Consider the following 57,523-nt stretch of genomic DNA (forward strand, 5'->3'; position numbering starts at 1 on the left):
TCCAACCCGGTGCCCACTGGAACGGGCAGCCGTCACCTCAACCCGAGATCATCAAACTGTTTCAAACAGGACCAGACGTTTGATTGTGATCACTCGGCTGTCATGAATAATCCCTGTGTTTTATGGCATGCCTGAGAGACTCTTTTCAGATTCTCTCTGAATCCAGGTTCGACATAGATATGGGGCCACCTTATAAAAACGCAACAACATGGGAGCGTTCATTGTGAACCCAGATTGAGGTAACCTGACGTTGGTGGATACTTCTAGTTGATAAGCTTGTCAAAGGAAGCGAAATCATGAGATCAACAACATATACGCCGGAGTTTCGGGTCGAGGCGGTCAAACTGGTACTAGCGCAAGGCCTGACGCTCGAAGAAGTCGCGCAGCGGATCGCAATACCGAAAGGAACACTTGCCAACTGGGTGAGTGTCGCTAAACGCAGATCCGACCCGGCTGCACCTCCTGGAAGTCTTAGCGCTGCAAGCAAAAGCGCAAGTTCAAAGCCACAACCAGTTCGAAGCATACCTTCTCGGTTGCGACGATCAGTTGAATCCGCCCAGTACTGTGCCGACGGCTACCGCAAGCTGGTTGCGCAGTGTGGCATACAGTCATCGATGTCGTGCAAGGGGAACTGCTACGACAACGTTCCCATGGAAAGCTTCTGGGGCAGCTTAAAGAACGAAATAATTCATCATTAGAGGTACATCACACGTGCCAATGCGGAATCATCGATCAAAGGAATGCATAGAAATTTTCTATAACCGCCAGCGACGCCATTTGCGTCTTGGTTATGTATCGCCAGCACGGTTCGCTGAGACCTTTAGCAAACAAGCGCTGGCAATTTGAAACCGAAGTGTCCACTATTGACAGTACACCTCAGCCGAAGACAAAGCGGAAAAAGCATACAAGAACAAATATACAATTGATAGGATTAGAAAAAATCTACACCGACCCGACTTAACAACTTACATCGGTTTGTCTGCTGCCATTTTTGCGTCCCTTAAATCCTGGTCTCGTCGATTTTTTGCTTCTTTCCTACATTGCTTTACATCGGTCATATCTGCTTTTTTGCACTCAATAATCGTCTCTTGATACACGGCGTTCGCTTCTTTTTTGAGTGTCGCGAGATAGGCCTCAGAGGTGTTTTTTTCTTGGTACCAGCGTTGTGGGTCGCCGCGTCGTTCGATATCGTTATCTGTTCTTTGTTGCGCTGATGCGCCGCTCATTAGGCCGATTAAGCCGCTTAAAACGAATAGTAGTTGAAGGTATCTCGTGGTTGGTCGAGTTGAGGTAACAGATGGCATAGTTATTCCTGAGGTGGTTAAATTCGCCCAGTGATGAGCATAATGATGAGAATAATAATGATGAGACCGCTTAAGCCACTAGGCCCATAACCCCAATTTCTGCTATGGGGCCACAAGGGGAGTGATCCCGCTAAAAAAAGGATCAGAACGATCAGAAGAAAGAGGCTCATCCCGCATTTCCTTTCTTAATTTCATTTTTTTTAACCTCGTCTTTGAAATAATGATAAGTACTTGAGAACGCGTGTTGTAGCACTTCAATATGTTCTTTAATGCTCTCCCAGCTATCCGTGCTGGCAGTTTTCATATCATCGGTTTTTTGGCGTATCTCATTTAGTTTTTGTCGTAAAACCAGCATCTCTGATTCGTACGCCGTATGCGCTTCGGCGGATTTTTCCTTGAATGTTTGTTCAAGTTCATTGAGTGTTAAGTTAAGTTCGTCTAGCTGTAAATGTATCTTATTGATGTAGCTATCGCGTTGTTCCATGACGGTTTCCTTTTCTTTGAGCGTTGTCGTTCGGATATAAAAAATTGTATTGCTTAGATTCGTGAATATTCGCCACGTTGATTTTTCCAGCGCCGTATTCTCTGGGAGTCAGTTTGTTGCAATTGACTGTCGTATTCCTGTGTTTTGTGAATGACTAATCTCGACTCAAAGGCCCGTAGTTTTTTACTTTGTATGAATGCGGCGAGCAATAAACCGCAAAGACCTCCCACTACGAGTCCAATCACAGCTCCAACTAACAGACTTGATATGTCTGAAATAACGATGGTGCGTAGCCCTGAGTAAAACGGTAAGGAGTCGGGTTTGTTTAAGTGACTCAACCAAAAGTAAATCGCACAACATATTGCTCCGGAACTCGCTCCGTATAAAAAACCCTCAATCAAGAGGTACGGGGAATCAACAGGAAAACGCTTCATCTCGGTGTTCGTCATGGTTTGTGCCTTGTTCTTCGGTAGAGAGATTCGTTGCGATGAATAAAAATGCGAGTTGCTTATCTGATTTGAGTACGGATCAGGTAATCCAGAATGCTAGTGGCATACGGGGTCAACATATTCTTTTGCCTTTCATCTATCTGTTCGTTGGCGAACAATGACGCCGGTCGATAGATATCATCGTTGGATGCACTGGTGGAATGTGTGCTTTCGCACGGAAATGTGATGCGCTCTACCTCATAGTATGAAGCGAGAGCGGGGCGTCTTGGTTTGACGTTCAAATGCTTTGCCTTAATCAACCAATCACCAGCAACCAATCGGAGCAATAAATGACAATAAAAATTCGCTACCTTTCTCGTGGCTGCATGTCGTTACTGTGGTTATTCGCTGTGATTTGTATGGTTCCTGTATATGCGCAGAGCACATTTACTCAGCAAAAATTAGATCAGTTATTGGCACCAGTAGCACTGTATCCCGATGCGTTGCTAGGTCAGGTGTTAATTGCGGCAACCTATCCACTCGAAGTGACGCAGGCGGCTACTTATCTACAGTTGCACCATGATGTGAGAAGTAATCAACTTGATCAGATGGCAAATGATCAGCAATGGGATGTCAGTATCCGATCTTTATTGCCTTTTCCTTCTGTGCTTTTGATGATGAATCAGAATCTATCGTGGACACAGCAACTCGGCGATGCTTTTCTAGCTCAGCAACAAGCGGTGATGGAGACCGTGCAGTCATTGCGAAATAAAGCGCGACTGACTGGCCATTTAATCACGGATCAGCAACAACGGGTTATTGATGACAATGGAGACATAACGATAGAGCCCGTCAATATGGAGGTCTACTATGTACCTTATTACAATCCAGGCGTTGTGTATGGGACATGGTGGTGGCCTGATAGCCGTCCTATTTACTGGCAGCCGCCGACAGATTACCGATCATCCAGCTACGGTGGCGACATCGCAAATGGTATCGCTTTTGGTATTGGGGTAGGCATTGTTGGATCTTTGTTTCTGGATGTCCGACCAGATTGGCATACACACCATATAATGATTGTTGATCGTGGTCATCTTGGTCAATCGGCAGATGGCAATCAATGGCAACATAACCCGCAACACAGACAAGGCGTTGCATATCGGAATCAGGATATCAGGAACCAATTTTCACCTGCTGCAATAGTACCTACAAATCGTGAAAATTTTCGAGGTAGATCGCCAAACGCGGTCATACCTGCAAGTCAACGTCCTTCTGATATCCGAGAAAAAGTGACAGAGCACGACCATCCGAAAGCCTCGATACCGCCTCAATATTTGCCTTCAGCAGCGCGGTTTGAAACACACACAGTTCATCAGTCACCATCCGCACCGGTTAATAGTTCGCCTACGTTCTCTCATCCTATGATGCCATCTGGACCGCGTCAGGAAGTGCAAGTATACACAGAGCGTGGACAGCAGAGTCGAGCGTCAATGTCTCATGGTGATAATGAGAAGCGTACAAAATAATGTATTTTCACTGGAGATACTGAGATGAAAACGGTACAAAAAATAGTTATATCGGTGTGTGTCATGCTCACATTGCAAGCACAGGCAGAAGTCGGGCCGCATAACGCAACTAGCCTGATGGGACCGGAGATCCAGACTGCTCAGCATGGTAGACAAGTGAGTTTCGTGTCACCAGATGCCGCGATCAATAGCTTGGTTGATGCTATACGCCAAGGAAATCAAATCAAGATGCGTCGAGTTTTAGGGGAAACAGCAATTCCAGCTGTATATCTCAGTGATCGCGTTCTTAATAACATGTCGAACGAACATTTTTTACGTGCCTTTGACGAAAAACATTCTATTGAGTTCATTGGTATGGATAAGGGGATTCTTCTCATTGGTAACGAGGAGTGGTCATTGCCATTTCCATTAAGACGCGTCGGGTCACGATGGGTGTTTGATGAGGTTGCTGGTGTTAGGGAGTGGCAAAATCGTCGTATAGGCAGTGATGAAATAGCAGCGATACAGGTTTCCCTCGCTTATGCTGACGCGCAACGCGAATACGTTCTTCAAGACAGAAATAGTGATGGCCTATTGGAGTATGCGCAGAAAATTGCCAGTACGCCGGGTTTGCATAATGGGCTTTATTGGAAAACGACAGACGATGAGCCCTTGTCACCCATGGGACAGGCATTTGCTGATGCGCACGAAGATGGCGCACGGCGAATGCCTGGCGCGAGCGGTCATGCCTTTCATGGCTACTATTTTCGCATTTTGACTGCTCAGGGAACCTCTGCGCCAGGCGGGTCCCATAGTTATCTGGTGAAAGAGCGCATGATAGGAGGATTTGCCTTGATCGCGTACCCTGAAAGTTATGGGATGAGCGGTGTGAAAAGCTTCATCATTAGTCATCAAGGTATCGTATATAGCAAAGACCTAGGTGTTAAAACCAAATTATTGGCATCTAAAATGATGTTGTATGATCCGGATGTTACGTGGACTAAGGAGTCGGATTAGAGGTTCTATTCGTTCTATTCGTTCTATTCGAGGCTTTCTCTCAATGAAAAATAATGAAAAAACCCCGTCAGGTTTGTCTGTTGGGCTTTTTCTTTATCTATCATTCTTTAATCTGATTGCTTGCGCATTGAAGTGATAAGTCGTCAACACACACCTGATTTGATTGAGAATTCCAATGTCATCAGGCGTGATGTTTACTTTTTAATTTCGTTGCCGATGACACCGCCAACGACCGCGCCGCCGACGGTTCCTACGCCACTTCCGCCTGTTAAAATTGCGCCAGCAACGGCACCAGCGCCAGCACCAATTGTGGCATTCTTTTCTCGCGTCGTCATTCCAGCGCAGGCACATAAGTGAGCGGCAATAGCAACGATAATGATGTTTCTTCCTGCTGTTTGAATCGTTTTCATGAAATACTCCTTGGTTAAGGTTTTAAGAAGAGGTGAAACTCTGGTGTGCTGAGGCAGGTCTCGCGACTCCTCCTTAGACACTGTCTATAGTGACTATCCCAGACTAGGAGGTAGACCAGGATGGCCTTTTTGATAAAGCCCTAGTAGGAAAATGTTCGGCTCCTAACTCGGACAGGCTTTGGTATTCCAGATATTTTTTTAGAACATCTCGCTGTGCTTCTTCCATTAGTAGGGCCGCTTCTGCCTTATTTTCTTTGACCAAACTACTAAACCGTATTTCATTGTAGGCATAGTCCTGTAGCGGAATATCTGGTGCAAGCGAATCAAGACAAAATGGGTTGGCGCCATGCTCTTTCAAGGCTGGATTAAAGCGAAGTAAAGGCCAGAACCCGCTGCGAACCGCGAGTTGCTGTTGATGCATCCCTTGGCGCATATCAATGCCGTGGGCAATACAATGGCTGTATGCTAGGATAATGGAAGGTCCATCGTAGGCTTGCGCCTCTCTGAAGGCCAAAATACATTGTTGTGGGTTACTTCCCATCGCTACTTGAGCTACGTAGATATTGCCATAAGCGATCGCTTGCAATGCCAGATCTTTTCTTGCGACGCGCTTTCCCCCTGAGGCGAATTTGGCTATCGCACCTAATGGCGTTGCTTTAGATGCTTGTCCTCCTGTATTGGAATAGACCTCGGTATCAAGGACCAACACGTTGACGTTTCTGCCGCTAGCGAGAACATGATCGAGGCCACCCGAATCAATATCATAGGCCCAGCCATCACCCCCAACCAGCCATATACTGCGACGAATTAGGTGGTCAACTAGTGATAAGAGATTGCGAGCGGAATCAGACGCGATACGATGCAAGATTGTTTTTAAATGATTGACCCGTTGGCGTTGCAATTGGATCTCTGATTCTTCAATCTGTCTGGCACCAAGAATATCCTCTACCAGTTGATCGCCGATCAGACTCTTCATCGCCATTATTTGCATTCTTGCCATCGCCAGATGCTTGTCGGCGGCAAGACGAAATCCAAAGCCAAACTCTGCATTATCCTCAAACAAGGAATTTGACCATGCGGGACCTTGACCATGTTCATTGACAGCCCAAGGAGTTACGGGCAAGTTACCACCGTAAATTGAAGAGCATCCTGTGGCATTGGCGATCTGTGCACGGTCACCAAAAAGTTGGGATAGCAATTTCAGATAGGGTGTCTCCCCACAGCCTGCGCAAGCACCAGGGAATTCAAATAAGGGCTGGAGAAATTGTACGCCACGGACATTATCAAAGTCGACCAATGCGCGATCGTTCGTTGGTATGGTTTCAAAAAAATGGATGTGTTTGCGAGCACTCTCTAATATTGGTGCTTTGGCGACCAGGTTGATTGCTTTTGTCTTTGACTTTGTGCCCACATCTGATTCTGATACCACGGGACAGGCTTCAACGCACAGTCCACATCCAGTGCAATCTTCGAGATAAACTTCAAGGCTAAATCGTTGTTCAGGATAGCCTCGCGCATTGATTGGTGCCGATTTGAAATCAGCAGGAGCGCCGGATAATTGATCTTCGTTATAGAATTTTGAGCGGATAACGCTATGTGGGCACACGATAGAGCATTGACCGCATTGTATGCATGTTTCGGCATTCCACGCGGCTACCCAGTCAGAAATATTGCGCTTCTCGTAGGCTGCTGTTCCTGACGGGTAAGTACCATCTGCTGGCATGCTGCTGACAGGAATGCTATTGCCTTCTTGGACTAACATTCTGGCGGTGACTTGCTGGATAAAGGTCGTCGCACTCGATGGCACCGCAGCGGAGAGTTCGATGATGGACGTCGCCTTCATGGGTATATCGACCCTCGACAGCTTGGCAAGAGTCATGTCTACTGCGTGATGATTTTTTTCAATGACTCCGGCTGCCTTATTGGCATAGCTTAGATTAATCGCCGCTTTGATCTGTTGTATGGCGACATCTTTTGGCAGCACCTCGCTGAGTGCGAAATAACACGTTTGCAAGATCGTATTGGTGAGATTGTTTAGGCCTACTTTTTCTGCAATTGATTCAGCATCGATAACAAAAAATTTCAGTTGCTTGTTAATGATGGTTTGTTGAACTGAAAAAGGTAAATGCTGCCAGACATCAGCTGCTCGATAGGGGCTATTTAAAAGAAAAGTTGCACCAGTCGCTGCAAGATCGAGCACATTTTGCCGGAACAAAAAATCAAAATGGTGGCACGCGACAAATTCTGATGAGGTAATTAAATAGGGGGCGTGAATTGCCGCATGGCCAAAACGCAGATGTGAGATTGTCTGCGCGCCAGATTTATGCGAATCGTAGACAAAATAACCTTGCGCAAAAAATCCGGCACTTTCAGCAAGAATTTTAACTGTATTTTTATTTGCACCCACTGTGCCGTCAGCACCGAGACCATAAAATACGGCGGTGCGGATATCGTTGTTGATCGAAAATAAGGGGTCGTAATCCAGACTTGAGTGAGCAAGATCGTCATTAATGCCCACGGTAAAACTATTCTTAGGAGTCGGCTTTCTCAGTTCTGTTAATACAGCCATGACCATGCCAGGAGAGAAATCCTTTGAACCAAGTCCATATCGACCACCGATCACCTTGGGCATGGATGATCGTTCGCCGTTACTACAGGCATTGGCGAGCGTCGCAACAACATCCAGATATAACGGTTCACCGCTAGCTCCAGGTTCTTTACACTGCTCCAGAACGGCAATACATTTTACGCTATCGGGTATGCAGGACAACAAATGTTTTGCCGAAAAAGGTCGAAATAAGCGTACCTGTATGACGCCGATGGACATGACCGACTGCTGGTTTGCTTTTGTTATTGTTTGTACCGTCGCTTTGGTCGTTTCCGCACCAGAACCCATGACGATGATGATATGTTCTGCATTTTCTGGGCCGGTATATTCAAATAAGTGATAGTGCCTTCCGGTGAGCGCGGCAAATTGAACCATGGCCGCTTCGCAGATATCTGGAAACCTAGCGTAGTACGGTGAGACTGCTTCCCGCGTTTGAAAAAACGTATCAGGATTTTGTGCTGTGCCGCGGATAAACGCATGCTCAGGGTTGAGAGCGCGCTCGCGGTGCGCTAGAACGAGTCGATCATCAATCATCGCACGTATCTGGTTGTCACTCAGAAGCGTGAGAGTATTGAGTTCATGCGACGTTCTGAATCCATCAAAAAAATGTAAGACCGGAACGCGTGACATCAGCGTTACTGTTTGCGCAATTAAGGCTTGATCATGGGCTTCCTGCACTGATGCTGACGAGAGCAGTGCAAAGCCGGTGGTTCGTGCGGTCATGACATCAGAGTGATCACCAAAAATTGATAAGGATGACGTGGCCAGCGAACGTGACGCGACATGAAAAACCGCACAGCTTAACTCGCCGGCAATTTTGATCATATTTGGCAGCATCAGCATTAAGCCTTGTGATGATGTAAATGTGGTTGTTAATGCGCCTGATTGAAGCGCACCATGCACAGCACCAGCGGCGCCGCCTTCGCTTTGCATTTCCTGTACAACTGGGACATTGCCCCAGATATTAGTGATGCCATGGGTCGACCACTCGTCAGCAAGTTCTGCCATCGTGGAGGACGGAGTGATAGGGAAGATGGCGCAAATCTCGTTGACCCGATAGGCGATGTGCGCTACAGCAGTATTGCCATCCATGATCGTATGTGTCGTCATCTGCTTCTTTCATTATTCATTTGTTGTCTGAATATTCATCAGTGTTAGCAATCGGAATAGTCCACATCGGGGATCATCTCCATTGCATGGCTTGGACAATGATCGACACAGACTGCACACCCTGTACATAAAGTAAGATCGATCTTGTAAACATCGGGAACGACAGAGGATATGACAGGGGAGTTGCTCTGTTTGCTGATCGCGGTTTGCGGGCAGGCCGCCAGACAGCTGTCGCACTCAAAACAATTGCCGCACGAGAGGCAACGTTTTGCTTCATGCAATGCCGCTGCAGGTGACAACGTGCTGATGACCTCATCAAAGCTTGTCAATCTCTCCGCAACCGTGAGTTCTTGCTCCTGAAGTGATGCAGCGGGACTGTAGACGGGCAGGTTGAGCATGTCGAATGTGATCACACGATGTTTCTCGGGTGTTTGTAAGTTGGTATTGCTGAGCCAAGCGTCGATTTGTGCAGCGGCTTTTTTCCCCATGCCGGTAGCCGCGGTCACACTATGCTGGCCGTCTGTGGCATCACCACCACAAAATATACCTTCTACACCAGTCATTAACTGCGCATCAACAACGATGCTGCCGCTTTCACTACGTTGAATTTTTGGAACTTTCGCCAGAAATTGACTTGCACAATCTTGTCCGATAGCCAGTACTAAGGCATTGGCAGAGATTTCTTCGTACACACCGGTGCCGACAATGCGGCCATGCTCGTCAGTTTGCATCGTTTCGACTTTGATTCTATCGCCGGAGACTTCGGTGACGCCACGCATCCATGCAAAGCGTATGCCTTCTGTAAGCGCCTCCTTCACTTCGAACGGAAGGGCGCTCATATGTGCTGCATCGCGACGATAAATAATGACCGTATCGTCAGCGCCGAGTCTTTTTAAACTACGAGCAACGTCAATTGCCGTATTGCCGCCACCGAGTACCGCCATTGTTCTGCCCATCCGAGGGATCTCTTCTTCATCTAAATGATGTAGTAGCGTGATTGCATCAATAATTTTTCCGCTATCCCTGGTTGGAATCCCAATATGTTTCGAAATGCCTGCACCGATAGCAATAAAAACGGCATCGAATTGACCCGTTTTTTTCTCATCGATCACATCATTGACCTGATGATTGAGGATGATCCGAATGCCCATGTCCTCTAGTCGCTTAATTTCAGTCGCGACGATATCGCGTGGCAAACGATACGCCGGAATGCCATACTGAAGCATGCCACCTGGTAAGCCGTTGGCGTCATGGATGTCGACTTCGTATCCGCGCCTATGTAAATGATATGCGGCCGATAATCCCGCCGGACCCGCGCCGATAATTAAAATCCGCTTTCCCGTTTTGTTGCTAGTGATGGGAAGTTGCCAGCCATGAATGAGTGCCTGATCGCCAAGATAGCGTTCAACCGCATGGATGCTCACGGTACTATCTAACGAGGCCCGGTTGCAGTGAGTTTCGCAGGGGTGGTAGCACGCACGGCCATGTATTGCTGGAAATGGGTTGTCGTTGATAATTGCTTCCCACGCTAGGCGATCTTGTCCAGATTGCGCATACGCAAGCCACGATTGAATATTTTCTCCGGCGGGACATGCTTCATTGCATGGAGGTAATAGATTAATATAGACAGGGCGCTGCACGCGGCGACTACCAACCCCCAAGGATTGGGCTAAGTTCACGATCGGGGTGAGGTCTTGCAATGATGAAGAGCGCATTTTCATTTCGCCTTCACTGTCATTTCAGGATATCGCTGGCTTCCGGTCTCTTTGATGAAGCACGATAAAATGATCGCCATAATAATCCCGACAATACCAACGATACCAGCCTCTCGAAAGCTCTCCATCGTAATATGCGAGTCTACTGCAAGTGTATTGAGTAACCAGCCATATGCTGGTGCCATGAGTGCGCTTAATGTAAATACTAAAAAATTAATCGCGCCAGTTGCACTCCCTTTTACATGATCTGGATTGACTTCTTTGATGATGGTATAAGGAATCATAGCGGCACCTGATCCGAAGCCGAGTAATAATCCGGGTAAATACGGCGGGAGCATGGCTTGCGGAACGTACAAAATCGCCAGCGAGATAATCAACATAAAAACTGCTCCACCGATCAAGACTGGTTTTCGACGGCCGATAACATCTGTGAGATAGCCCAGTAGCGGACAGCCAACCACCCATCCTAGTGGGACCATTGAAACTTGTTTTACTGCTTCTGAAAAGTCCAAATGTGCAGCTTCACGTATAAAGGGCACGCCCCAGATCATGTCGCCGATAGTGGTCGGTAAAAATAATAGTCCTGCACTGAAGCCACACAGATAAGACTGCGGGTTGCTGAGAACGACTTTATAGGGCGAAAACATGTCCCGTAATGATCCCTTTTCTTTAGATGCCACTGCTTCTGCTTTAGGAGTAACAAAAAACATCATGACCGCCACGATCAGACATACGATTCCTGCATCTATCCAGAACTGTTGCCAGTTCATCGTCTCGTGAATTAAAGGGGCAACCAAGAATTGTCCGGCCGATCCGCCAAGCATCCCAAAGCATTGGGTCACACCAATTGCCGTTGCCAGATATTTTCCGGAAAAACCATGAGAGGCAAGATAGACAGCGCCAGTAAAAGCAAATGCCCCGCCAGCCCCTTGCAATAGTCGTCCGAATTCAGCGGATAACGAAAAACCAAGCCCAAATAATACTGAGCCTGCCGCTAGCATGGCGATTCCTGCCGGGATGACCAGCTTTGCACCAAAGTAATCTAAAGAAGCCCCAGCGACCAGCGCAAATAACGAATAGGTATAGTAATAGAGTCCGATGAGGGTGCTTAATCCCACGGCAGACAATGAGAATGCCTGCGTTAGTTCCGGCAGCATCACGCCGGGTGCGGAACGCATTGCATATTGAGAAAAATAGAAGATCAAACAGAACACCCATGCAACAATAAACGGGATCTGTGATTGCCTTTTTATTCGTAATGGAATGCTCGGCTTATTCATCATATCGTCTTCTGCGTACATGACACTTTGGCAGGGGTAGGGCAGATTAAAAGAATTACTAAGGGGGATCAGTTTCAGGTTGGGAGGCATCGGCGTTCCTTAGTCGATTGAGCATGCATTGGAATGATCTGACTTTAAAACGCTATTGATCACGCATCTGTACGCCAACGAACGTGGACAATAGAATGGCTAGGCGCCATAACCTCACTGAGGTGGTTTTGCGTCAGTCCTGCTTTGTCAACGTGGGTTGACGAACAGAGGGGTACGTCAAACTGGTGGAAGATACTTTGTCCCGTCGAATCTGGACTCGTCTCTTTTTTCTTTTGAAAGCTCACTATGCAAAATGAACAATCTGCAATCCACGTCTTTAATACTCACAATGATGCTGAAGAAGCGATCAGATCTTTAGGGAAATCAGGATTTGATGTGAAAAAATTGTCGCTCATTGGTAAGGGCTACCATAGTGAAGAACATCCGATTGGATTTTATAGTACCGGAGACCGCATTAAATCATGGGGTGGAGTTGGCGCATTTTGGGGAGGCATTTGGGGGTTATTAGTCGCACCGGCAGTCTTTGTGTTGCCTGGTGTTGGCTTAGTAGCAATGGCGGGTCCCATTGTAGCAATGCTGGTTGCTGCACTCGAAGGTGCTGCGTTGGTTGGAGGTATTTCTGCTATTGGTGGCGCATTATCGATGATTGGTGTTTCTAAGGATGAACTGATTAAATATGATGCGGCGGTCAAAGCTGATAAATATGTTCTGATCGTTCATGGTGATGCTGCAGATATTGACAGAGCAAAAAATGAGTTGGCTAGCTCTCATGCTGTGACAGAGGCCTGAGATAGCCTGTAGCGTTTGGGGTTTCGACGCGAAGTGGCTGTGCGACTAAGTTGTGTCGTCGCGCTGCCGCCATGATTCAGTGATGAGTATGGCGGCAGTAGCGAGCTATCTGAACTTCATTAACAATCAGCGGTGTATTCTGGAAATTTTTGTTCCTTCAACACTAACGCTCACCATCAAACCTTGCTGATCAAAAATGAAGGCATAGGCATCGTCCTTCAGCGTTGATGTTGAGAGGTTTTTAGCAGCACCTTCGTTCATCACAACAACAGTTGGACCAACGCCGACTTCCCAACCTTTTGCATTGCGCATACTTTGCTCAACTCGGTCACTCATGAGGAAGATGACGTAACCGTAAGACTGAGCACCTGCTTGCCAACCCCAGGAGGCCGAGACAGAATTAAAATATTCATTCATTTGTCCGTTTTTCAGCAAAACACCCTCACCATAACTTCCGCCAAACACAAATCCTGCCTTCACTATTTTAGGGAAAACCAGAATCGATTTTGCTTTTTTGGAGAGTTCAAGGGCGGTGGGGTTGCTGTGATACAGCGTTTTTAAGGCTTCATTCGCTTCCTGATTGAGTTCGGTTGCGGTACTTGCAGCATAAGTAATATTGGGTGCGACAGAAAAAAATAAACTGGCGAAGACAATGGCTGCAAACTGATAGATATAGCGACAATTTTTAAACATGATGTTATTTCCCTTATGTAGCCAAGTTAGAAGAAAGATGTCTTTATCAATTTGAGATAGAGACATCTCATTACTTTATTTAGCTGTAGATTTACATGCTGAAGCGGTATTTTTTGTTGCTTTGTCACAGCATTTCATAGCATGTTCTGAACTTACTTTTGCGTCTGAGACTTTGTCCTTTGTATGGTGGGCGGCAGCATCTAAATGGTGTGCGGCAGCTTCTTTATGATCATTTGCAGCTTGTTCGTGCAAGCTGACGGCTTCAGTATTGATTGTCATTGAATTCTCCGGTGTTGATTGATCGAATGTGATGTGTCTGTTTCTTCTCGACACCAGATTAGTGTAATGAAATGTGATAAGAAACACAGTGCGTTATCGAACACTTTGCTCGCAGTGTTTCTTCATCATAAGTATATATGTTGACGAGATACGATAAATCCAATCTTTCATTCGTGACCTTTTGTTTTTGCATGATAGGTAAGATGATGGTCGCGCAGGTCATTGACCAGATCGACATATAAAACGTCCAAGCGTATGCCATCTACATAAAGCACGGGGTCGTCTTTCTCATCTCCCAACAGACTAACGACAAGATGATAATTTGTGTCAATGTAGCGATAACTGATCGTCAACTCCTTCCAATCAGGCCGCAAGGTAGATGAAATGTGCAATTGTTGATGATGGCGTTTCAGCCCTAACAGAGACTCCATGACAAACGTGTACATCCATCCTGCGGAGCCGGTGTACCACGTCCAGCCACCTCTCCCGATGTGTGGCGCTGTTCCATACACATCCGCAGCGATCACATAAGGTTCTACTTTATAGCGTTGAATATGTTCAGCCGTATCGCCGTGACGGATAGGGTTGATGATGTCAAATGCTTCCCATGCACGTTCAGTTTGTCCCATTTTTGCAAATGCCATTCCCACCCAAATCGCGGCATGTGTGTATTGCCCACCATTTTCACGTACCCCTGGAACGTAACCACGGATGTAACCTGGGTCCTGATCGGATTTATCAAATGGCGGATCTAATAATTGGATAATCTGCTTCTCTTTATTGACTAAACGATGATAAACAGACTCCATGGCTTGAGAGCGATGCGTGGCCTCCCCAGCGTTTGTTAGAACAGACCAGCTTTGAGAAATGGAGTCAATCTGACATTCGCTGTTTTGTGCCGAACCAAGAGCGCTGCCATCATCAAAATAAGCGCGTCGATACCATGCGCCGTCCCATGCTGCTGCATCGATACACTGAGACATTCGCGTCGCATTGTCGTTACAAACACTTTCGAAATAAGTATCTTCTTGGTAGTTAGCTAAAGGTGCAAACTGTGTAAGAACTTCATGTAAAAAGAAACCGAGCCAGACACTTTCTCCTTTTCCTTTATCACCCACTTTGTCCATACCATCGTTCCAATCACACGACCCCATTAGTGGCAGTCCATGTTGACCAAATCGCAGCCCATGTTCAATTGCTTTGACGCAGTGCTGGTAAATACTCGCGATCTGCGCTGACTGTATAGGCTGATCATAATAAGAATCTTCATTCAAATTGAGTGCCCTACCTTCGATAAAGGCGACTTCTACTTCTAATATTCCTGTATCACCACTATGGTTGATATAACTGGCAACCGCTAGTGGTAGCCATAAATAGTCGTCCGAGCAATGTGTTCTTACCCCTTTTTGTGTCGGTGGATGCCACCAATGCTGGACGTCTCCCTCAATAAATTGATGAGCAGCACAAAGTAAAATCTGATCTCGTGCTAATTGATGTCCGGTATGTGCAAGTGCCATTGTGTCTTGAAGTTGATCTCGAAAGCCAAATGCGCCGCCTGATTGGTAATAGCCACTCCGTGCTGACAAGCGACTGGCGATCGTCTGATAAAGCAGCCAACCATTCGCTAAGAGGTTGAGCGACGGATCAGGTGTGGTCACGACAACCGTGTTGAGTGTGTTTTTCCAATAAGCATTAATTTTACTCAAAGCTTGTTCAGCAGCGGGTGGATTGAGGTGGCGTTCGATGAGTTGGTTTGCTGGATTTGTCAGTTGATCTGAGACGCCAAGCATAAAAATTAATTCTTGTTGTTGACCTGGGTTAAGTTCAACTGGCACTTGCAACGCGGCACATGGATCCATGCCTGCCCCTACTTTACCCGATAAATAACGCTTATTCATTGCAGCGGGATTGCGTAAATTGCTGTTGCGCCCAATAAATTCAGCACGATTCCCTGTCACTGAACATTGCAGGCTATTGACCGTAAAAAAAGCGTGGCGTTCGGGAAAATCAGTATTGTAGGAATTTCGTGCGCAAATACCGCTATTGTTAGAGGTCATTTCAGTCACAATATGTAAAGCGGATTTGCTACGAAGGTCGGCTAATACCCATTCAACATAGCCAGTAACAGAAAGCTGGCGATGCTGCAATGAACCGTTCTTAATACGGAAAATAACATATTTTATTGATGTATCAATGGCGACGTAGATGGTCAGCTCAGTAGTAATCGCGTCTTCAGTATGGGTGAAAACGCTATAGCCGAAGCCGTGCCGTACATGATAATCACCATTGCCTCGGCAGGGGAGTGCGGTTGGTGACCAGAATTTACCCGTTTCTTCATCCCGCACATAAAACACTTCGCCGCTGAGATCACTCACTGGATCATTATTCCATGGAGATAAACGAAATTCATGTGCATTTTCTGACCATGTATAAGATTGGCCACTATCAGAAATAATGCTGCCAAACGTTGGATTGGCCAGCACATTGACCCATGGAGCTGGGGTAAACAATTTATCATTGGTGGTGATTAAATATTCTTGACCATCCATCGAAAAACCACCGATACCGTTATCAAAAAGACGGGTCTGAGTATCTTGCGCAGTCGTGCTTGCAATCAGCGTTACGGCATGCGGCTTCTTTTTAATCGGATTGAGATTTCCTGGAAGGACATCGGCTAGATCTCTGCGATTGAGTTGCTCTAATAGCGTACCGCGATGATCTTTTAATATCAGTCGTGCAATTGACTGGAATAAAATCCGGTCTTCGTTAGAAATCTGATCGATAGAACGCACATAAATGCCACCAGGTTTTTCCAATGCATGACTTCCAATGACGGATGAAATCAAACCGACGATTTGATCCTGTAATACCTGCCGATAATTGGCATGATCAGAATTCCAGATGACGAGATCAACAGCGAGCCCCCGTGACTGCCAATAGGCATGGGCTTGTATGAGTTGTCTTGCCAACTCTATGTGATCTTGGCTACTTATTTGTAGCAGCACGATCGGTAAATCTCCAGAGATGGCATAACTCCATAACGCGGATTGTCCCCGGTGGTTTTGGCGCAGAATATCTTCACTTGCACGTAAGAGAGGATTAACATAGATCACTGAATTAGCAAGTCGCGCATACAGTTGGGCGTCTTTTTCGCTAATATTAAGCTGGCGTAGTACTACCTGGCTATGTGTCCAAGAGAGATCGATAACCCGTTCTGCAAGATGCTGATCCTGATATTTCTCAATGAGCGCAAGGCAAATTTCGCGTGTCTCTGCGATGCCAGTGACGAGGTCGATCGTCGCTGATTGCTCTGGATTGAGTGTGAATTGATAGCGGATAGCGACAATAGGATCAAGGACGGAGCCTGCGGTGTTTGACAGTGAGCCCGATTGCGTTAGCGCGTCAGGGTTGTTGCACGTATTACCGCGCCCAATGAACTGCAATCGTGAGGTTTCATAAGAAATATCTTCGGCTTCAACTCCGTGTAATGCCATTAGATGAAACATCGTAGGCACTTTTTCAGCCTTGGAACGTGGTCGGCGCGCACACAAAATCGCGGATTGGTCTGACAATATTTCCGTCTGTACGAATAATTTACTGAACGCTGGGTGTGCATTATCGGCGGCCGGAAGCGCCAGTACGATTTCAGCGTAGCTGGTAAATTCTATCGTTCTCCGCCTCCCAGACCGATTAATAATGCGGGTTCTGCGTAATTCAATATCGTCTTCTGGTGAAACGACGATTTCTGTATGTAAATCGATATTGTTGTCGCGGCGTCGGAATTCAGCGCGCCCTTCAGAAAACACCACCTCATATTGTGGCGAATTGACGAGCGTGGGTTGAAACGCAGTGGACCAGTATTTCCCCGTTTCTACGTCGCGTACGTAGCAAAAACTACCCCAGTCATCCTTAGTGCCATCTTCGGTCCAGCGGGTGACGGCGAGATCGTTCCAGCGACTATAACTACCACCGGCACTGGTGATCATGACGTGGTAATGACCATTCGAAAGTAATTGGACTTCTGGTGTGCGTGAATTTGGTTGATTGAGTATTCGTAAGGGCGTGGTCTGATCATTGACGCTACTACGTATATCTGCCAGTTCTGTCGTATTTGCGTAAGTTGCCGTTGCTTCTGGTACCCGCTCGTACAAGAGCGGAATCGTCGCTTTGAGCAAAGGATCTGATTCGAAGCGACTCTGTAAAGGGCGGTCTAACAGTACATAGCCCAGAGATAACAACCCCATACCTTGATGGTGGCTCATCAACGAAGCGATGAGCGCATGATTCTGTCCACGAGGTATTCGTGACGCCGTAAAATCAATGGCCTCGTAAAAACCATACTCGCCGCAATAGCCGGACGAAGCTAATGCCAATAGGTTTTCGCACGCCGCTTCAGGATTGACCATCAATGCCATCATCGACGCATAGGGCGCAATGACGAGATCATCTCCAAGTCCGCGTTTGAATCCCAAACCAGGGACACCAAAAGCACGGTACTGATAATTGAGATTGGTATCGAAAGCGTTATAGCCTGACTCTGAGATGCCCCAGGGTACGCCGCGTTGCAGCCCGTACTCTACCTGGCGCTGTACAGCGGCGTGATAGGTCTGATCAAGCAGGGTATGTCGATAAGTCGGCATAATTAGCAAAGGCATGAGGTATTCAAACATCGAACCGCTCCATGACAATAGGATGGGTTCGCCGCCAGCGATGGTCAGTTGGCGTCCTAAAGCAAACCAACTTTCTTGCGGGAGTTGCCCTTGAGCGATACCGATGAAACACGCCAATCTTGCTTCTGATGCAAGTAAGTCATAACGACCTACATCGCATCGACGTTCATTAATGTTGTAGCCGATAGATAATAAATGCGTCGTCGTATCGTATAGAAAGTCATACTGCACTTCAGAAAAATGGGTTGCCATCAACGCTAAGCGTTGGATATCAGTGATACGTGACAGCGCCCGTTTTTTTGCCAGTGCAATCAACTCACTCCAAGATTCATTCTTTTCGACATCAGCATCATATTGATTGACTGCCAGACTATCCTCCATCTGCTGGTGATCTGTATGGCTCATACTGGCTAATTGGACTAAACTTGGAATCCCTTTGAGTTGTGGAAAATGTGCAAAGCAAATATCAATGTCGGGATGTGCTAGCCATGGGGCCAGGAACAGGATTTCTGTCTGATGCGACTCACATTGTGTGATAAACGCAGCGATCCATGTCATCGTTGCTGTATTTTTGTCCTGCTCATTGTGATGCGATTGCAATTCCTTCATGCGCTCGACCATGTCAACGAGCGCGCTGTAGGACTGAGAGAGGCAGTCTGGGGGAGATTCCATGAGCAATGCTAACGTCTTATTGATCTCAGTCAAAAGAGGCGAGGTAATGTCATTGAGATCTTCCAGTAACGCTTGAAATGTATCCCCTAATCCGATAAAAATGCGCCGACCTAAAATTGGCTGTTCTGTCAGATCTGTCAGCGCTTGCTGTAAGGTCATCAGATGGCCGGAAAAATTTCCGCTATCGACGGTAGAGATGTACATCGGCTGCAATGGCGTGAGATTGAGCGTGTCATACCAATTGTAAAAATGTCCTTTATATCTTTCCATGAGATCAAGGCTCTGAAAGGTATTGCTGGTTCGCTTGAGTAATTCGCCCGCACTGATGTAAGCAAAATCAAACGCAATGACATTCGCGAGTAATGAGAGTCCAATATTTGTTGGCGAGGTTCTATGCGCAATCACGGCGACGGGTTCTGATTGGACGTTATCCGGTGGTAGCCAATGATCTTCAGCGCTGACATAGGTATCAAAAAACCGCCAGGTCTTTCTGGCAAGCACACGTAAGAAAAGATCCTGTGTGAGCGAGAGTTTTTTTGTCAGATGCAGCCTAGGGATGCTGATACGATAGGCAATATAAGGTGAAATAAACCAGCAAATCAGGAAAGGTAGGCTTGACGGTAGGCTGCCGCTCTTTACGAACAATAACGCAGCGGCGATGAAAATTGCCAAAGCGGAGGCGACCCACATTTTCTTCAGCGTTTGCCAAAATGAATTTTCTCCGCTTTGATGGTCGAGATGAGAGGGATTCCATTCAAGTAAATGTTCGCGTGATACCAAGATGCGCCATTGGGTACGAATGATCGCATCGCTGAAAACCCATGCCTCATAAGGTAAAAAGCACAGGTGAAGAAAGGTCTGAGTCAGGCTTGTTTTGGCGTGAATAAACAGCGCAACCAAGTGTTGTCTAAATAAGATGTCACCGGGTTTATTAACAAAACTGACTGCCAACGATAAGAGGGTTGGTAACGCTAATAATAGTAATAATGCCCATGACCAAAAACCACCTCGATATGTTGTGGGGAGTAGCCACCATCCAGTCAAGAGGAAAAGCATCTGTGCCGCAGGTGTAACACTGCGTCGTAGATTATCGAATAATTTCCAGCGAGATAATTTCGAGAGTGGATTGAGACAATGATGTTCCTGCTCATTGTGTTTGCTGCTAACGATTAATTGCGGCACACTGGCTAACATCCAAGAAGCAATCTGCCAGTCTCCTCTGACCCATCGGTGCCGGCGGCGCATATCCGTTAAGTAATGCGCCGGATAGGCTTCAATGAGTGGAATGTCACTGATGAGACCAGCACGGGCGTAACAGCCCTCCAGAAGGTCATGACTAAGAACCCTATTTTCTGGCATGCGGCTGGTGAGTGCTTGTTCAAAGGTATCGACATCATAAATGCCTTTGCCAATAAAAGAGCCCTCTCGGAAAAGATCCTGATAGACGTCAGATACCGTTCTTGTATAAGGATCGATACCTGTATCTCCGCCATACAATAATTCATAACGTGAAGCGTGTAACGACGGAATGCCAACGGCGATACGTGGTTGTAAGATGCCGTAGCCTTCGGTAACTCTGCCCAGACTGACATCGTAACAAGCCTGATTCAGAATATGGGCTAGCGTAGCAATAAGAAAAGATGCTGCATCCCGAGGTAATTCAGTATCTGTGTCGAGCGTAATAATGTACTTTATTTTGGACAGTCCACCGGTATCGCCAACCACCAAAGAGAAGGCAGTTCCTGATAAGTCGCGCAAATAGGCATTCAGACTAGCCAGTTTTCCTCTTTTACGCTCAAAGGACATCCATTTATTTTCTTGGCTATTCCAAAGGCGAGGGCGGTGCATGAGCAGAAAATATGCACCATCCTTGCGTGGATATTTGCTATTGAGTTTTTCGATCTGGGATTGCGCTTTTTCTAGTAACGCATTATCCGTGGCAAGAATTTCTGTGTCAGCGTCTGCGAAATCAGTTAACAAGCAAAACTGTAAATGGTAATCCTGGTTTGCTAGAAAACGTACTTCCATTGCGCTGCATAGTTCATCAATTATTGCTACGTCAAATAACAGCGTCGGCACGACAACCAGACAGCTAAATTCTTCCGGAATATGTTTAGAAAAATCCAGTCGTGGCAGAGGATGCGGACTCACAATAATTGTGACCAGCCAATTGACAATTGCTGTAGCAAATTGGCTGCTTACCAGAAAACAAATGATCGAATAAAAGGCAATAGTGTACAAATGATGCGTGACTGCGAGGGATTGAACCATTAACGCAACAGTGACGGCTGTGCTTAGTCCAAAAATGCCAGCGATATAAAAAGGAAAAGCATGACGTTTGATATAGCGATCACATTTATCATGCAAGGAAAGGTGAACTTTCGCTGCCAGTTCAAGCTGTGGTAGGCCTTTATCAATTAAAAAGTAGCCGATATGTGTACGCCTTTTTTGTTTCTCAGCACTGTTTAACTCTTGTTTAGATAAGGTTAAAGCGATATTTGCGACATCGCACTCTGAAAACTGACTCTGCTTTGCAATTCGCTCAATGACATGGCGGTATCTATCCCGGGTTGAAAAATCCATATGCTGATAAACATTTGCCGGATCCTGTGTCAGGATCATATTGACGGCACTCATGTTTTCAACAAAATCACGCCAATCCATTGCTGTCAGTAGTCTCAGACTACCAATACTGTTGCTAATTGAAATCTGATCAGCAGCTTGCTTTTGCGATTCGAGCTGTACTAATTTTTCTATCGTTTGCCCATTTTCAGCCAATCGTTGTGTGAGCCAATTGAGTGGTAGCGTTAGTGTTGGTGCTTGTCCTTGTAGACGACGAACTAGTTCTGCAACAAAGGCACTGTCTAAGGGAGGGTGCGATCTCGACATGTCTGCGACAAGTAAAATCAGATTACTAGGATCTTTTTCCGCAGTCGTAATCATGGCATCTGCCCATTCGATCGCCAGTTTGCGGTTTTCTTGTGTGATCGCAAGACGTGCAGCAACTCGTCGCAGATTTTCGATTAAGGCAAGCCGTAACATGATCGGAATCGCCCACAACTCACCAAGCTTTAATGACGAGATTACTTGATAAGCCATAATAAAATGGCGAAGATTATCTGGATCGATACGCCCGTCTCCGTGAGATATCGTCTCTAGAGCAATCCCATACACGCGGGGTTTGCCAGCGCAATTGCCGGTTGCAAGACAAGGTAATTCTTTGCTGTAATTTTTTGGTAAATGATGCTTCGCCGTCCTGATCTGATCCTCTATGAGATAGAAATTATCCAATAGCCACGCCGCTGCCGGTGTGAGTTGATGGCCTGATTTAATGGCCTCTGTCAGTACCTCACAGGTGCTGATGATCACTTCTTCATTGGATGAAAGACGGGCCAGCAGCTGATCTGAATGGACCGTATCGCTGAGGACATGCCCTGTTGCGAGAATACGACCATGTTGCTCCATTTGTAGTGCACTGAATAATTCTGATCGTAAAGGGGATTCGGTTGACATTGCCTGGTGATGTGATCGGAACCATAAACGCTTCATCAGCCAGTTAAATCGCAAGCTATAAAAGACACCAGAGAGACGTTCCAGAATCGTTTTCAAATTGCACACTTCTTTCTTTTTATGCTTATACGCGTAGTTGTAGTTTTCCTATTGCCCAATGCCAAAGGGCTTCATGTGTTGATCGTAGAGTAAGCACTGCGCCTTGTAGGTTCGTTGTCGAACATAAGCAAGGCGACCGCATGGTGGCGTGATGTCGTTCGCCACTGACGTACAAAATGGTTCGGCATCGCACAGAACGCGCCCGAAAAGCGGTATATAACAAACCCTCAAAGGCTGCAGGTGATTGCATGCTTTTAATTGCAACCCTCTACAGCTTCTTTCTACAGGCTTCCATTAACGATCAGGAGTAAATGATGTCTATTTCTCAGTCCGCTACGAAACGTGGTGTTCAGTTACTTTTTTTAACTTGCTTGCCAATAGCGTCGATTGCATTTACAGCATGCAATAGTGTTCCTACCTCGGTCATTGCAGAGATGGCAGTTTCCACCTCCGATGTGAACAATGCTGCTGCCGTCGGTGGCGGTACGCTTGCGCCGGATGAAATGCGTTCTGCCCGAGAACGACTGAAGCAGGCGAATAATGCAATGGCCGCGTACGATTATCAGGCTGCTGCTGATTACGCTAATCAGGCGCAAGCAGAAGCGAAATTAGTGCAAACGAAAGTGAGTTCCATCAAAGCACAACAAGCAGCTGCTGCTTTACAGGAAGACATTCGTGTTCTACGTGAGGAACTATATCGCGTCAATAACAGTAAATAAGTGAATTTGGCTTAGTACACATAACTAGATAAGAGGAGATGACCAATTCTGGTCGAACTCTTATTACTTACTTCTTAACTTCATGACCGGAGAGTGGCAATGAAAAAAATAACAATGACGCCTGCAGCATTGCTGATGATAGCGATATTGACTGCTTGTAGCACTGCACCTAAAACGACTTCCTTACTGGAAGTCACTAGGCAGCAGTATCTCAACGTGCAAAATAATCCGCGGATAGCGCAACTCGCCCCGTCAGAGATGCGACAGGCAAGTGATGCGATGTCCCTTGCTAATCAAGCAGCACAAAACAATGAAAGCGCGGATGAAATTAATAAGTTCGCTCTCTTGGCAAAGACAAAGATAGACACTGCCGAGGAGGCTGCTAAACAAAAAAATGCTGAAAACAATATCGCTAATGCAGGCAAGCAACGCGACCAGATGCGATTGGAACAACGGACCACAGAGGTAGATCAGCAAAAAAATCGTGCTGACTATGCAGAACGTTCAGCTCAGATAGCCCAAAGTGATACACAGAGGGCTCAGGGTGATATGCAGAGGGCGCAAGGCGATACCCAGAAGGCGCAGCAAAAAGTGGTGGCATTATCGGCCGAGTTAGCTGATCTAAAAGCAAAAAATACAGACCGTGGCGTTGTTATTACATTAGGTGACCTATTGTTTGGTTTTAATGATGCACGACTAAAACCCGAAGGTATCCATGAGCTACAAAAACTGGCCGATGTTTTACAGACCAATCAACAGCAAAAAATTTTGGTGGAAGGCTATACGGATAGTACCGGAGGCGCTGCTTATAACCTGCAGTTGTCAGAGCGTCGCGCGAATGCCGTCAGTAGTGCATTACAGCTGATGGGGGTGCAACGAAGCCGTATTGCGATCCACGGCTATGGTGAAGAGTTTCCAGTGGCGGAAAATACAAACTCCGAAAATCGGCAATTGAACCGTCGTGTGGAAATCATCCTATCTGACGCAAACGGAAATATTATCAATAGATAACTAGGATCAGATATCCCTGTCCGTAACTCATTGACAGTTATTGTCTTTGAGGATGGGGATCCTCCCTATATCTATCATCACTTGGAGAACGCAATGATGTTAACAGACATAATTAACGCCACCCGCAGCTTCATCCTTTCAGCGGAAAGCCTGCCGGAAACGGTAACTCAACCACGCAACAAAGAGGTGCGCGTGGAGGTCGCTGATGAGGCCGCACTTGATGAAGCTTTAAAAGAAACTTTTCCTGCGAGTGATCCGATTGCGGTGACGTTTACGCCAGTCGAAAAAAAGTAAACATCATGTCTGTCGCTGGTGACAGACATGAAAGGTAATACTGATATAGATGGGGCGCTGTTTTAGGTGCGAATACGCTATATTCGATGGCAAAGGTCAGGTAGCCATTTTTTCTGGTAGTAGTCGGTTATATTCTTTTTTCACGACCATATAGCATTCGCAGGTTCGTTTTTCTAATCCTGCACGATCCAGAATTTTGATATGTCCGCGCGAATAGCTGATTAATCCTGCATTTTGTAGTTTTAGTGCTGCTTCAGTCACGCCTTCTCGTCTGACCCCAAGCATGTTGGCGATCAATTCTTGGGTCATGACCAGATCGATACCATTGAGTCTATCGAGGCTCAATAGCAACCAACGACATAATTGCTTGTCGAGGGTGTGATGCCGGTTGCAGACCGCAGTTTGCGACATTTGAGTGATTAGCGCCTGGGTATAGCGAAGCAGGAGATGGAGCACGGGACCCGCTTTATTGAACTCTTCCTTAATAATGCTGGCCGGGAGTCTGAAACCGGCACCCGCGCTTTGAACTACAGCCCTGCTAGGCGTAGATTCTCCACCCATAAATAAAGATACCCCTACGATTCCTTCGTTTCCTACTACGGCAATTTCAGCCGACCCACCATCTTCTAATACATAGAGTAAAGAGACAATCGCCGTTGTTGGAAAGTAAACGTAATGCTGTACGCCACCTGATTCATATAAGACTTTGCCTAATGGCAAATCAATGACTTCCAGCTTGAGCTTTATTTTGTCCATTAGTTCAGCAGGTATACAGGCTAATAAATGATTATCTTGCGGCTTTGAGCATGGTTTCATAGAAAATTTTTGTCTGATGGCAAGTGTGAAGGTGGGCTAAGAGATCTCTTACCCTAAGATCTGGCACGGATGCCAATCCCCTCTCATTGATGGCAAATGACATCGCGGAGGAGGGGCTTTTCATTACGTCATTCGTTATCAGAATGTGATAGTTGTTACAATTTGTATGTGCGTCAACGCACATAGTGTCATAACTTGAGACATATTAAAAAATAATCATAGCGACGATGAGCTCGTCGCTCCTTCTCATTTGACGATGGATGAGAAATCTGTTCCTCGGCTTGCGGATACGGCTCCTTTATAGTTTTTCTCCGTTGATAAGCCGTAGCAAAACCATAATGACAGCGATCACAAGCAGAATATGAATAAATCCTCCTAAGGTGTAGGCAGTGACCATGCCCAGTAGCCATAGCACAATGAGCACAACAGCAATGGTGTACAGCATATTTTTCTCCTAATAGATGCGTTAATTAAGTAGCAATGATATTAGCGAGATGAGACCGTTTTTCAACGCGCCTAATTCACTGAAATCCTTGCATACAACAAAACTTTGACATGGCGTGCTCCTGCTGTCTGTGTGCAAAACCACACATAAATTATTTCGTAGCGTGTCTCTTTTTTGGGTGCAGTACTACCTATGTATGCTTCCGTACAGAAGAAATCTTATTGAAAATTTAATATTAACTTGCATCAAAAGAGTGATGCGCCGCCTTGATTATGAGTTCAGCACTTTGTCTTTATCAAACTAATGAACGAAAGCAGGATAAATTTTATGAGTATTTATGCATATGACCCGAACCAGAATTATCTGATCGCAGCTTTGCCAGAAAATGATTTTGAAAGGATGGAGCCCCATCTGGAATTGATCAAAGTGAAGACGGGAGACGTACTCTACGAATCGGGTGGCAGACTTCCGTATGTCTATTTTCCAGTGACGTCGACGATTTCGTTGCAGAATCTGATGGAGAATGGCAGTTCTTCTGAGATCGCCGGTATCGGTCGAGAGGGAATGTTAGGTACGATGCTGCTGATGGGGGGGGCAGACAATGCCTTGTCGGGCGCTTGTGCAGATTGCCGGATATGCCTATCGCGTCAGGGCTGATGTGTTACTCAGAGAGTTCAATCAGACTGGAGCTACGTTCCGTCTATTACTTCGTTATACGCAATCGCTGATCACGCAAACGACACAGACAGCTGTTTGTAATCGGCATCACTCTATTGAGCAGCAATTGTGCCGGTGGTTATTATTAACAAATGAACGAGTGAATTGTGACGAGATTGCAGTGACACAAGAGGCGATCGCTAATGTCCTCGGTGTCCGGCGCGAAGGTATTACTGAGGCAGCTGGGTATCTACAAGATCTCCGGTACATTAGCTATCGACGTGGTCATATTACGATTTTGAATCAGCGCGGCTTGGAGGAGCATGTGTGTGAGTGCTACGGGGTAGTGAAAAAAGAATTCCATCGTCTTATGGATCACGCCTGCGAGTCCCATGCACATCGGACGCCAGGCATTCGTTTGCTATCACCGATTTTCCCACCGACATTTCCACCCGTCATACCACCTGTTTATCCACCCACTGGATTGATGTCGAATCAGTGGCGAAAGTAACAGCAGAAAATACCAAGAGGGTACAGGGCTGATCGCGATACGTAATCAGCCCTGTACGCTTTCTCTGTTGTGGATGCATTAGTGGCGTGTTTGTAATGGCAGAGGGTGGTCTTTTAATTGCTCACTATCGGGCTTGGTCATGTTGTCAGAGGCCAATTGATCTGAGGATGGTGTTTGATGCATGTCGTTGAGAAGCCGTTGATACTCCTGTTTCACGACGAGATAGCATTCACAAGCTCGGCCTTCTAGTTTCACGCGATTGAGAACGTTAATACGTCCTTGGTGATAGTCAATAATACCCAGCTTTTCAAGTTTTTCTGTTGCGCCACCTACTTTATCTTTTCTTATACCCAGCATATTAGCAATGAGCCCCTGCGTCATATTGATGGATAGAACGGGAATTCTATCCAGACTGAGCAATAGCCAGCGACAAAATTGTTGTTCAATGCTGTGATGACGGTTGCAAACTGCTGTTTGCGTCATTTGGGTGATTAATGCTTGGGTATATCGTAATAGTAGCCGCAAGAAGGGACCAGCACGGCTGAACTCTTCTTTCAGATATTCCGCTTTAAGGCGGTATCCAAACCCAGCACGCTGGACAATCGCTTGGCTGGATGTACTTTCACCTCCCATAAAAAGAGAGATCCCAATAATTCCTTCATTGCCAACGATAGCAATTTCGGCAGAGGTGCCATTCTCTAGCACATACAACAACGACACCACCGAAGTCGTCGGAAAAAGAACATATTCAATGGGCACATCAGCTTGATAGAGAACTTGTCCTAAAGGCATTTCAATGAGTTCAAGATGCGGAATAAGCCTCTCTAATACCGCAGCGGGGATGGCTGCTAACAATTGATTTTGTGTTGGTCTATGCAAAATATTCAATCATAGATGACTGCAATATCATGACCATATTGGAAAAAACAATGTGGTGTCTGAATGCACGTCTGATAGAGGAAGTTGTCGTTTGCACAGGTCGCAGCGTTGCTAATACAACGGATAATGACTTCTGTGGACGTGAACGAACGAGACAACTGGTTACTTCAGAGAGTAGCAGTTTTTTGGGCCATGTATGTTCGCTATCACACATACAGTTGCTATGCTTTACTTGGACGTTGCGTCGCTGGTGCTATTCTCGACGGCGCTCGGAGCCTGGGGGATGATTTGATCAAACTCTTGTCTGATGACCCAGTAACATTCACAGACTTTCTTTTCCAATCCTGCACGATCAGAAATGTCGATATGCCCTCTGCTGTACTTGATCATGTGGTGTTGTTGTAACTGACTTGCTGCTTGTGTGATTCTTTCGCGACGTAAGCCGAGACTGTTCGCAATCATCTGTTGCGTCATTGGTAAAGAGAACGATGTTGATCGGTCGACGTTTTGTAATAACCAACGACAAAGTTGTTGTTCGACGCTGTGATGCTGATGACAAATTGCAGTCTGCGACATCTGTGTAATGAGTGCTTGCGTATAACGCAACAGAAGACGTAACACCATGCCTGCTCGGTCAAATTCTGCTTTAAGAAAACGTCCCCTTAAGCGGTATGCATAACCAGCCCGCTGAACGACAGCGCAATTTTGCGTTGGGTGCCCCCCCATAAAGACGGAAATGCCGACGATCCCTTCATTGCCAATGGCAGCAACTTCAGCTAGTTCCCCATCTTCCATCATATATAGCAAGGTGATGACGGCGGTCGTTGGGAAGTAGACAAATTCTTGTTTGATACCGGATTCATAGATGGAGTCTGAAACATTCAAACGGATCAACTCAAGATTCGGTAGCAGGCGATCAAATTCGATCGTACTTAAGGCATCCAGAAGGCGATTATGCGTAGGGATACAATGCGTAAGCATGAATGTATTTACCTTGTTATAGAGAGAAAAGATAGGTAACGTCGTCTGAGCTGACTTGCAAGGACAACGTAGCAGAGGCGCGGTCCTTAAGTTGAGCAAAGAGAAAAATAGCGTGTCGAAACACACATCTAACGCGTTGCCGTACTGAAAAATTGATGATGGTAAGGCTATCACGGCGATCACCATTCCTATGCGCGCAGACACACATACAGCGCCTAAGAACTACTATTTTGTAAAATATTTTAAAAAATATAAAAACAAGAACTGAACCACAATCCTGTTGTTCTTATTGTTAGGCCGGTGACCGATGGCATGTGTTGAAAATCTGACAGTGATATGAATAGGCACATGCATTGTGTTCGTTATCGTACTGACCTCCCCACGGCAACATCGTAAATTTCAATCAATCTCATTTAAGGAAAATATGATGACCTCCGTGATCTCGCATGACCTCGATATACTCCTCGCTGAAGGGCGTTCCTTGATTTCCGAAGTAGAAAAAGTGGTAAAGTCACTTGAGAAGCAGCCCGATTCACAGATGAGCGCACTGCATCGCTGTCTTTCAAAGAAAATGCAAGACTTTCAAAGTGCCTTAGTGAGCGCCGAACAGTCGGCTATCAATGGTTCAATGGAAATCATCAAGTCCACGAATGAATATGCTCATACATCGCCTTGGCAAGCCATTGCTATTGCAGGAGCCGTCGGTGCATTGACGACTTATGGGGTGCATCATCTGTTTCAGCGTGACAAGCGTTAACGGCAAAGTGAACAGTAAGATGAACAGCAAGATGTTATGAGTTATTCAGTCTTGATTGCATCTGATAAAGAAGCAGACATACAAGCGTTGATGTCTGCTTTAAAAACTGCGACATCGGAGCATTATCAAATTGAGAGTGTTACCAAGCTGTCTACCGCATTGATATTTCTTGAGCAGCATCATGTGGACGTCATTTTATTAAATTTGTCGCTGCCAGATAGCGAGGGGGTAAATAGCTTTGTTCGTCTCTCCGAGCGTTTCCCGTATGTTCCAATTCTGATTCTTATTGATGAAGAAAAAAATATAATTGATTTTTCCAGCGCTAATGCGGATTTAAGCGGCATTGCTGGGTATTTACTCCGCCCCACGTTTTCTAGTCTTCTGGTGACTCAAACAATTAAAAATATCATCCAGCATCAACTACGCGAAAGCAGTAATTTTGTTGAAAAAACACGCGCTGAAATCATTTTAAATTCAATTGGTGATGCCGTCGTTGGGACAGATTTGTTTGGAAATATCGATTATTTCAATGTCGCTGCCGAGCAATTGACACTCTGGGCTAGAAATCTTGCGCGCGGACGGGCGATTATGGATGTGATGCCGATCATCAATGGTGAGACGAGAAAAGTAATACGTAATCCCATTAACTTGGTCTTAGAGACTGGTTGTCCAGGGTCACTACCAGTCGGCTCGATTATGATCCGTGCAGACGGCACTGAACTCAATATTGAAGATTCGACTGCACCTGTCCATGACGTCAGTGGTGCACTCGTCGGCGCAGTCATGGTTTTCCATGATGTGACGGTGACGCAAGCCATGTCTGCAAAAATGGCTTACTTTGCTAAGCATGACTTTTTGACTAGTTTACCGAACCGTATCTTGTTAAATGATCGTATTTCACAAGCAATCAATCTGGCAAACCGACGGCATACACACCTGGCAATTTTATTTTTGGATCTTGATCATTTTAAGTATATCAATGATTCATTAGGTCATGCCGTTGGAGATCTGCTTTTGCAATCAGTGACTGAGCGGCTTTGTGCATGCGTGAGAAACTCGGATACGGTGAGTCGTCAGGGTGGGGATGAGTTTATTATTTTGATTAATGAAGATCTCTCAGGAGAAAACGCTTCATTGACAGCAGTAAAAATACTCCATGCGCTGGCTATTGCACAGAACGTAGGTGAACATGTCTTACATGTTACGACCAGTATTGGGATCAGCATTTATCCAAACGACGGTGAAAATGCAGAAACATTGATCAAAAACGCCGATACCGCTATGTATCAGGCCAAAGACAAAGGTCGAAATAATTATCAATTTTTTAAAAAAGAAATGAATGACCGTGCAGTTGAGCGGCAGTTAATTGAGTCTCAATTACGGCAGGCGATCTCGAAAAAAGAGTTTCTTTTACTTTATCAACCAAAGATTTGTCTCGCAACCGGTGTGATTACTGGTGTTGAGGCACTCTTGAGGTGGAATCATCCACAATGGGGCGATATCAAGCCGTCCCGTTTTATCACAATTGCAGAAGATTCTGGTTTGATCGTTGAAATTGGGCGTTGGGTATTACGTGAAGCCTGTCAACAAATGAAACGATGGAACGATGCAGGTGTCGCACTCGATAATGTTGCAGTCAATATTTCGGCATTAGAATTTAGACGTTTAGACTTCGCTTCTACAGTATCTGACATACTTCTTGAATTTGGTTTGGCGGGCAAATACTTACAATTGGAAATTACCGAAAGTGTCCTCATGCGTGATGTTGATCTGAGCGCCGATATTTTGCGTACATTAAAAAAGATGGGTATTCAAATCGCCGTTGATGACTTTGGTACGGGATATTCAAGCTTGAGCTATCTGAAAAAATTTCCGATTGATGTCCTCAAAATCGATCAGTCTTTTGTCCGAGATATCGGTTCTTCCGGCGAGGATAGTGCAATTGTCAGCGCTATTATTGCAATGGGGAATAGTTTAAATTATCTTGTCGTTGCTGAAGGTGTCGAGGAATTGGTACAAGAAGAATTTCTCAAAAAACTCCATTGCAAAGAGGCGCAGGGATATTTTTTTGGATGTCCGATGGATGCACAGAGTGTGGCTGATTTGGTCGCGCATAGGACGGATTTTTCCTGATGCTGAGGACCTCGCTGATAAATTGAGGTCCTCAACACCTTATGAGATGTTACATATAGTAGTTTTTCCTAAATAGCCAAAATAAGCTTTCTCTGTGTTCCATGTTCGGATGATCCGAGCGTGTTTAGAAAGCTATACCTGGATGGAAAATATCTATTTCCATCCCAGTATTTCTGCTTTTTTTCTTGCCACTGGTGCAGTCGATTCGGATGGTACGCCGATGATGATTGGTACAACGACGTGGCTATCGGTCGCTAAGCCGAGTTCTTTCTTCCATTCAGACGTATTTAGAACGGGGAGCGCAAAGCCAATAACGCAGGTTGCTAATCCGTATGCGCCTGCGGCCAACATCAGGTTTTCTGCGGCGAGCCAACAGTCTGCTTCAGCATAGGTTCCTACTGGCTTCGCACAAATAATAATCAACGTGGGTGCATTATAAAAAATCGAAAAGTCAGTCGACGTAAATCGTTGATGGAGAGTGCTACCCGACAGTATTGGTTTGACCGGTGCTTCAGCAAAAGCTTTCTTTGCTGCCTCTGAAATTCTACGTAACACACTCAGGTCCTGAATGACCATAAATTGCCAGGGCTCCTCATGCATCGCCGTTGGCGCTTGGACTGCTGCATCCAGTAGTTGCAATATCCGCTCTTTGGTGAGTTTTTCATCGGTATAGCTCCTAACGGCGCGACGTTGGTATATCGCCTCTATAACGCTCAGATTTTCAGTATTGCCTTGTTTGACAGGGATGTTATGCATGGTGATTTCCTATTTGTGACAGCGTAAAGTGGGATGAAACATCTGATTATTTTCTTTTGCTCGTTTGATTTCTGTACGTTTGCCCACAAGCTGAGCGAGATCTTTGCAGTTTGGTTACTTAGCGTACAGATCGAGCGTGATTGAAGAGACACCATGCTTCTATCGCGCGCAAATTGCACATCATGTCAGACGCTATTTGCAGGCGCTTCTCTCTCCTTTGATTGGAAGAATTCGATGCAAGAACAGGAAAAGCGAGTCACGACAGAAGATATTCCAATGTCAGACGATAGTGCTGCATCGCCGCTGGCAATTGATGACAGCCGCTTGGTTGTGCAATTAGAGCTTGCCAAAAAGAAGCTGGCTGAATCGTCTGATGCACTCTTGCGAGTGCGAGCTGATGCTGAAAATAGTCGCCGTCGGTTTAACGAGGATCTTGAAAAGTCCCGCAAGTTTGCGATTGAGAGCTTCGCCGAATCCATGGTCCCCGTCAAAGACAGTCTTGAAATGGCCTTGATGCTCGATTGGCCTTCATTTGAGGCTATACGGGAGGGCGTTGAAATCACACTCAAGCAACTCAATGCTGCCTTTGAACGACATGGATTGAAGGAAATTACACCCCAGCGAGGTGAAAAAATTGACCCTGCCATTCACCAAGCTGTGGCGCTAATCAGTACTGGCGAACAAGCATCAGATACGGTTGTCAGTGTTTTACAAAAAGGTTACATGCTTGCCGATCGCTTATTACGTCCTGCGATAGTCACGGCAGCACAAACACCAACGATGTAAGTCGTCTTCCCTCAGTCGGGAGGCGGCGTTTGTTACTTTAACTAAGGAATTGTGATGAGTAAAATTATTGGGATTGATCTGGGTACCACTAACTCTTGTGTTGCGGTAATGGAGGGGGGGAAGGCAAAGGTCATTGAAAATTCCGAGGGAGCAAGAACAACGCCATCGATTATCGCTTATCAGGAGAGTGGCGAAATTTTAGTTGGTGCAACGGCAAAGCGCCAGGCAGTCACGAATCCTGTTAATACGTTATTTGCAGTCAAACGACTCATTGGTCGTAAATTTGATGAAAAAGAAGTACAAAAAGATATTGGCTTGATGCCGTTTAAAATCGTAAAGGCGGAGAACGGCGACGCATGGATTGCTGTGCGCGATAAACAACTCGCCCCGCCGCAGATTTCGGCTGAAGTCCTACGCAAAATGAAGAAAACTGCTGAAGACTATCTCGGACACGAAGTCACTGAAGCAGTGATTACGGTCCCCGCCTATTTTAATGATGCGCAGCGCCAGGCCACTAAGGACGCTGGCAGGATTGCGGGATTGGACGTCAAGCGGATTATCAATGAACCAACTGCTGCTGCTCTCGCGTTTGGGCTGGATAAAAATGAAAAAATGGATAAAAAGATCGCCGTTTATGATTTGGGTGGCGGTACATTTGACGTCTCTATCATCGAGATTGCTGCGGTTGATAACGAAAAGCAATTTGAAGTGCTATCGACCAATGGCGATACATTTTTAGGTGGCGAAGACTTTGATCAGCGCATTATTGACTACATCATCGATGAATTTAAAACGCTGCATGGCATTGATCTGAAAAAAGATCCGATTGCCTTGCAACGGATAAAAGCCTCTGCGGAACGCGCTAAAATTGAACTCTCCTCTGCGCAGTTGACAGAAATTAATGAGCCATACATCGCCATGGCCAACGGTGCGCCGGTCCATCTGACACAAAAAATTACGCGTGCCAAATTAGAGTCACTGGTTGAAGCGTTGATCAACGCCACCATTGAACCTTGCCGGATTGCGATCGCTGATGCGGGTATTTCTGTGACCGATATTGATGATGTGATCCTAGTGGGCGGTATGACACGCATGCCAAAAGTACAGGAAAAAGTGCGTGAATTTTTTGGTAAAGAAGCGCGCAAAGACGTCAATCCCGATGAGGCCGTTGCTGTTGGTGCAGCAATACAGGGTGCAGTTTTATCCGGCGATCAGAAAGATTTGTTGCTATTGGATGTGACGCCGCTTTCCCTTGGTATCGAAACAATGGGAGGCGTGATGACAAAAATGATTCCAAAAAATACCACGATACCTACTAAATTTAGCCAGACATTTTCGACTGCCGATGACAACCAGGCTGCAGTGACGATTAAGGTATTTCAGGGCGAACGTGAAATCGCCTCAGGCAATAAAGCACTTGGTGAATTTAATCTTGAGGGTATTCCTCCTGCAGCCCGTGGTATTCCACAAATTGAGGTGAGCTTTGATATTGACGCTAACGGCATTTTACATGTGGGCGCGAAAGATAAAGCGACCGGCAAGGAAAATACGATCACCATCAAGGCGAACTCAGGACTGACGGAAGAGGAAATTCGCCACATGGTTGATGACGCGTTAGCGAATGCCGAAGGAGATAAAAAATTACGCGAACTTGCTGAGGTACATAACAAGGCCGATGCCACGATTCATCATGCCCATAAATCAATGACGGACGCTGCGGAAAAATTAAGTGCCAGCGACCGGATGGAATTGGATCAGGCAATCAATACGCTCAAAGAAAGTTTGAAAACAGGTGATCAAGCAGCAATATTGACAAAACAGAAATTTGTAGAGGATCTGCTGCAAAAGCTTGTTCATACATCACAACCTCAGTCTCAATCAGGACAGCCTTCGGAGACGGATGCCCAGCAGGAGGCAAATGGGCATGCCGCGCAAGGATCGGCTCATCCGGATGACGTGGTCGAAGCTGATTTCAAAGAAGTCAAACAGCCATAAATTGGTTATGCCTTGTGAGAAAGTCCGCCGAGAAATCTACCAGCAATAGGGCGCATGCGTTTGTTGCAGCTCATTATAAAATTGAAGCAGGAAACGCATGAAATATAAAGATTATTACGAAGTCCTCGGTGTACCGCGCTCAGCGTCGGAGGCAGAAATAAAAAAGGCGTATAGGCGACTAGCGCATGAATATCATCCGGATATTTCTAAAGATCCGGCGGGTGAAGAAAAGTTTAAAGCGGTGGCCGAGGCCTATGCCGTCTTAAAAAGTAAAGAAAAAAAAGACGAATACGATCGTTTGGGGCAGCAACCCGCTGGAAATGAATTTTCTCCACCACCACGGTGGCAGGACGAATTCTCGAGCGGGCCAGGCTCTTTCGACGATGTGGATTTGTCTGACATGTTTAAGGCGTTCAACCGCTCTCATCGTGGCAATTACCGTCACGAGCCTGAACCTTTACAAGGGGAAGATTATTCTGTCAGCGTCGGAGTGACGTTGGATAAAGTGATGAATGGTGGTGAGGCAGAGGTGGCTGTTGAATTGCCTGATTATGATAAGAACGGGCTACCACATCGCCGGTTACATACATTTCAGATCCAAATTCCAGTCGGCGCAGGCGAAGGGCAACGACTGCGTTTGGCTGGTAAGGGTGGGGTTGGTTCTGACGGTGGTAAAAATGGTGACTTGTATGTCAAATTGAAAATTCTGCCTCATGCGATTTTCCGCGTCGCAGGGCGAGATCTTTATGTCGATTTGCCAATTTCTCCGTCCGAGGCGGCGCTAGGTTGCGAGGTAACAATGGCTATTTTTGGTGTTCACCTGAAAATCATGATCAAAGCGGGTACCAGTTCTGGACAGCACTTGCGATTAGCACACAAAGGATTGCCAGCAGCTAAAAAGGGCGCATTCAAATCCGGTGATTTATATGCACTTATCCGTATCGTTGTTCCCCCGCAACTGACAGACAAACAGCGAAGTTTATACGAACAATTAGCTTTAGTTACCGAAAAACCTAAGCGTGATTTTATTATCGAGGAACATCGATGAATAGCGGACTGACGAATGAAAAAGTGAAATCTGTTTGTAATGCCTATTATTTGATGGAAGTATCGGGATTGTCTGAGATAGAACTTGATGCACTAATTGAGCACAAACTATTAACACCCATCAATGATGCTGAACATTCAGAGAAACATTTAAGAACGGGCGAGACGCTACATTTTGCTTTGCATGCAGTATTTTTCACGACCTCTGCCAGACGTCTTCGTGACGACTTTGAGCTCGACTGTAATGGACTCATCATGGCACTCACGTTAATACGACAGATTGATACGCTCTCGGATGAAATTCGATGGCTCAATGCGCGTCTTCCTTCACCTGTATGTTAACTATTGATCGAATGATCCGAAACATGTGCGGCAACGTACAGATTTATTGGCTGTTAAAACATATCATTTTAACTTCGGAAATAGAAAATTATTTGTTGGTCAAGCAAGAGGATTTTTTTACTGATTTACCTTTTTCTATACAACAAAAACCAATTGACTGATTCTATAAATAGTTCAAATAACACCGAACTACCGGGGCTGGCGGTCGGGAAACATTCCAGCACCAATTAAATGTACTAAAAAAATACGCTTGTAAGTAGTAGAAATTGAATGATGTTGTGACATACATGGAAAAACAATGACGAACTCAATTCATCTTGATGCGAAATCAACAGATCTGAATTACGACCCGAATCATCTTTTGAACACCATGATCAAAAACTTGCACCTCAAAAATGATGCGGCGCTCTCTCGTGCGCTAGAAGTGGCGCCGCCAGTGATAAGTAAAATCCGTCACCGGCATCTTGCAGTAGGTGCTACGTTACTCATCAGGATGAATGAAATCAGTGGTGTTGATATCAAGGAGCTTCGCCGTTTAATGGGAGATCGACGTAAGAAATTTATCAACAATGATTTGGCTCGTCAGGAAAATAGTGAATCAGATCCTACTGATGAATCTTTGGAACCTGGATCGCCACATTAATACCAATTGACCGATTCGTATAGTCGGATCAATAACGAATTGAACCTCGAAGTACTACATTTTTTGTACCGCTTATTTCGTCCCGATTAATTAAAGAAGCTAGTCGTTTTTTCTATTCTGGCGACTTTGTTTATCAACATCACAGGAGCATTTTATGAAAAAACTAGCCATCACACTCATTTCGACTTTACTCGTCGGTACAGCATTCGCAAAAGGCCCCGAACTAGATGTCGCCCCGCCAAAGGCGATGGCTGCTGATACGACGTCCGATACCGAAAAATGACTACTACGCGCGATGCGAAAAATGAAAAACATATTAAAGAGTTGCATGCAAAGTTGAAAATTACTGCAGCAGAAGAAAATTTATGGAGCGCCGTTGCCCAGGCAATGCGAGATAGTGTTGCGGAAATTGATAAGGCGGTGGATAAGCGGGCGTCGATGATGCATGGGGCGAGCGCGGTCGAGGAGTTAAGTGCTTACGCTGATATTGCACAAGCCCATGCTGACTCGGTAAAAAAGCTATCGATTGCTTTCGTGCCTTTGTATAAAGCGATGCCTGATGCGCAAAAAAAAGTTGCTGATGAAGTGTTTATGCAACGTGATCACGGCAAGATGATGATGATGAGAGCAAAATAAATCCGAATCACAACGAGTAATCCGATATGGAAAGAAAATCATGAAAATGAAATTAATTGCAGCCATTCTCACTCTCTGTGGTGTGGTTGCTGCGCCGGTGTCGAATGCACAGATTATCGTTGGATTTGGTTTCGATAGTTGTGGCTATCCTGGTTATTATCAAACTTGCCCTGCGTTTGGCCCACCAACTGGCGTCTATTTAGGCGGAGGTGGTTGGGGACGTGGTGCCGACTCTCGTGACGAGCACCGCGTCGAACGTCGTGGTTCATCGCATGGACGGTCGCAGCATGGTGACCGGCAAAATGGCCGTCGATAGCTTCGGACTGATCAATTTGATGACTGAACTAGCATGTGTTTCAGGGCGCTGACTTGCAGATCAGCTCAGCTTTTTCTTTTGCACGGTTATAGCGCTGTTTAGCTCTCGCTTCTGTTTTTAGCGTGGCGTTAGCGACGTCTTCTCTTGCCCAATTCACACGTAATTGTGCTTGATTACAGGCTGCTTTATGATGCTGGATCTTTTCCGCTTGTTTGGCAGAAATTTTTACCTGCTTCTCTCGTTCCCTTTCACGCTCTTGCTGCAGATGTTTTAGTTCAGCTTGGGCGTGCTTTTGTCTGTCGATCGCCGCTTTTTGTTCTTCGTTTGTCGGTGTCGCTGCTTTGATTTTTAAGGGACCAATTTGCTTTTGGTCGCCACTGCATGCAGTTTGAGTGAATTGGGTATTACCATTTTTTTCGCATTGATATACTTGAGCAGATGCGTTTGAGAGAGTATAAAACGTTGTCATGAAGACGACGATGGAAAATTTTCTATATTTTTGAATGGTAGTTTGCGTAATTTGCATCAATGTCATGCTCCTGACTTATAAGATTTTTCCTGGATTCATCAGATTATCTGGGTCGAGTGCTTTTTTTATTGATCGCATTAGTTCCAACTCAACCGGTGATTTGTACCGGATTAATTCGTCACGTTTTAATGCGCCGATGCCATGCTCTGCTGAGATGGAACCTTGGTAGCGATGTACCTCATCGTGAACTAGTTGGTTGATTTTGTCTTGCTGAAGTAAAAAAATCTGGTCTTCAACATCTGCGGGGGGCGAAATATTGTAATGAAGATTGCCATCGCCCATATGTCCAAAGCAGACTACACGTGAACCAGAGAAATATTTGTCTAGCTGTTCGCCTGCTGTCTTTATAAACGCTGGAATGGAGGAGCTTGGAATTGAAATATCATGTTTAATATTTTTACCCTCCGCTGCTTGCGCCATTGAAATATTTTCACGTAACTGCCACAAATAACTTGCTTGACTGAGTGATTCAGCAATCACTGCATCGTTAGCAATCGTTGGAGCTAATGCGCTTTCAAGAACGCGCTCCATCATTTCTCGGGCATGAATTTCAGACTCTTGGTCGGAAATTTCCACTAGTACGTAGTACGGATATTGTTTTGCAAAAGGCAACGGAATGTCTGGGAAATGCTTGTGTACTAACTCCAGACTGATCGATGAAATGAGTTCGTAAGTTGTTAAAGCCGATCCAAATGCATTACGTGCGAGGTTCAGCAAGTTTAGTGCCGATGTGGGGGATGATAGTGCTAGAAAAGCTGTCTGGATTGCTTTGGGTTTGGGGTAGAGTTTGAGTACCGCCGCAGTAATAATGCCCAGAGTTCCTTCAGCCCCAATAAACAAGTCGCGTAGATCATAACCGGTGTTATCTTTTCGTAAGCCTTTGAGTCCTTCCCAGATATCACCGTTGGCAGTGACTACCTCTACACCCAAGCATAACTCACGAGCATTTCCGTAACGCAGTACCGCCGTACCTCCGGCATTGCTAGAGAGGTTGCCGCCAATAGTGCAGGTGCCTTCAGAGGCCAGCGATAAAGGAAAGAGCCGATGATGGCTATCTGCATATTGTTGAATCTGGCTCAGGATGCAACCAGCTTCAACGGTCATCGTGTTGTTGGCAACATCAATTGCTCTAATGGCATTCAGGCGTTTTAGCGACAAAATGATTGACGTGCCAGAAGCATCAGGAATACTACCTAAAACGAGACCCGTATTGCCACCTTGTGGGACAACGCTGATTGTGAATTGCTTGCATAGCGTTACAATTGCGGCGACTTCTGAGGTCGATCCTGGGCGCACCACAGCAAGAGCGCGCCCACGAAAGCGCTGACGCCATTCGGTTTCATAGGCTAGAAGATCCGTATCATCGGTCAGAACATATTGCTCGCCAATCGCATTACGGCATCGTTGCAGAAATTCATTCATTGGTGCGTTTATGTGCTTTCGCTGCTTGCTTTAGTGGTCGCAAATAAACCAAAATTGCGGCAAAATAGGTCAAAGATAAGAGAATCTCTAGCCATGCGCAGAGCACTGAAATGCTCACTGTATCGCTATATGCGCGAACACTGCCTTCTGTAAAGTAAATCCAGATGAGCATCGATGTCCATTGCATCGTGTAGTTGTCTTTGCGTAGAACACCGCGTAAAGGCAAAAATAAGGGCAGGGCTTTCAGTACCATCCAGGAGCCGCCAGGGCGTAATGGTGCGAGCAGCGTTTCCCAAGCGATGCAAAGCATCACCAATAATACGAGTGCGCCGCACGCGATTGTATGCGCTCTTTGTAGACGAACACTGATCATGTTGTACGGTGCAGCTTTAGCGCTGTTTCAGCGAGTCGTTTACCTAAAGCGATAGCAAGTTTGCGACTATCATCCGACACTGGATTCTTACCGTCAAGGCCCGACCAATGTGTTGCGCCATAGGGACTGCCGCCAGTCGTGGTCGTCATCAGTTCTGGTTGGCCGTAAGGCAGACCTACTAATAACATGCCGTGATGGAGAAGCGGAAGCATCATTGTCAACAGCGTTGATTCTTGTCCTCCATGTAAGCTGCCCGTTGACGTAAATACACTGGCAGGTTTGCCAGTTAACGTACCGGAGAGCCAGTCTGCGGCAGTTCCATCCAGAAAATATTTCATTGCAGCTGCCATGTTGCCAAAGCGGGTTGGCGATCCTAAGGCTAGGCCGGCGCATTCTTTTAAATCCGCTAACTCGACATACGGTGCGCCATCGGTTGGGATATCTGACTCAACAGCCTCGACAGTGGTAGAAACAGCTGGGACTGTGCGTAAGCGTGCATCGCACCTAGGAACACTCTCTATGCCCTGAGCGATGAATTCGGCCATTTTTTGGGTGCTGCCATGGCGCGAATAAAATAAAACGAGAATCGTAAGCGAGGATGTATTCATAATGATTATTATATGAGACTTTTTGGGCACTCTCTAAGTAAAATAGCGGCAACTTATTTTTTTAAGAAAATTATGCGCGGATTGTCGTTGAAGCATTTACAGAATCTCTTTTTTTTCGGCCTGCAAAGGTTGCGTGAAGGAAGACTGACGCAAGTTGCTGGGAGCTTGACTTTCACGACCGTCTTAGCGCTCGTACCTATCTTGACTGTGGCGCTGGCAATTTTTACGGCATTTCCGTTGTTCAACACGTTCCGCACATCGCTTGATGCCTATTTTGTTCAGAATTTAATGCCCAAAGGGATTGCGAACACCATTCTAGGCTACCTGACCCAATTTGCGACCAAGGCGACGCGTTTATCTGCCGTGAGTGGTGTTGCATTAATGATGACAGCCGTTGCTACCATGGCTACTATTGACCGGGCTTTTAATGAAATCTGGCAAGTAAAACGATCGCGGCCTTTCGTTCAGCGGTTATTAGTATATTGGGCGATTGTCACTTTGGGGCCATTCTTAATTGGCGTCTCCATTTCGATTACTTCATACTTATTTACTGCGACCAGCGGTGTCGTTGGCGCTGTCCCTTTTATTGGGGGGGTGTTTTATACGCTGATCTCAGTTGGTTTTACTACCTGTGCTTACACATTATTGTATCTGGCTGTTCCTAACCGGGCGGTGGATTGGCATGATGCTGCTTGGGGGGGCGTATTCGCCGGTTGTGCATTTGAGGTGGCGAAGCGAGGATTTGCGATTTTTGTAACGCACTTTCCAACGTACACTATTGTCTATGGAGCGCTTGCCGCGGTACCGATTTTTCTGATCTGGATTTATTTGTCATGGTTAATCACGCTGATTGGTGCCGTCATCGCCGCCGCGTTACCGATTGTGAAGTTTGAACGTTGGTGGCATGTGCCAACACCCGGAAGTGCATTTGAGGATGCGATGCGCTTGCTTCAGGTACTCGCGCTGGCACGCAAAGAGAAAAATGATGCCGTGGTTAGTGTGGCGCAACTCCGCCTGAAGACGCGATTTGGGCTGGATGAAATCGAAGGCTTGTTGGGGCGCATGCAAGAGGCTGGCTGGGTCTCCCAAATTGTGGCAGATGTCGTTACGAAAAGTCAGTCCGTATGGTGGGCCAAAAGAAACGAGGGTGGGGAGTTATGGACATTAACTGCCAACCCAGAAAAATTGAAACTTGCGGATATCTACCGGATCTTTGTATTTGAGCCTGTTCAGGGGAGCCGCTTGTCGACGGTCGTTGAAGTGGCGATGGAATCTCAATTGCAAGAAAGTTTGGAGCAATATTTGCTTAATCACGCATTAGAAAACCAATGAAATTCAATGTAATCTCCTGCCAGGAGCTCGATGTTGGATTGCAAACTGCATGGACGCATTTATTGCAGGGTGCGCCCACTTATCAGAGTCCTTATTATCACCCAACTTATTCTTTACTGGTTGGTGAATCACGTCCTGATACCCGTATCCTGGTGATGGAAGACGCAGGTGCAGTCTGTGGTTTTCTTCCATTTCATCACAAAAGTAAGCTGGTTGCTGAGGTGGTTGGTGGCGGCCTTACTGATTATCAGGGACCAGTGTTGGCACCGCGCATGCAAATGCCGCTGACAGCAGCGTTGCGTGCGATGCGTGTCTGCTACATGGGTTTTAACCATATGCCGTCTGAGCGAGTTGAGTTTTCACCTTTTGCGTGGGAGTACAGCAAGTCACTGACTTTAAACTTAGAGGGTGGGTTTGCCGCTTATGCACAACGATTACAAGAAACACGGGATGCCTCTTTATTAAAAAAAATAGAGACTAGTGAACGAAAATTAGCTAAAAAAATAGGGCCATTACGTTTTTGCTTTGATACCCATCAACCGGAAGAATTTGCTGCGTTGTTAAAGGGGAAGTCAGATCAGTTTATTCGTACTCTTGGTCCGGCACATGATGCGTTTGCCATACCTTGGATTCGTTCAACTGTTGAGGCTATTCATCATGCAAATGCCGGTGATTTTGCGGGGGTACTTTCAACCTTGTACGCTGGAGATACTTTGATTGCAGCCCATTTTGGAATGCGTTCGGCGACGACCCTACATTATTGGTTTCCGTGGTATGAAACGGCCTTCGCTGAGTTTTCTCCTGGGTTGATACTATTGGCCTCTTGTGCGAGAGAGGCAGCATTGACAGGGGTTAACTTGATTGATTTGGGTAGGGGAGAACAGCCTTATAAACTTCGTTTTGCGACTGGTCATATAGATTTGTGTGAGGGTGCGGTATCTTCGCCTGCAATCATCAGTCGGACCCAGGCAAGTTATTCGCAATTGCGGCAAGGACTTAAAAATTCATCGATGGGTAACTATCTGCGCCAATTGAAAAATCGCCTAAAATAAATCAGAAAAACGAGACGTTAAATCATCTCGTTTTTCCATTCTGCACATGGTCTCGGTGGTGCTCTAGTGTGCTTAGTTAGTAAGCGTTCTTGTCGCCAAATACAACCTTTACTGTTCGCCATAAAATGACAAAATCAAGCCAGATAGTCCAGTGTTGTAAATAATAGAGATCGTAATCAACCCTGGCCTGCATTTTTTCTAACGTATCAGTCTCTCCACGAAGGCCATTCACCTGTGCCCATCCAGTGATGCCTGGTTTGATTTTGTGGCGGAACATATAGCCATTGACTAACTTGCGGTACAGCTCATTGTGCGCGACCGCATGTGGACGTGGTCCGACCAAGCTCATGTCACCAGTCAGAACATTAAAAAGCTGCGGTAACTCGTCCAAGGATGTTTTACGGATAAAACTGCCAAATTTCGTTACCCTGTTATCGCCTATTGTTGCCTGAATCACTGGCGTATCTTTGGGCGCCATCTTCATACTGCGGAATTTATAGACATTGATCGCTTTTCCGGCAATGCCATACCGGACCTGTTTGAAGAACACAGGACCAGGGGAGCTTAATCTGACGCCAATCGCAATGGCTAACAAAACGGGCGATAAAAGAATTAAGCCAATAAGTGCGCCACAAAAGTCAATCAGCCGCTTAGGTAGCGCAGCCAGACCGATGAAGGGTGTTTCTGCAGAAGCCAATACGGCTCTTCCCGCTAATTCGCGCAGTTGAATGCCTGGCATACCAAAAATTAAAGATTCCGGTACAAAATAAGTTGTCGCAGTGCTGTCGTATAGGATCTCCAATATTTCTGACAGTTCTTCAGGCTCTTTGGTGTTTAACCCAATAAAGACGACATCCACTTTGATTTTCCCTGTTTCTGGGTCCACAATCCAATCAACCGCGTCACTCAAATCACCAAGACGTTCCAGTTTTGCAGGCGGTCGAGAGGCATTGCGGTTATCAAAAAAACCAATGATGTCAACCGCTGCTAATGGCGAATCGCGCAAGGAGTTCACCAGATCTGCACATGCTGAGTTGGACCAAATGAGAACCGCTTTACGCCGATTGTTGGGGTTTGAATAGTATGCAGTAGCAATGCCACGAATAAGTAACGCCATCACCAACAACGAGAAGGGCGTAATGACTAGCCAGAGTAGCATGACCTTCCGAGAGAGTTGTTCTGATGTTTTATCAACGTACGCAGAGAGTAAAACCACCATAAAAACAATAAACCAACGCCATGTCAGCTTTGGTAGTAGTGAGAAGACATTCTTCTCCTGGAGCGAATTCAAAAGTCTGTGACTAGAAAAAACAATAATACTAGTCATCGCCGCAATGACAAAACGAATACCAAAAACGTCATCATCAACATGCCCAACGACACTGATAATGCTGAACAAGGTCACGCAAATGGCTGCACTAAAGGCAATGCCAGTGAGTACCGACAATAAGTGTGCCGGTTGTGACGCAGTCGTGTGGGAATGGGAGCTGAACATGATTTATCAGTTGAAAAACGTGAAGTTACCTTACTTCTTTTTTGAAGAATAAGTTTTTAATTTGCCCCAACTGCCAGCGATGTAGGTGCTCCCTGAATTCGAGATTGTCATAGCGAGGTGCGCCCTTAAGCGCTGCGCCAATGTATCCGGCGATGATCAATAGGCCCCCAATGAAAAAAGGCTTTTCGCGCATGCGGAAAACGCCAGAGGCAATAGCATACAAAGGATGGTATCCCATAAACCAGATACCTCGCCCCCAACGCAGGCGGCCGCGGTAGACATTTTTATCTGAGGAGCCCATCAAGCGATGATGCATCAATACTGCGTCAGGGTGATAAAAGCTTTTGGTATTCCAACCCTTCATTCTGGCAGTATGAACGTCAATCCCGTCCCAAAGCACTTCTTCGACAAATCCACCAATTTGTTCAAAGGCGACGCGTCGGTACAGTTTGAACTGGCCTGCGACATGTTCATCAATAATTAGTTCTTCAATGCGCTGTCCATCCTCTTCGCGGAACACTTTACCGGAAACGGCGGCTAATTTTGGATCGTTAGCAAACTCCTTGAACATCACTTCTAGGTACTTCGGGCCAAAGGACATGTCGCCGTCAAGCTTGGCAATGTACTGGTAGTCAGTGTGTTGAATTTGTGAAATGCCAAATTTAAACGCTGCAACTACGCCTCCGCCTACTTTTCGGAATCCGCGATCTGGACGCTTGACGAGACGAATGAAGTTGTATTTTTCTGCATATTCCTGCACGATCTCGGCAGTGTTGTCACGCGACCCATCATCGACAATAATCCATTCGACTGGATGTACTGTTTGCTGCACTATAGAGTCAAGCGTAAGTCGGATAAGATCTGCTTCATCGCGAACTGGGGCAATAATTACCAAAGGAACAGTGTTGACGTTTTTTACCTGATTGTTTAATGCTTCAGGGGAGTTGTTGTTATCTGCGTGCATAGTCGTCATAAGTTCTCTTTAGATTCTTTTGCGTAATGTTAACGTAGCTTAACAAGGGTGACAATTTATTAATGGTTAATTATTGTTATGTCAGAGTAATTCTCATGGCGAAATTGGCTATACTGGCTTCGTTTTGTTTCTATGACAAAAAAATATCACGGAAATGGTTGTTGCAAGATAAAATAAACTGTTTTCCTTATACGTTTTCTTATACGCTTGGTTTTCAATGATTTTTGCCGCCAGATCTAAATTAAAGCTGAAACTTCCAGGTTTTTATATCGCTGGACTGTGTTTGCTATTGTTCTCGTTTAATTTGATGGCGCAAGACGATAATCATAACCCTCCCTCGCAGTTGAAGATTGAGCAAAATTTAACAGGACTGGCTGGTGCTGTTTACTCTCCAAAAGTGGGAAACGTCGCTGTTAGTGATGCCAATCCGGATTCTGGGGAACTGCAGAATGACATCGTTGGCGAGGGCGATCAATTATTAGTAACGGTTTTTGGTCAGCCTGATTTAAGTGCCGATATTATCGTTGGTGCAAATGGTGTTGTAACCTTGCCCTTGGTAGGTACTGTAGAAGTCAAAGGAAAAACGGGTTCGGAAATCGCAGTTATTTTTGCAAACAAGCTAGAAGCGGGTCAATACTTGGTGAACCCGAAAGTGTCGGTAAAAGTTGGCCAGCAAATCAGTCGTAGTTTCTCCGTCCTTGGTGAGGTTTCGCGACCAGGTCGTTTTATTTTACAGGGTACCCTAAGTGTACTAGACGCCTTAAGTTTAGCTGGAGGTTTGACGCAGCGGGCGGATAAAACCATCAAAATTCTACGCCGCTCAAGTGTTGATGGAAAAACCGAACTGGCGCAATACGCGAGTATTCAACTTGATTTCGACAATGATAGAAATAACGGTCAGTTTACGCAGAAAGTTCTGCCAAATGACGTTCTGGTCGTTGGTCAGTTAAAGAATTTTTACGTCTATGGTGAGGTACGTCGCCCAGGGGCTTACCCGATGGAAGATGATTTGAATGTCATGCGTGTTATTTCTATCGGCGGTGGTGTGACTGATCGTGGTAGTACTTCGCGCATGGTTATTCACCGCAAATTGCCAAATGGCGAAATGAAAGAGATCGCCGCGCGCATTACCGATGTGGTGCGTCCGGGTGATGTTGTATTTATTAATGAACGCATTTTCTAAAATCACCAATGCGAAGTTCACCCACTGAATTAATTCTTTCGTTTACACAAATTGGCGCAATGCTGCGCGCAAGAAAGACGTTGATTTTTAACGTCACAGTAGCGGCAGTTGTTATTGCAGCGGTCGTTAGTCTCATTTTGCCGAAGACTTACGTAGCCAGCGCTAATATTTATATCGATTATCGGATTAATGACCCCATTAACGGGCGGCAGTTTAATCCGATGCAAGACGAAAGCTATTTGGAGACGCAGTTTGACCTTATCCGCAGTGTTCAGGTGGCTCAACGCGTGATTGAGTCGCTTCGTTTGCAAGATACTGACGATTTCCGAACTCTCGTTGCTAAATACGGAGAACAGCGCTCCCTGAGACTATTAGCTGAGTCAATTACCGAGCACGTGGAAGTTGCACCACACAAAAATAGCCGAGTTGTCGAGGTCCAATATTCGTCTCATCATCCTAAAGAAGCGAAAGACATTACTAACGCAGTCGTAAAAGCATATATCGACCTGTCCTTGGAAATGATGAATGCTCCCGCACGTGCGCGTAAGGATCAATACAATACCCAGTTAGAGACGCTGAGTCGTCAGATTGATGAGATTCAGAAAAAGTTAACCAGTTATCAGCAAGAGTTTCAAATTGTTGATGTTGATGAGCGTGCTGACCTAGAATCTCGCCAGATGAGTGCACTGAGTGCTCGCATATTGGATGTGCAACTACAACGTGTGGAAGCGCAGGCTAAAAAGCAGTCCTTGGATGGTCTTGTAAAACAAGGAAACCTGCGTTCGGATCTTCCGGAGGTCGTCGGCGCCGGTAATATTTCTGGTCTCAAAGCTGCGTTAATCGCGTTGGATGTGCAATTGGCGAATGCGCAATCAACGCTTGGGCCGCGTCATCCAAAATATATTGCTATTCAGGACGAGCGCCAGACTCTGCTGGCAAGGCTGAAGCGTGAATCATCAACAGCGGTTGATTCGATGCAATCCGTAGAAAGTCGGCTTGCTCGTCAGCAAAAGGTTATGGAGGAAGAGCTGGCAACTTATCAGAAAAAAACATTTGAGAATAAAAAACATCGTGATGTGATCAGTTCATATCAGCGTCAGCTCGATAGCGTACAAAAAATTTACAACGCTGCGATTCAGAAATTTGATGAATTGCTGATGACGAGTAATGTTGCCATTTCTGATGCGACAGTGATGCAATGGGCCGAAGTACCTGACAAACATGCCAAGCCTCTCATGAGGAATAATCTGATCTTTGGTCTGCTTGGTGGTCTCTTGTTCGGTCTGAGTCTTGCCTTTTTGCTGGAGCTATTACAACGAAGAGTTCGTTGCGCGGAAGATCTCGAGCGCGAATTTGATGTGCCAGTACTTGCTCAAATCGGTTTTGAAGAGGCACCTTCAGTCTCCGGACGCGTATAAAACAAGAGGCAAAAAAGAGAATGGCTATGTCGGAACCGGAAAACGTAGAACAAACAGCGGCCTCGCCGGTAAAAATTGGACGCTTAGGCGATCTTTTTTTGCAAAAAGGATTACTTACTTCAGAACAAGTAGAGCAAATTGCGACAGAACAGAGACAAAAAAAACTACGTTTTGGCGATGCAGCATTAAGTCTTGGTTTTTTGACCCAGGTAGAAATTGATTCTGCCCTCGGTGAGCAGTTTGGGTTTGGCTCTAAAGAGTTAATCAATGGCTCTGCGGATGAAAAATTACGTTTTTTTCATTTTCCATTCTCCAAAGAGTCTGAGGAGATCAGACGATTACGTAGCGAACTGTTATTAAAGTTCAGTTTGCAGGATCGTATTCATGTCGCGCTCGTCAGTGCCAGCCCGAATGAAGGAAAGTCTTACATGGCAGCGAGTCTGGCGATTGCTCTTTCGCAGGTCGGTCGCCGCACGCTGCTTGTTGATGCAGATTTGCGTTCTGGGGATCTTCACTCGTTATTTGCGCTCGGCGCACCAGATGGTTTGTCTTCGGTGTTAGCAGGGCGGATTGCGCTGAAAGAGGCACTCATTCCATTAATGCCAAATTTACATATTTTGCCAGCAGGTCCACGAGCACCAAACCCTCTGGAGATTTTACGTGTTCCACGTATCCGAGAATTGTTGGATGCGTGCCACGAACAGTTTGATGCGGTGATATTTGATACTTACACTTCGTCACTGGCTTCGGATGCGCAGATGGTCGCGCATCAGGTCGGATATGTTTTGCTGATGGCGCAAAAGGATACAACCTTACTTAGTGATCTCAGGCAAACGAAGAGTGATATGCAGGCGGCAGGCGTTCAGGTCATTGGTACTGTGTTCAACCAGTTTAAGTCCGCTAAAAATCAGTCTACACCAGGATTGATTGAGAGAGTAATAGCAGTGCTACGACGCGTGTTCCAGCGTCGAACTACGCGCTAGTCATCACATATGACTTCTGTTAGCGTTTGTATTTGCACTTTTCGACGGCCAGAAATGCTGCGTCGTTTATTGGCGGCAGTATTTTCTCAGAATGTATCGGGGAGTAAGCTTAACGTTGTCGTCGTCGATAACGATATTGATCAAAGTGCGTCCGAGGTGTTAGCTGAAATGTCCGCAGCCTATCCGGAACAGTTGATGTGCATTGCATTGAGCGAATCAAATATATCTCTTGCACGTAATGCGGCGATCCGCGTTGCGACTGGTGAATGGATATGCATGGTCGATGATGATGAGTATCCTGAAGCAAATTGGCTGGCAAATCTACTTCAAACTCAGAAGCAATATGAGGCAGACGTTGTATTTGCGCCTGTCATACCAGAATATGCTCTAGGTGTTCCGTCGTGGATTGTTCGTGGTGCTTATTTTGATCGACGTCGTTTACTTACCGGCACGCGTATTGATGACAAAAACGCGCGTAGTGGAAATGTATTGGTTAGACGGGCTTTACTGGAACAATTGACGCCTGCTGGGCAAGAAGGTCCTTTCGATCCCGCTTTCGGTAAAACTGGTGGGGAAGACAGCATGCTATTCAGAACGCTCGATGTTAACGGTGCAAAGATGGTGTGGTGTGATGAGGCGCCCGTCTCAGAAGTCGTGCCATTAGAACGTGCGAAGGCATCATGGTTGTTACAGCGTTCATTTAGGACGGGGCAACTGTTCATGAGAACTGAATTGGCGATGCTCTCTGGTCCTCGCGCGTGGAAATGGGGCAGTTGGCTTGCGATTAGGGCGATTGCGCAAATGCTCGTGGCTTTTGGTCTTATGCTATTGCTCGGGTTATTTGCGCCCTTAAAAGCTTTCCATTGGGCCAGGATCGGGTTTTCTCAACTTGGAAAGTTAAATCATTTTCGCGGTGTTGTTGCGCATGTTTATGGCGATACATAAATTGCTTTTTCTCTTTTTTTAATCATGAACGCAACACATCACACTCGCATTGTTGCTCTGGATGGTCTTAGAGCTGTATCGATCTTACTTGTCCTGCTTTCACATGCGTGGCTTGGGCACATTGTGCCTGGGGGGCTCGGCGTCACCATTTTTTTCTTCATTAGCGGTTTTATTATTACCCGTCTGATGATCACTGAATGGGATGAAGCCGGGCGCATCAGTATCAAAAAATTTTACTTGCGACGGGTTTTTAGACTGATGCCTGCGTTAGTTGTGTTCGTTATGATTTCCCTGTGTGTGATGCAACGTGCGGGGACACAATGGACTTGGATAGAATTAGCCTCTGTATTTTTTTACTTTGCCAATTATTTTGGTATTTTTATTGGTTTTAGTGACAGTCTATTACCTTCACCTTTGTCGATCACTTGGTCACTGGCAGTTGAAGAGCACTTTTATATGATTTTTCCATTTGTATTTTTGGGGCTGATCAGTGTGCCGAAACGGTTTTTGACCGTGATTTTTAGCTTGGTGCTCATCGTCCTAGCCTGGCGTGTTTATCTTGTTTATGGCGTTGGTCTTGAGCATTTGGTGCATTACAGAATTTATAAAGCGACGGATACGCGCGTGGATTCGATTATGTACGGTACGGGGTTTGCTATTTTGTTGGCAAGATATCCAAGAGCGATTGCTCTGCTTCAGCGACGCGAAACCCTTGTGTTCGGTGTGATGGCGATGCTCTATTCTCTGATCTCGCGTGATGAGAATTTCCGTGAATCTTATCGCTATTCATTGCAAGGGATCGCACTTGCCTGCATGTTTTCGTACTTGGTGTTGAAGGATACGTTCGCGAGTCGCTTCTTAAGTCTCGGGTTGCTCAATTATCTGGGTAAGATTAGCTATTCACTCTATCTGTATCAATGGTTGGTGTTTGCGATCATTACAGCATGGATACCGGCACTTTCTTTATCCTTGCGAATCACCATTATGATTGGTGTATCGATTGTTCTGGCAGACTTATCTTATCGATTCGTTGAACGTCCATGCTTAAATTTTGGCAGGAAATTTTTAAATTAATGGGGACTATTTTTGAATAATCTGATCGTTTTGTGCAGATAATCTCCTGTTGACAGCCGTACCGGCAACTAACGCAAAGATAAAGAAGACATTCTGAAACCCGAAACCACGGAACAGACTGCTTTCAGTAAAATTGGTTACGATGACAACCAGTAGCATCGCAGTCCAGAATGCTGACTGAATGCGGTCGCTCTGTGCCATTCTTACCAGCATGACGATTTGAGTCAACAGACATAAGATTGTCAGGGTTAGCCCAATGATGCCTTGTTCGTTCAAAATATCCATATAACCATTGTGCGACTGTAATGGTACCCAGTGCAATGCACTGATAACAAACTGTGACAAGCTGTCAGGGCCGAGCCAGAATGCGCCATAGCCTAAACCCATCACCCAATGCTTGCGAATCTCTAACCAGACCAGTTCCCAAATGGCAGTTCGACCTGTCAGATCGGAGCCTTTGTCAAAAACGTGAGCAATAGGTGACGAGACCTCGGCCCAGGTAGGGAAACGTGATTCCTGCATGAAGAATACATATAGGCCCAGAATCACAATGCATAAAAGACTGAGGAGGATGCGGGATAAGGAGTAGTCTGAGTGAATGCGTCGTTTTCTCAAAGTATGAAAGATGAGACTGGATGCAATGGCGATGATCAGACTGGTTGAACTCTTACTCATTACCAGCATGAAAAAACTGAAAAAGATGCTAATTAGCAATATTCGAATATCAATTTTTTCGATGCAGGCGCGAACTTGCCAGAGGAGGATCGATATCGCTGCCACCTGGCCTAATTCATTTTTTTGAGACAACGCGCCACGCCAAGCACCGCCTAATTGGTAATCGATCCCAATACTTGGACTGGTGATAACCATGAAGAGCGATAACACCAATATACCCATGAGTGTAAAAAGCATGCAGCGAATTAAGATATTTAAGGGTTTTGGCGACATCTGAATACTCAGACCTATCATGACAAGGCCATAGAGTTGGATTGCTCGTTTGAAGGTAACACCCGGAAGCGGGGACCAAAAACTAGATAGTAAACACCAAGTCAGTACTGCAACTAAAAAGGGATTCAATTCTCGTAGATCGGCAATCGTCACCGGGAGGTGACGATATAAAACGAAGGCCGCTACACTAATAAGTCCACCCCATTCTAGTTTAGTGGTCAACGACCCTTCCATATTTAATGCAGAGGTTCCTGAGTAATCCCAGGAAATGCCAAAAGGCAAAAGAGAGAAAATCACGAACAAAACGATCATAAGTTGAATCAGGATCATTTCACCTGAAGAAACATCAACTTTTCGCGACGCGTTTACAGTAATTTTCATTGATGGCTATATTTGATAATTGTTTGTGCGATATTCTAATGGCTTGCCTTATTAATGCGATTTATTTCATGAACTATTTTCTCGAAAACAGCAAACAGCGTATGTATTTTTGTTTGTTCGGCATGTTTTTGCTCGCACATGGTGTCGCAGCGGCTGCAAATATCGATTGGTATCCATTTGCCATCAACGAAGAACAAATGTCGAGCATCACTGATTTTAGCGGCCTCAATCATTCGCTAGGTCCAACTGATCGTTTATTTGTAAAGAATGCGCATTTTTATCGTGTTGGTAGCGATAGACAATCAAACACCAAAGACGACGTCCGCGTGCGTCTGTTTGGAATCAGTTTATCGGGGCCTGCTAATTTTCCAAAAGAAGAAGATGCATCGAAGATTGCTAAACGTCTTCGCAGCCTAGGGTTTAATGCGGTACGTTTGCATCAACTTGATTCTGTTTTGAGTGATAGCGATGATAAACCGCAGGGGATTTTAACAACAGGTGCTTATCCGACCTTTAATCCGACAGCGGTGCAGCGCCTGCGCACGTTAATTGAAGCCCTTAGGCACGAGGGGATTTATGTTAACTTGAATCTCCACGTCGGATACACGTTTCGTTATGCCGTCGATCAGGTAACACCACTTGTTCCTGGCGAAAGTATGCCATTTGCCAGTAGTCCATTGCATTTGTTTGAGCCACGGATGATTGCATTGCAAGTAGAGTATGCACAGCAACTCATACGTCGCCTGCAATTAAACAATGACCCGACGCTGGCGATGGTGGAAATTAATAATGAATCATCACTGGTCGGCGCTTGGCAGCGCAAAGAGGTTGATAGTTTGCAAGGCGAATACCAGCGTTTATTGCAAGTGCAATGGCAGCGTTGGGTGCAGCGCCAGTATGGAAGTGTAGATAAAGCTTGTCGTGTGTGGGCGAGTTGTAGCATGACCAAACAGGGGGCGGTGCTGGTCCGTCAGGAGGAGGCGCGTGCCGTCGCCTTTGGTGATGGCTGGGTTGCACGTGGCCAACAATTAGCAAAAAAAGCGCTGGCTAAAATTGACGTCGCACCACCAGCGATACTAGAACCAAAATTCAATGTGCCAGACGCTGGCCCAGAGCGTCGCGTCGTAGATTTCGTTCGTTTCTTGTCTGATATGGATTGGCAGTATTTAGACACGATGCGTCAGGCTATTCGTGCCGAAGTAGGCGATATGGTGCCATTGACTGGTACGCAAATGTACTACGGCGGCGTGATGAATGCTGACTCACAAAAGGATATGGATTATTTGGATGAGCATTTTTATGTTGATCATTATGATTTTCCGCATCAGTCTTGGGATCGCAATGACTGGAGAATGCGAGATCAATCGGCCGTTCGCGAAGGATTCGAGTCGCTCTTGAAGCGTGCGTTTTATCGGAGTCAGAAAAAACCTTTTGTGATTAGCGAGTTTAACCAAGCCTATCCAAATCGCCAAAGCGCTGAAATTATGCCGGTGATGGTTGCGATTGCTAGTGCGCAGGATTGGGATGGACTCTTTTTCTTTCACTATGCCGATGGTAATACCTGGCGCGCTTTGCCTGATAGTTTTGGTTTGAGCGGACACGCTGGTCAACTTGTTACGACGGGAATATCTGCGACGATGTTTAGACAGTTTCAGATTCCTGCTTTGCGGGAAAGTCTAACGATCCCACTCGTTCCAGAAGCCCGCCTGATGCTCGCTGCGATGGGGGAGGGAGTGAGTTCGGATGCCTATAGCGAATATTTAAAGAAGAATTTGAATATCGATGTTAAAGAGGTGTTCTTTAAACGGGTTGGTATGAACTATGCCGCACCGGTTGCTGATCTGAAGACTGCACTTAGTAAGAGTAAGTCATCAGTTGATGAGGGGAGTCTAGGTGCAATTTGGTCAGTAAATAGTGGCCGTATGGTGAGTGATCGTGATGCGCCCAACCTTACTGTAGTCGGGCAATATAGTGCCTTATTTGCGGGGTACTCGCGAATGAGCATTTCGTCTTCTTTTTCGAATTTGCTGACGCCGGTATTTTCTAAAGAAGGACGGCAATTTGGTGTGCTGTTATTAGTGACTCGGGATGCTAAACCAATCAGTAAGTCCCACCGTCTATTATTGACTTTAAGCGGTGCAACAACAGGGACGCAGCCAGATACGCTGCCTGCACGACCTAAGAATGTTGTGCCCTATTCAGGGCAGTCTGGCTGGTGGACGTTGGAACCAGATGTGTCTGGGGCAACAAAACCGTCTGGTCCAAGAGATGCAACTGGACCAGTGTGGTTGGAGCGCATCAGTGTTAATTTCTTTTATCCCTCAAGCGCAAAACGTATGCTCATCTATCCATTGGACGGTGATGGTCAGCGACTTGCCCCTGTTGCTGCAAGTGATGTTGTACGTAGCGGACAAGGTTTCAACATCACATTAAATAAGTCCTCACCGTGGTACGAAATTTTGCTCTCTGATAATGATTGAACCCTGTATTTGAAGAAAAATTATCAAATATATTTCTTCAAACATTGTTTTTCATCAAAGGCGGTGTCTCAGCAATACCTGAGGTGCCGTTTGTGGTTTTTTTTCCTCAGTTTTTTCCTCGATTTTTTTTAGAATTTCATTAAATATTTGCCTCAAGGTAATTTTTTGAGCGAAATCTACTTTATTTCTTGCAATGTGAAAACCGGTTTTTGCAATGTGAAATCCCAAGGGCATCTTGCACAAACTATTTTTCTCATTCTGAGAAAACTTATTTCGTATCGCGAAATCGCAAATTTAAGTCATTGAATATTAAGGAAAATAAATTTGTTATATGTCTTATATAAGACCTTGTTGCTCTGCAAAAAATCTCCTATTATTTATCTCAACGCAGCACACATTTCATTTGTTTTGACCACAGGAGAGAAGCATGACAACACGCGAACAACAAATAGCTGAATTGCAAAAAGACTGGGATACTAATCCACGCTGGAAAGGTATCAAGCGTAACTACACGGCAGAAGACGTCGTTCGTCTGCGTGGTTCGATCAAGGTTGAGCACACAATCGCTAAAAATGGTTCGATCAAATTATGGGATCTGGTTAACAACGAGCCGTTCATCAATGCACTTGGTGCATTGACTGGTAACCAAGCAATGCAACAGGTTAAAGCTGGTTTAAAAGCAATTTATCTGTCTGGCTGGCAGGTAGCTGGCGACGCTAACGTTGCTGGTGAAATGTACCCAGATCAATCCTTGTACCCAGCTAACTCTGTACCACTGGTTGTTAAACGTATTAACAACACATTGACACGTGCAGATCAGATTCAATGGTCCGAAGGCAAAGGCGATATCGATTACTTTGCACCAATCGTTGCTGACGCTGAAGCTGGCTTCGGTGGCGTGCTGAACGCATTTGAATTGATGAAAGCCATGATTGAAGCGGGCGCATCTGGCGTTCACTTTGAAGATCAATTGGCTTCCGTGAAAAAATGCGGTCACATGGGCGGTAAAGTGTTGGTTCCAACACGTGAAGCAGTTGAAAAATTGAATGCAGCGCGTCTGGCAGCTGACGTCATGGGCACGCCAACTGTTCTGTTGGCACGTACTGATGCTGAAGCAGCAGATTTGTTGACTTCTGATGTTGATGACAACGACAAGCCATTCTTGACTGGTGAACGTACAGTTGAAGGGTTCTACAAAACTAAACCAGGTCTGGAGCAAGCGATTTCCCGTGGTCTGGCGTATGCAGAATATGCTGACATGATCTGGTGTGAAACTGGTAAGCCTGATCTGGAATTTGCAAAAGCATTTGCGGATGCAATCCACGCTAAATTCCCAGGTAAATTGTTGTCATACAACTGCTCACCATCGTTCAACTGGAAGAAAAACCTGGACGACGCAACAATTGCTAAATTCCAAAAAGAATTGGGTAAAATGGGTTACAAGTTCCAATTCATCACTTTGGCTGGTTTCCATGCATTGAACTACGGCATGTTCAACCTGGCACACGGCTATGCACGTAACCAGATGTCTGCATTCGTTGAATTGCAAGAAGCTGAATTTGCAGCCGCAGAAAAAGGCTTTACTGCAGTTAAACATCAGCGCGAAGTTGGTACAGGTTACTTTGATGCGGTAACGCAAGTTATCCAACAAGGTCAGTCTTCGACGACAGCGTTGCATGGTTCGACAGAAGATGAACAATTCTTCGATGCGAAGAAAGTTGCGTAAGACTGAATCATTGCAGAGAACACATTTGTTGTTTCCTGTAATATAAAAGTTCTCCCGTAGCAAAACAAAAGCCGGTCTTCAGTGGAAGATCGGCTTTTGTCTTTGGATTATTTGGGATGGTCTTGCCTAGGGCGTGTTGACATTTATTTTAACCAAAGCATCGAAGCTGCAATTGCCACAAATGAAGCAAATCGTTCAGCGAGTTTGTCGTATCGCGTTGCAACCCGCCTAAATTGTTTGATGTGAGCAAAGA

Annotated in this window: 49 protein-coding genes and 3 pseudogenes; 29 read left to right on the forward strand and 23 right to left on the reverse strand. The window is 45.7% G+C overall.

Annotated features, from left to right (window positions below):
- Window positions 1-296: 296 nt before the first annotated feature.
- A pseudogene (locus ACO0KV_RS13995) lies at window positions 297-461 on the forward strand (transposase); the annotation flags it as partial.
- A gap of 93 nt (window positions 462-554) precedes the next feature.
- Window positions 555-846 (forward strand): annotated as a pseudogene (locus ACO0KV_RS14000) (IS3 family transposase); the annotation flags it as partial.
- A 119-nt stretch (window positions 847-965) separates the two neighbouring features.
- On the opposite strand, the gene ACO0KV_RS14005 reads toward ACO0KV_RS14000, so the two are convergent.
- From ACO0KV_RS14005 to ACO0KV_RS14015, 3 genes are read right to left on the reverse strand one after another with little or no spacing between them, the layout of a single operon-like run.
- Complete coding sequence (locus ACO0KV_RS14005; RefSeq protein ID WP_423043153.1) at window positions 966-1,304, reverse strand: hypothetical protein; 339 nt, start codon at window positions 1,302-1,304, stop codon at window positions 966-968.
- A 17-nt stretch (window positions 1,305-1,321) separates the two neighbouring features.
- Entirely contained in the window at window positions 1,322-1,474 is a 153-nt protein-coding gene (locus ACO0KV_RS14010; RefSeq protein ID WP_423043154.1) for a DUF3309 family protein, read from the reverse strand.
- Window positions 1,471-1,788, reverse strand: a complete 318-nt coding sequence (locus ACO0KV_RS14015; protein WP_423043155.1) for a hypothetical protein — start codon at window positions 1,786-1,788, stop codon at window positions 1,471-1,473. The genes ACO0KV_RS14010 and ACO0KV_RS14015 overlap by 4 nt, the downstream gene beginning before the upstream one ends.
- Window positions 1,789-2,566: 778 nt before the next feature.
- Here ACO0KV_RS14015 and ACO0KV_RS14020 point away from each other — a divergent pair.
- Together ACO0KV_RS14020 and ACO0KV_RS14025 are read left to right on the forward strand one after the other, a co-directional pair.
- Window positions 2,567-3,742: a DUF3300 domain-containing protein gene (locus tag ACO0KV_RS14020; protein WP_423043156.1), complete on the forward strand. Its 1,176-nt coding sequence runs from the start codon at window positions 2,567-2,569 to the stop codon at window positions 3,740-3,742.
- Window positions 3,743-3,766: 24 nt separating this feature from the next.
- Window positions 3,767-4,738: a DUF2950 domain-containing protein gene (locus ACO0KV_RS14025; protein WP_423043157.1), complete on the forward strand. Its 972-nt coding sequence runs from the start codon at window positions 3,767-3,769 to the stop codon at window positions 4,736-4,738.
- 194 nt (window positions 4,739-4,932) lie between these two features.
- On the opposite strand, the gene ACO0KV_RS14030 is transcribed toward ACO0KV_RS14025, so the two are convergent.
- From ACO0KV_RS14030 to ACO0KV_RS14045, 4 genes are all read right to left on the reverse strand, one after another.
- Window positions 4,933-5,148, reverse strand: coding sequence for a glycine zipper 2TM domain-containing protein (locus tag ACO0KV_RS14030; protein WP_423043158.1), 216 nt, complete (start codon window positions 5,146-5,148; stop codon window positions 4,933-4,935).
- A gap of 103 nt (window positions 5,149-5,251) precedes the next feature.
- Window positions 5,252-8,866, reverse strand: coding sequence for a pyruvate:ferredoxin (flavodoxin) oxidoreductase (gene nifJ / locus ACO0KV_RS14035; RefSeq protein ID WP_423043159.1), 3,615 nt, complete (start codon window positions 8,864-8,866; stop codon window positions 5,252-5,254).
- A 44-nt stretch (window positions 8,867-8,910) separates the two neighbouring features.
- Entirely contained in the window at window positions 8,911-10,581 is a 1,671-nt protein-coding gene (locus tag ACO0KV_RS14040; RefSeq protein ID WP_423043160.1) for an NAD(P)-binding protein, read from the reverse strand.
- Window positions 10,582-10,583: 2 nt separating this feature from the next.
- Window positions 10,584-11,864 carry an MFS transporter gene (locus ACO0KV_RS14045; protein WP_423043161.1) on the reverse strand — a complete coding sequence of 427 codons (1,281 nt, stop codon included), beginning with the start codon at window positions 11,862-11,864 and terminating at the stop codon, window positions 10,584-10,586.
- A 333-nt stretch (window positions 11,865-12,197) separates the two neighbouring features.
- On the opposite strand from ACO0KV_RS14045, the gene ACO0KV_RS14050 reads away from it, so the two are divergent.
- Window positions 12,198-12,701: a DUF1269 domain-containing protein gene (locus ACO0KV_RS14050; protein WP_423043162.1), complete on the forward strand. Its 504-nt coding sequence runs from the start codon at window positions 12,198-12,200 to the stop codon at window positions 12,699-12,701.
- Between the two features lie 126 nt (window positions 12,702-12,827).
- Here ACO0KV_RS14050 and ACO0KV_RS14055 read toward each other — a convergent pair whose 3' ends face one another.
- The 3 genes from ACO0KV_RS14055 to ACO0KV_RS14065 form a co-directional block, all read right to left on the reverse strand.
- Window positions 12,828-13,394 carry a YSC84-related protein gene (locus ACO0KV_RS14055; protein ID WP_423043163.1) on the reverse strand — a complete coding sequence of 189 codons (567 nt, stop codon included), beginning with the start codon at window positions 13,392-13,394 and terminating at the stop codon, window positions 12,828-12,830.
- A gap of 75 nt (window positions 13,395-13,469) precedes the next feature.
- On the reverse strand, window positions 13,470-13,673 hold the full coding sequence (locus tag ACO0KV_RS14060) for a hypothetical protein (RefSeq protein ID WP_423043164.1): 204 nt from the start codon (window positions 13,671-13,673) through the stop codon (window positions 13,470-13,472).
- Between the two features lie 167 nt (window positions 13,674-13,840).
- Window positions 13,841-22,624 carry a GH36-type glycosyl hydrolase domain-containing protein gene (locus ACO0KV_RS14065; protein WP_423043165.1) on the reverse strand — a complete coding sequence of 2,928 codons (8,784 nt, stop codon included), beginning with the start codon at window positions 22,622-22,624 and terminating at the stop codon, window positions 13,841-13,843.
- Between the two features lie 311 nt (window positions 22,625-22,935).
- On the opposite strand from ACO0KV_RS14065, the gene ACO0KV_RS14070 reads away from it, so the two are divergent.
- The 3 genes from ACO0KV_RS14070 to ACO0KV_RS14080 all read left to right on the forward strand — a co-directional run bounded on the left by ACO0KV_RS14070 (window position 22,936) and on the right by ACO0KV_RS14080 (window position 24,648).
- Window positions 22,936-23,343: a DUF4398 domain-containing protein gene (locus ACO0KV_RS14070; protein WP_423043166.1), complete on the forward strand. Its 408-nt coding sequence runs from the start codon at window positions 22,936-22,938 to the stop codon at window positions 23,341-23,343.
- 99 nt (window positions 23,344-23,442) lie between these two features.
- On the forward strand, window positions 23,443-24,354 hold the full coding sequence (locus ACO0KV_RS14075; protein WP_423043167.1) for an OmpA family protein: 912 nt from the start codon (window positions 23,443-23,445) through the stop codon (window positions 24,352-24,354).
- A 93-nt stretch (window positions 24,355-24,447) separates the two neighbouring features.
- Window positions 24,448-24,648 carry a hypothetical protein gene (locus ACO0KV_RS14080; protein WP_423043168.1) on the forward strand — a complete coding sequence of 67 codons (201 nt, stop codon included), beginning with the start codon at window positions 24,448-24,450 and terminating at the stop codon, window positions 24,646-24,648.
- Window positions 24,649-24,744: 96 nt separating this feature from the next.
- Here the strand turns inward: ACO0KV_RS14080 and ACO0KV_RS14085 are convergent, their stop codons facing one another.
- A complete protein-coding gene (locus ACO0KV_RS14085; RefSeq protein ID WP_423043169.1) occupies window positions 24,745-25,464 on the reverse strand; it encodes a Crp/Fnr family transcriptional regulator in 720 nt (239 codons plus the stop codon).
- A 298-nt stretch (window positions 25,465-25,762) separates the two neighbouring features.
- Window positions 25,763-25,909, reverse strand: coding sequence for a lmo0937 family membrane protein (locus ACO0KV_RS14090; protein WP_423043170.1), 147 nt, complete (start codon window positions 25,907-25,909; stop codon window positions 25,763-25,765).
- A gap of 327 nt (window positions 25,910-26,236) precedes the next feature.
- Between ACO0KV_RS14090 and ACO0KV_RS14095 the strand changes: the two genes are divergently transcribed.
- Window positions 26,237-26,566 carry a hypothetical protein gene (locus ACO0KV_RS14095; RefSeq protein WP_423043171.1) on the forward strand — a complete coding sequence of 110 codons (330 nt, stop codon included), beginning with the start codon at window positions 26,237-26,239 and terminating at the stop codon, window positions 26,564-26,566.
- Complete coding sequence (locus ACO0KV_RS14100; RefSeq protein ID WP_423043172.1) at window positions 26,511-27,077, forward strand: Crp/Fnr family transcriptional regulator; 567 nt, start codon at window positions 26,511-26,513, stop codon at window positions 27,075-27,077. Before ACO0KV_RS14095 ends, ACO0KV_RS14100 begins: the two co-directional genes overlap by 56 nt.
- 78 nt (window positions 27,078-27,155) lie before the next feature.
- Here the strand turns inward: ACO0KV_RS14100 and ACO0KV_RS14105 are convergent, their stop codons facing one another.
- Both ACO0KV_RS14105 and ACO0KV_RS14110 read right to left on the reverse strand, forming a co-directional pair.
- On the reverse strand, window positions 27,156-27,965 hold the full coding sequence (locus ACO0KV_RS14105; protein ID WP_423043173.1) for a Crp/Fnr family transcriptional regulator: 810 nt from the start codon (window positions 27,963-27,965) through the stop codon (window positions 27,156-27,158).
- A gap of 219 nt (window positions 27,966-28,184) precedes the next feature.
- Window positions 28,185-28,937 carry a Crp/Fnr family transcriptional regulator gene (locus tag ACO0KV_RS14110; RefSeq protein ID WP_423043174.1) on the reverse strand — a complete coding sequence of 251 codons (753 nt, stop codon included), beginning with the start codon at window positions 28,935-28,937 and terminating at the stop codon, window positions 28,185-28,187.
- Window positions 28,938-29,361: 424 nt separating this feature from the next.
- On the opposite strand from ACO0KV_RS14110, the gene ACO0KV_RS14115 reads away from it, so the two are divergent.
- A complete protein-coding gene (locus tag ACO0KV_RS14115) occupies window positions 29,362-29,694 on the forward strand; it encodes a glycine zipper domain-containing protein (protein ID WP_423043175.1) in 333 nt (110 codons plus the stop codon).
- Between the two features lie 36 nt (window positions 29,695-29,730).
- Window positions 29,731-31,827: a putative bifunctional diguanylate cyclase/phosphodiesterase gene (locus ACO0KV_RS14120; RefSeq protein ID WP_423043176.1), complete on the forward strand. Its 2,097-nt coding sequence runs from the start codon at window positions 29,731-29,733 to the stop codon at window positions 31,825-31,827.
- A gap of 153 nt (window positions 31,828-31,980) precedes the next feature.
- On the opposite strand, the gene ACO0KV_RS14125 is transcribed toward ACO0KV_RS14120, so the two are convergent.
- Window positions 31,981-32,583 (reverse strand): nitroreductase family protein, encoded by a 603-nt coding sequence (locus ACO0KV_RS14125; protein ID WP_423043177.1) that lies wholly within the window; start codon window positions 32,581-32,583, stop codon window positions 31,981-31,983.
- A gap of 234 nt (window positions 32,584-32,817) precedes the next feature.
- Between ACO0KV_RS14125 and grpE the strand changes: the two genes are divergently transcribed.
- The 8 genes from grpE (at window position 32,818) to ACO0KV_RS14165 (ending at window position 38,348) form a co-directional block, all read left to right on the forward strand.
- A complete protein-coding gene (grpE, locus tag ACO0KV_RS14130) occupies window positions 32,818-33,369 on the forward strand; it encodes a nucleotide exchange factor GrpE (protein ID WP_423043178.1) in 552 nt (183 codons plus the stop codon).
- Window positions 33,370-33,423: 54 nt separating this feature from the next.
- Window positions 33,424-35,364, forward strand: a complete 1,941-nt coding sequence (gene dnaK, locus ACO0KV_RS14135) for a molecular chaperone DnaK (protein ID WP_423043179.1) — start codon at window positions 33,424-33,426, stop codon at window positions 35,362-35,364.
- A 97-nt stretch (window positions 35,365-35,461) separates the two neighbouring features.
- Window positions 35,462-36,412, forward strand: coding sequence for a DnaJ C-terminal domain-containing protein (locus tag ACO0KV_RS14140; RefSeq protein WP_423043180.1), 951 nt, complete (start codon window positions 35,462-35,464; stop codon window positions 36,410-36,412).
- A complete protein-coding gene (locus ACO0KV_RS14145; protein ID WP_423043181.1) occupies window positions 36,409-36,753 on the forward strand; it encodes a chaperone modulator CbpM in 345 nt (114 codons plus the stop codon). Before ACO0KV_RS14140 ends, ACO0KV_RS14145 begins: the two co-directional genes overlap by 4 nt.
- A 298-nt stretch (window positions 36,754-37,051) precedes the next feature.
- Entirely contained in the window at window positions 37,052-37,396 is a 345-nt protein-coding gene (locus tag ACO0KV_RS14150) for a hypothetical protein (protein WP_423043182.1), read from the forward strand.
- A 154-nt stretch (window positions 37,397-37,550) separates the two neighbouring features.
- Complete coding sequence (locus ACO0KV_RS14155) at window positions 37,551-37,679, forward strand: hypothetical protein (RefSeq protein ID WP_423043183.1); 129 nt, start codon at window positions 37,551-37,553, stop codon at window positions 37,677-37,679.
- The gene (locus ACO0KV_RS14160; protein WP_423043184.1) at window positions 37,676-38,032 is read left to right on the forward strand and encodes a Spy/CpxP family protein refolding chaperone; all 357 of its coding nucleotides are present in this window, start codon (window positions 37,676-37,678) and stop codon (window positions 38,030-38,032) included. The genes ACO0KV_RS14155 and ACO0KV_RS14160 overlap by 4 nt, the downstream gene beginning before the upstream one ends.
- Before the next feature lie 40 nt (window positions 38,033-38,072).
- Window positions 38,073-38,348 (forward strand): hypothetical protein, encoded by a 276-nt coding sequence (locus tag ACO0KV_RS14165; protein ID WP_423043185.1) that lies wholly within the window; start codon window positions 38,073-38,075, stop codon window positions 38,346-38,348.
- 40 nt (window positions 38,349-38,388) lie between these two features.
- Here ACO0KV_RS14165 and ACO0KV_RS14170 read toward each other — a convergent pair whose 3' ends face one another.
- From ACO0KV_RS14170 to wrbA, 4 genes are all read right to left on the reverse strand, one after another.
- On the reverse strand, window positions 38,389-38,817 hold the full coding sequence (locus tag ACO0KV_RS14170) for a DUF4124 domain-containing protein (RefSeq protein ID WP_423043186.1): 429 nt from the start codon (window positions 38,815-38,817) through the stop codon (window positions 38,389-38,391).
- Between the two features lie 75 nt (window positions 38,818-38,892).
- Entirely contained in the window at window positions 38,893-40,299 is a 1,407-nt protein-coding gene (locus ACO0KV_RS14175) for an FAD-binding oxidoreductase (RefSeq protein WP_423043187.1), read from the reverse strand.
- Window positions 40,292-40,672: a DUF2069 domain-containing protein gene (locus ACO0KV_RS14180; RefSeq protein WP_423043188.1), complete on the reverse strand. Its 381-nt coding sequence runs from the start codon at window positions 40,670-40,672 to the stop codon at window positions 40,292-40,294. Before ACO0KV_RS14180 ends, ACO0KV_RS14175 begins: the two co-directional genes overlap by 8 nt.
- A complete protein-coding gene (wrbA, locus tag ACO0KV_RS14185) occupies window positions 40,669-41,280 on the reverse strand; it encodes an NAD(P)H:quinone oxidoreductase (protein ID WP_423043189.1) in 612 nt (203 codons plus the stop codon). Before wrbA ends, ACO0KV_RS14180 begins: the two co-directional genes overlap by 4 nt.
- A gap of 87 nt (window positions 41,281-41,367) precedes the next feature.
- Here wrbA and ACO0KV_RS14190 point away from each other — a divergent pair, with 87 nt between their 5' ends.
- Together ACO0KV_RS14190 and ACO0KV_RS14195 are read left to right on the forward strand one after the other, a co-directional pair.
- A complete protein-coding gene (locus ACO0KV_RS14190) occupies window positions 41,368-42,612 on the forward strand; it encodes a YihY family inner membrane protein (protein WP_423043190.1) in 1,245 nt (414 codons plus the stop codon).
- Entirely contained in the window at window positions 42,609-43,664 is a 1,056-nt protein-coding gene (locus ACO0KV_RS14195) for a GNAT family N-acetyltransferase (RefSeq protein ID WP_423043191.1), read from the forward strand. Before ACO0KV_RS14190 ends, ACO0KV_RS14195 begins: the two co-directional genes overlap by 4 nt.
- Window positions 43,665-43,740: 76 nt before the next feature.
- On the opposite strand, the gene ACO0KV_RS14200 is transcribed toward ACO0KV_RS14195, so the two are convergent.
- Both ACO0KV_RS14200 and ACO0KV_RS14205 read right to left on the reverse strand, forming a co-directional pair.
- Window positions 43,741-45,159, reverse strand: a complete 1,419-nt coding sequence (locus ACO0KV_RS14200; RefSeq protein ID WP_423043192.1) for an undecaprenyl-phosphate glucose phosphotransferase — start codon at window positions 45,157-45,159, stop codon at window positions 43,741-43,743.
- 25 nt (window positions 45,160-45,184) lie between these two features.
- A complete protein-coding gene (locus ACO0KV_RS14205; protein WP_423043193.1) occupies window positions 45,185-46,132 on the reverse strand; it encodes a glycosyltransferase in 948 nt (315 codons plus the stop codon).
- A 283-nt stretch (window positions 46,133-46,415) separates the two neighbouring features.
- Here ACO0KV_RS14205 and ACO0KV_RS14210 point away from each other — a divergent pair, with 283 nt between their 5' ends.
- From ACO0KV_RS14210 to ACO0KV_RS14230, 5 genes are read left to right on the forward strand one after another with little or no spacing between them, the layout of a single operon-like run.
- Window positions 46,416-47,315, forward strand: coding sequence for an SLBB domain-containing protein (locus tag ACO0KV_RS14210; RefSeq protein WP_423043194.1), 900 nt, complete (start codon window positions 46,416-46,418; stop codon window positions 47,313-47,315).
- 8 nt (window positions 47,316-47,323) lie between these two features.
- On the forward strand, window positions 47,324-48,733 hold the full coding sequence (locus tag ACO0KV_RS14215) for a Wzz/FepE/Etk N-terminal domain-containing protein (protein ID WP_423043195.1): 1,410 nt from the start codon (window positions 47,324-47,326) through the stop codon (window positions 48,731-48,733).
- Window positions 48,734-48,759: 26 nt separating this feature from the next.
- A complete protein-coding gene (locus ACO0KV_RS14220; RefSeq protein ID WP_423043196.1) occupies window positions 48,760-49,716 on the forward strand; it encodes a polysaccharide biosynthesis tyrosine autokinase in 957 nt (318 codons plus the stop codon).
- Between the two features lie 9 nt (window positions 49,717-49,725).
- On the forward strand, window positions 49,726-50,661 hold the full coding sequence (locus tag ACO0KV_RS14225; protein ID WP_423043197.1) for a glycosyltransferase: 936 nt from the start codon (window positions 49,726-49,728) through the stop codon (window positions 50,659-50,661).
- A 24-nt stretch (window positions 50,662-50,685) separates the two neighbouring features.
- Window positions 50,686-51,735, forward strand: a complete 1,050-nt coding sequence (locus ACO0KV_RS14230) for an acyltransferase family protein (RefSeq protein ID WP_423043198.1) — start codon at window positions 50,686-50,688, stop codon at window positions 51,733-51,735.
- A 6-nt stretch (window positions 51,736-51,741) separates the two neighbouring features.
- On the opposite strand, the gene ACO0KV_RS14235 is transcribed toward ACO0KV_RS14230, so the two are convergent.
- Window positions 51,742-53,064, reverse strand: coding sequence for an O-antigen ligase family protein (locus ACO0KV_RS14235; RefSeq protein ID WP_423043199.1), 1,323 nt, complete (start codon window positions 53,062-53,064; stop codon window positions 51,742-51,744).
- A gap of 68 nt (window positions 53,065-53,132) precedes the next feature.
- Between ACO0KV_RS14235 and ACO0KV_RS14240 the strand changes: the two genes are divergently transcribed.
- A complete protein-coding gene (locus ACO0KV_RS14240) occupies window positions 53,133-55,544 on the forward strand; it encodes a hypothetical protein (RefSeq protein WP_423043200.1) in 2,412 nt (803 codons plus the stop codon).
- Between the two features lie 427 nt (window positions 55,545-55,971).
- Window positions 55,972-57,270 carry an isocitrate lyase gene (aceA, locus tag ACO0KV_RS14245; protein WP_423043201.1) on the forward strand — a complete coding sequence of 433 codons (1,299 nt, stop codon included), beginning with the start codon at window positions 55,972-55,974 and terminating at the stop codon, window positions 57,268-57,270.
- 143 nt (window positions 57,271-57,413) lie between these two features.
- Here the strand turns inward: aceA and ACO0KV_RS14250 are convergent.
- Window positions 57,414-57,523, reverse strand: a pseudogene (locus ACO0KV_RS14250) (IS5/IS1182 family transposase); the annotation flags it as partial.

It is taken from the genome of Undibacterium sp. RuRC25W (assembly GCF_049339825.1).
GTDB lineage: Bacteria > Pseudomonadota > Gammaproteobacteria > Burkholderiales > Burkholderiaceae_D > Undibacterium.

What these genes read in the sequence shown, in the direction of transcription:
- ACO0KV_RS14005 (WP_423043153.1), bottom strand. Translation starts at nt 1,304, where the DNA reads ATGCCATCTGTTACCTCAACTCGACCAACCACGAGATACCTTCAACTA.
- ACO0KV_RS14010 (WP_423043154.1), bottom strand. Translation starts at nt 1,474, where the DNA reads ATGAGCCTCTTTCTTCTGATCGTTCTGATCCTTTTTTTAGCGGGATCA.
- ACO0KV_RS14015 (WP_423043155.1), bottom strand. Translation starts at nt 1,788, where the DNA reads ATGGAACAACGCGATAGCTACATCAATAAGATACATTTACAGCTAGAC.
- ACO0KV_RS14020 (WP_423043156.1), top strand. Translation starts at nt 2,567, where the DNA reads ATGACAATAAAAATTCGCTACCTTTCTCGTGGCTGCATGTCGTTACTG.
- ACO0KV_RS14025 (WP_423043157.1), top strand. Translation starts at nt 3,767, where the DNA reads ATGAAAACGGTACAAAAAATAGTTATATCGGTGTGTGTCATGCTCACA.
- ACO0KV_RS14030 (WP_423043158.1), bottom strand. Translation starts at nt 5,148, where the DNA reads ATGAAAACGATTCAAACAGCAGGAAGAAACATCATTATCGTTGCTATT.
- nifJ (WP_423043159.1), bottom strand. Translation starts at nt 8,866, where the DNA reads ATGACGACACATACGATCATGGATGGCAATACTGCTGTAGCGCACATC.
- ACO0KV_RS14040 (WP_423043160.1), bottom strand. Translation starts at nt 10,581, where the DNA reads ATGCGCTCTTCATCATTGCAAGACCTCACCCCGATCGTGAACTTAGCC.
- ACO0KV_RS14045 (WP_423043161.1), bottom strand. Translation starts at nt 11,864, where the DNA reads ATGATGAATAAGCCGAGCATTCCATTACGAATAAAAAGGCAATCACAG.
- ACO0KV_RS14050 (WP_423043162.1), top strand. Translation starts at nt 12,198, where the DNA reads ATGCAAAATGAACAATCTGCAATCCACGTCTTTAATACTCACAATGAT.
- ACO0KV_RS14055 (WP_423043163.1), bottom strand. Translation starts at nt 13,394, where the DNA reads ATGTTTAAAAATTGTCGCTATATCTATCAGTTTGCAGCCATTGTCTTC.
- ACO0KV_RS14060 (WP_423043164.1), bottom strand. Translation starts at nt 13,673, where the DNA reads ATGACAATCAATACTGAAGCCGTCAGCTTGCACGAACAAGCTGCAAAT.
- ACO0KV_RS14070 (WP_423043166.1), top strand. Translation starts at nt 22,936, where the DNA reads ATGATGTCTATTTCTCAGTCCGCTACGAAACGTGGTGTTCAGTTACTT.
- ACO0KV_RS14075 (WP_423043167.1), top strand. Translation starts at nt 23,443, where the DNA reads ATGAAAAAAATAACAATGACGCCTGCAGCATTGCTGATGATAGCGATA.
- ACO0KV_RS14080 (WP_423043168.1), top strand. Translation starts at nt 24,448, where the DNA reads ATGATGTTAACAGACATAATTAACGCCACCCGCAGCTTCATCCTTTCA.
- ACO0KV_RS14085 (WP_423043169.1), bottom strand. Translation starts at nt 25,464, where the DNA reads ATGAAACCATGCTCAAAGCCGCAAGATAATCATTTATTAGCCTGTATA.
- ACO0KV_RS14090 (WP_423043170.1), bottom strand. Translation starts at nt 25,909, where the DNA reads ATGCTGTACACCATTGCTGTTGTGCTCATTGTGCTATGGCTACTGGGC.
- ACO0KV_RS14095 (WP_423043171.1), top strand. Translation starts at nt 26,237, where the DNA reads ATGAGTATTTATGCATATGACCCGAACCAGAATTATCTGATCGCAGCT.
- ACO0KV_RS14100 (WP_423043172.1), top strand. Translation starts at nt 26,511, where the DNA reads ATGCCTTGTCGGGCGCTTGTGCAGATTGCCGGATATGCCTATCGCGTC.
- ACO0KV_RS14110 (WP_423043174.1), bottom strand. Translation starts at nt 28,937, where the DNA reads ATGCTTACGCATTGTATCCCTACGCATAATCGCCTTCTGGATGCCTTA.
- ACO0KV_RS14115 (WP_423043175.1), top strand. Translation starts at nt 29,362, where the DNA reads ATGATGACCTCCGTGATCTCGCATGACCTCGATATACTCCTCGCTGAA.
- ACO0KV_RS14120 (WP_423043176.1), top strand. Translation starts at nt 29,731, where the DNA reads ATGAGTTATTCAGTCTTGATTGCATCTGATAAAGAAGCAGACATACAA.
- ACO0KV_RS14125 (WP_423043177.1), bottom strand. Translation starts at nt 32,583, where the DNA reads ATGCATAACATCCCTGTCAAACAAGGCAATACTGAAAATCTGAGCGTT.
- grpE (WP_423043178.1), top strand. Translation starts at nt 32,818, where the DNA reads ATGCAAGAACAGGAAAAGCGAGTCACGACAGAAGATATTCCAATGTCA.
- dnaK (WP_423043179.1), top strand. Translation starts at nt 33,424, where the DNA reads ATGAGTAAAATTATTGGGATTGATCTGGGTACCACTAACTCTTGTGTT.
- ACO0KV_RS14140 (WP_423043180.1), top strand. Translation starts at nt 35,462, where the DNA reads ATGAAATATAAAGATTATTACGAAGTCCTCGGTGTACCGCGCTCAGCG.
- ACO0KV_RS14145 (WP_423043181.1), top strand. Translation starts at nt 36,409, where the DNA reads ATGAATAGCGGACTGACGAATGAAAAAGTGAAATCTGTTTGTAATGCC.
- ACO0KV_RS14150 (WP_423043182.1), top strand. Translation starts at nt 37,052, where the DNA reads ATGACGAACTCAATTCATCTTGATGCGAAATCAACAGATCTGAATTAC.
- ACO0KV_RS14155 (WP_423043183.1), top strand. Translation starts at nt 37,551, where the DNA reads ATGAAAAAACTAGCCATCACACTCATTTCGACTTTACTCGTCGGTACA.
- ACO0KV_RS14160 (WP_423043184.1), top strand. Translation starts at nt 37,676, where the DNA reads ATGACTACTACGCGCGATGCGAAAAATGAAAAACATATTAAAGAGTTG.
- ACO0KV_RS14165 (WP_423043185.1), top strand. Translation starts at nt 38,073, where the DNA reads ATGAAAATGAAATTAATTGCAGCCATTCTCACTCTCTGTGGTGTGGTT.
- ACO0KV_RS14170 (WP_423043186.1), bottom strand. Translation starts at nt 38,817, where the DNA reads ATGACAACGTTTTATACTCTCTCAAACGCATCTGCTCAAGTATATCAA.
- ACO0KV_RS14175 (WP_423043187.1), bottom strand. Translation starts at nt 40,299, where the DNA reads ATGAATGAATTTCTGCAACGATGCCGTAATGCGATTGGCGAGCAATAT.
- ACO0KV_RS14180 (WP_423043188.1), bottom strand. Translation starts at nt 40,672, where the DNA reads ATGATCAGTGTTCGTCTACAAAGAGCGCATACAATCGCGTGCGGCGCA.
- wrbA (WP_423043189.1), bottom strand. Translation starts at nt 41,280, where the DNA reads ATGAATACATCCTCGCTTACGATTCTCGTTTTATTTTATTCGCGCCAT.
- ACO0KV_RS14195 (WP_423043191.1), top strand. Translation starts at nt 42,609, where the DNA reads ATGAAATTCAATGTAATCTCCTGCCAGGAGCTCGATGTTGGATTGCAA.
- ACO0KV_RS14200 (WP_423043192.1), bottom strand. Translation starts at nt 45,159, where the DNA reads ATGTTCAGCTCCCATTCCCACACGACTGCGTCACAACCGGCACACTTA.
- ACO0KV_RS14205 (WP_423043193.1), bottom strand. Translation starts at nt 46,132, where the DNA reads ATGACGACTATGCACGCAGATAACAACAACTCCCCTGAAGCATTAAAC.
- ACO0KV_RS14215 (WP_423043195.1), top strand. Translation starts at nt 47,324, where the DNA reads ATGCGAAGTTCACCCACTGAATTAATTCTTTCGTTTACACAAATTGGC.
- ACO0KV_RS14220 (WP_423043196.1), top strand. Translation starts at nt 48,760, where the DNA reads ATGTCGGAACCGGAAAACGTAGAACAAACAGCGGCCTCGCCGGTAAAA.
- ACO0KV_RS14225 (WP_423043197.1), top strand. Translation starts at nt 49,726, where the DNA reads ATGACTTCTGTTAGCGTTTGTATTTGCACTTTTCGACGGCCAGAAATG.
- ACO0KV_RS14230 (WP_423043198.1), top strand. Translation starts at nt 50,686, where the DNA reads ATGAACGCAACACATCACACTCGCATTGTTGCTCTGGATGGTCTTAGA.
- ACO0KV_RS14235 (WP_423043199.1), bottom strand. Translation starts at nt 53,064, where the DNA reads ATGAAAATTACTGTAAACGCGTCGCGAAAAGTTGATGTTTCTTCAGGT.
- ACO0KV_RS14240 (WP_423043200.1), top strand. Translation starts at nt 53,133, where the DNA reads ATGAACTATTTTCTCGAAAACAGCAAACAGCGTATGTATTTTTGTTTG.
- aceA (WP_423043201.1), top strand. Translation starts at nt 55,972, where the DNA reads ATGACAACACGCGAACAACAAATAGCTGAATTGCAAAAAGACTGGGAT.